Below are 54126 nucleotides of genomic sequence, written 5' to 3' on the forward strand. Positions count from 1 at the left end.
CCATCTGCCGGGGCCGGTGCTCGACAAGCATTCTACCGGCGGCGTGGGCGACAAGGTGAGCCTGCCGCTGGCGCCGATCCTCGCTGCATGTGGTGCCTTCGTGCCGATGATTTCGGGGCGTGGCCTGGGCCATACCGGAGGAACGCTCGACAAGTTCGACAGCATTCCCGGCTATCAGACCGCACCATCGCTGGAGCGCCTGCGCGCCTGTCTGACGGAAGCAGGCTGCGCCATCATCGGCCAGACCGGTGAGCTCGCGCCGGCAGATCGGCGCCTCTACGGCATTCGCGACGTGACCGCAACCGTCGAATCCATTCCCCTGATCACGGCCAGCATCCTGTCGAAGAAACTGGCGGCAGGCTTGCAGGGCCTGGTGATGGATGTGAAGACGGGCAACGGCGCTTTCGCTGCCAGTCTCGAGATGGCTCGCGCCCTGGCGCAATCGCTGGTGGAGGTGGCGGTGGGTGCGGGCTTGCCAACGCGGGCCTGGATCACCGACATGAATCAGGTGCTGGGCGACTCCTGCGGCAATGCGCTGGAAATGCATGAAGCGCTGGCCTTGCTCAAGGGGGAACCGGTGGATGCGCGTCTGCTGGAGCTGACCCGCGTGTTGTGTGCCGAGTTGCTGTGCATCGGCGGCATTACGGCGGATTTTGGTGCCGGGCTGGAACGTGTCGACGCTGCCCTGCGTAGTGGTGCGGCGCTGGAGCGCTTCTCCAGCATGGTGTTTGCGCTGGGCGGGCCGGCAGACTTTGCTGAGCGTCCGAATCAGTATCTGGCTGCCGCCCCGGTGCGTGGTGACTTCGTTGCGCCATATGCTGGATGGGTCTCTGGTGTGGCAACGCGGGATATTGGCTTGCTGCTGATCGAACTGGGCGGCGGGCGTCGCCAGACGAGTGACCGCATCGATTATCGCGTGGGCCTCACCGGGGTGGCTGGCATCGGCCGGAAGGTGGCCGCCGGTGAGGTGCTGGCGCATATTCACGCGGCAGACGCGGCAGGGCTGGCGCTGGCACAGGCACAACTGGCAAAGAGTTTCACGCTCAGCGAGGCGCCGGTGCAAACACGCCCGGTGCTGGTCGAAGCCTGCCGGGGAGGCGTTTAGCATGGCGCGCGCCATTGTTGTGGTGCTGGACTCGCTTGGCATCGGTGCGACGCCGGATGCCGGGGCCTACGGGGATGCCGGAGCCAACACGCTGGGGAACATCGCTGCCCGCTGTGCGGTGCAAGGCCAGCCTCTGAAACTGCCCAATCTTGCCCGCCTCGGTCTGCCGCAGGCCGCGCAGCTGGCAAGCGGGGCCTGGCCGCAAGCCATGCCGGTTGATTTCTCGCCCGTGGGAGCCTGGGCCGCTGCACGCGAACGCAGCCGCGGCAAGGATACGCCCAGCGGGCACTGGGAACTCATGGGCTGCCCGGTCGAATTTGACTGGGGCTACTTCCCGCGCGCCGAGTCACCGGCAGAAAACGTTTTTCCTGCTGCACAACTGCAGCGCTGGCTGACCATCTGCGATCTGCCGGGCAGCCTTGGCAACACCCACGCCAGTGGCACCGAAATTATCGAGAGCTTTGGCGACGAGCATGTCCGTACCGGCTGGCCGATCTGCTACACCAGCAGCGACAGCGTGTTCCAGATCGCCGCGCACGAAGAGCATTTCGGTCTTGCACGGCTGTATGACATTTGCGAGAAGGCGAAAGTCATTTTCGACGAACTGAACATTGCCCGGGTTATCGCACGTCCCTTCGTGGATGCCGCGCCCGGGCAGGCGCAGCGCTTTCGCCGTACCGGCAACCGGCACGATTACACCACGCCGCCGGTTTCCCGCACCTTGCTGGATGCGCTCGTCGAAGCGGGCAGGGAAGTTCACGGCGTGGGCAAGATTCGCGACATTTTTGCAGCGCGTGGCGTCACCCACCATCACGCCGCCGACGGCAATGCCGCACTCTGCGAAGCAACGCTGGCCGCGATGTCGGCCTGTGCGTCGGGTGGGATGGTGTTCGCCAATCTGGTCGATTTCGACATGTTGTATGGCCATCGCCGTGACATTCAGGGTTACGCCGATGCACTGCGAGAGTTCGATGCTTTCCTGCCGCGCCTTCTGGCTGCGATGCAGGACGGTGATGTGCTGGTGCTCACGGCCGACCATGGTTGCGATCCCTCCTGGCCTGGCAGTGATCACACGCGCGAACACGTACCGCTGCTGTTTGCCGGTGCCGGCGTACCTGCCGGGCGTTCCCTTGGTGTGCGCGAGAGCTTTGCCGATCTTGCCCAGACCCTGGCTGCACACCTCGGGCTGGCGCCTGTGGCGTGCGGTGAGAAAGCGTGGTGAGCGGAATGCACCAAGAGGGAATTTCCTGCACCAAGCTGGATGCCGAAAGCGGGAAATTTTTCCGCCTCGGGGCGCATTTCATCTCCTTGTCACGCGGTGCGCAGAAAATCGCCGCTGTTATATCTAAAGACATACTCGATTGTTTATTTACGTCATTACAAGGCAAACGTTTGCATGCTGGTTTTAACCGTATGGAGACGGTGTTTTACTGTCCGTTTGGCGGAAATTTCCTGAAAACGGCCGTTTTGAATTTTTTAAGTAATTTGAAGCAAAAAGTGGCATTCAAATTGCTAAAAGGTATCTGCAAGCACAGTTTTCCCGTGTGTTGCCTGTAAAGAGCGCAAACGTTTGCTTAATCAGCCGAAGAGAGTCGTCAGCCATGTTGCATTTTGAAGAGCCGCCCCCCCGCAAAGCCCGCATCGAGATCATCCCGATGATCGACGTGATGATGTTTCTGTTGATCTTCTTCGTGTTGATCAGCCTGAACGTGATTCCTGCCTTCGGCCTCAAGACGACGTTGCCCGATAGCAAGACCGCTTCACGGGCGACGGTCGATGAGGCGCCGATCGTGGTGTCCTTGCAGGCGGATGGCTCCGTGGCGCTGGACGGGCAGCTGCTGGCGTCCGAGCAGTTGGGCGGAGCGGCGAAGGCCGCACATCAAAAAGATCCTAAAAAGCGCTTCATCGTCAGTGCGGATCAGACCGTGCAGTGGAAAGGCGTGGTGGCTGCGATGGATGCCTTGCGCGAGCAGGGGATTGAGTCGATCACCTTTGCGACCAAGCGGGTGCAGTGATGATTCTGGAATCCATCTACGGTCATCGCGATCCGGCTGCTGTTGGCGGCATGCTGATCGTCATGGCCGCCCTGTTCGGAGCCTGGCAGTTCATGCCGCCGCCTCCGCAACTGATCTCTGCGCGGGATGAAACTGTCATCACGATGGAGGATCTGCCGCTGCCTCCTCCTCCTGAAGCGCCGCCGCCACCACCGAAAGTGGAGCCGCCTCCGGAGACCCCGCAGCCAGTCGTGAAGGCTGTTCAACCAACTCCGGCTCCCACTCCGACGCCAACGCCGATGCCAACACCAGCCCCGGCCGCTCCGTCGCCGACTCCGGTGCCGACGCCGCAGCCGCCCACCCCGGCTCCGCCACCGCCACCCCCGCCGCCACAGCCTGCGCGTGTCGCATCGGCCTCTGCCGATCAGGCCTACGAGGCGAACCTGCGGGCCTATCTGGAAAGCATCAAGCGCTATCCGAACAGTCGTGAGGCAAGGCAGTTGCGCCCCACTGGCGTGGTCAAGATCTGGATCGAGATCGACCGCGAAGGCCGGCTGGTCGATGCCGGCGTCGAGACTTCGTCCGGAACCATGTTGCTGGACAAGGAGGCCCTGCGCACCGTGCGCAATGGTCGATACCAGGCTTTCCCCGGTGAAGCTTTTACCGGTCAGGGCATGCGCCGCTTTGCGGTGCCCATCGAATACGTGCTGGAAGGAACTTCGTGATGCGTCCCTCCTGCGCTTTTGCAAGTACTGCTTTGTTCCACCCCTCTTCCGCCCCCCGAACTTAAAGAAGGCAGCCCATCATGCGTACATACACTTTGAAACCCCTCACGCTCGCAATCATTGCCATGCTGGCGTCTGGCCAGCTGCATGCGCAGCAGACCTCTGAGCTCAGCAAGATCACCGTGACCGGCGAGGGCGATAAGCTCGGCACCGGCCTGCTGGTCGATGAAGACACCCCCAAGGCCAAGAGCACCGTGACCAAGGCACAGCTGGACAAGACCCGCTCCAGCTCTAACGCCTTCCAGGACCTGAATCTGCTGCCGGGTGTGAATGCTTCCAGCACGGATCCCACCGGCATGTCGGGCGGCAATCTCCGCGTGCGTGGTTTTAACAGTGACCAGATGGGCTTCACCGTTGATGGTGCTCCGGTGAATGACTCGGGCAACTTCGCGGTCTATCCGCAGGAGCTCACCGACAAGGAAAACATGTGCGACCTCTTCGTTACGCAGGGGGGCACCGATGCCGAAGCGCCGCACGTGGGCGCATCGGGCGGCAATATCGGCATGAACAGCTGTGGGCCGACCAAAGAGATGCGTTTGCGTGTCGCGCAATCGTTTGGCCAACTCGATTACCTGCGCAGCTATGTGCGCGTGGATACCGGTGAAATCGGCAAGTTCAAGGGCTATCTCTCCTACTCCAAGTCCAGCGTCGACAAGTGGAAAGGGGAGGGCGAGAACAACCGGCAACACATCGATAGCAAGCTCGAGTATGACCTTGGCAAAGGTTCGCGCTTGTCCATGGGCATGCTGGCCAACGAGCTGATGAACCACAACTATCGCAGCATGACGCTGGCCGAAATCGAAGCGGAAGGTTACAAGGCCGATTACAGCGGCGACATGCCCAAGCACGTGACGCCGGTGAATGGCACGGCGCAAACTGAGAGTGCAGGCACGGTCAACTACTACGACTACGCCCGCAACCCCTTCAAGAACTACCTGCTCACGCCCAAAGCCAATTTGCAGGTGGGCGAGCGCACCCGTCTGGATATCGAGCCTTACTACTGGTACGGCTACGGCGGCTCGACCTACCCGACCACCATCACCGAATCGAAGAGCAGCAGCAATGTGCACGGTGGGGTGTCCGACATCAACGGCGATACCGATGTGCGCGACCGGGTGCTGGTGCTGACCGGCTCGATGACCGAAACCAACCGCCCCGGTATCAACGTCAAGGCTACCCACGATCTGGACAACCACAAGATCACCACCGGTCTATGGTTTGAGCGCGCACGTCACCGTCAGACCCGCCCCGCCACCTATGTGGACAACAGCGGCACGGTGCTGGACTGGTGGCTTGATGACAGCGACGCGCTGATCAAGTATCAGGATGGCAATCCGTATCAGGCGCGTGACTGGCTCACCATCTCGACCGGCAAGAGCGCATTCCTGCAAGACACCATCGACCTGATGGACAGCCGCCTGCAAATCACGCCTTCCGTGACCTACAAGGTGCTTCAGCGCGATTTCCGCAACTTCTCCAACAACGGCACCGCCTCCACCTCCGCGACCTCGGCTGCCGGTAATGGCTATCTGGATTACCGGGTGGTCGAAAAGTATCAGCAGGTGCAGCCGGGCCTGGGTACTTCGTTCAACATTACCGACAAGGTGCAGACCTTCTTCGGTGTGGCCAACAACTTCCGTGCGCCGAGCAACTCCGACTACGCCAACCTGATCAGGACTTACTCCGGAAACACCATCACCAGCATGTATGACGTACCGGTGAAGCAGGAAAAGTCCACCAACTACGATCTCGGTACGCGCTTCAAGGGCGACTGGGGCAAGGCTTCCGTTACGGCTTTCTTTGTTGATTTCCGTGACCGGATCGCCTCCAGCTACGACCCGACCCAGGGCTACAGCCACTCGTGGAACGTTGGGGATTCGACCACTCACGGCCTAGAACTGGAAGGTGGTTCCGCGCCCTATCATGGCTTCAGCGTGTATGGCTCATTCAGCTACACCCTCTCGAAGATGAAGGAGAACATGCCCTCCGGCAGCACGACTTACTACGCCACCGCCGGCAAGCAGTTCCCCGATACGCCGAAGTATCTGGCCTCGCTCTCTCTGCAATACGCCTATGGCCCGTACATGGCCAACCTGGCGGCCAAGTACACCGGTGAGCGTTACCTGACCCTTGTGAATGACGTGTCCATCCCGAGCTACACCCTGCTGGATCTGAACACGGCCTGGAGCATGCCCTTCAACGGCGTGTGGGGCTTCAAGAACCCGACCCTGCGTTTCAACATCAGCAACCTGACCAACAAGAAGTACTACGTTGCCAATGCCGGCAGCGGCTCCAACGTCACGATCTCCAACGACGTCGCCGCACCGAAGGTCTATACCGGCGCAGGCCGCTTTGCCAGCATGACTTTCCAGGTCGATTACTGATCGAACCGAACCGCAACATCAGGAAACCGAATCATGAACTTCAATCTTCTGCATGAAATAGTCCTCGCCGCGATGGTGGTCCTGCTGGCGCTTGCCGTGGCGGTGATCATCGAGCGCTTCATCTACTACAGTTTCGTCGAGCGTACCCGCAAGCGTCTGGGCAAGGCGCTGGCCAGTGGCGATTCGTCCGCCATCGAAGCGGCGGTGGGTGCAGCGCGCACGCCCCATGGCCGCATCATGGCCGGAGTGTTGGCCTTTGCCGGCGCCTCCAAGGACCAGTTCGAAAACAAGGTCCAGGCGCTCTACCTGCAGCAACAGAGCAGCGTGAAACGACTGTTGTGGGTGATCGACACCACGATCACGCTGTCTCCGCTGCTGGGTTTGCTGGGCACCATCCTGGGCATCATCGACACCTTCAACGCGCTGGCCACGCAAGGGGTGTCCGATCCGCAGGCGGTCAGTCAGGGGATCGGCACCGCCCTGTTTGCCACCGCGGCGGGGATCGGCATTGCGGTGTTCTGCCTGGTGTTCCACAACTATTTCAACGAGCGTGTGGAGCGCATCAACGAGCAGCTCAAGGTGATGGCGCTGGAACAGGCCGGTGCCATGGGGGGTGAAGAAATGGACGTCCGTGGCGGTCGCGAGCCCGCCCGGATTCAACCCAAGGCCGTTGCCGCCTGATCCTGGAGAATGTGATGAATGCGAGACTGCTGCGTCCCTTGTGTCTGTTGATCGCCACCCTGGGCTCCAGTGCGGCGCTGGCCTGGAATTCCGCTGGCCATCAGGCCGTGGGCGCCATTGCCGACCGCCTGCTGGAAGGGAGTTATGCCGGCCAGATGGTCCGCCAGACTCTGGGGGGCATGAGCCTGGAAACTGCCGCGGTGTGGGCCGATTGCGTGAAGGGCACGTCCTCGAAGGATGGCGTGAATTTCACCTATACGGCCAATCCGCAGCGCTTCACCGAGTGCATCCCCTTCAACACGCCTGAGCAGCAGGCTCGCATCATCGCCTTCGTCAAGGCCAACTGGACTCAGTGCGGTACGGCACAGGGCAACGAGTGGTGCCACAGCCAGTATCACTACACGGATGTCGCGCCGCAACGCGAGCGTTACGACCGCAAGTTCGCCGGCACCAGCGATCACGATGTCGTACATGCCATCCCGGCCATGCTGGCGGTGCTCAAAGGCCAGACGCCGCCGGCTCCGTTCCAGATTGCAGACGCCCGCGAGGCGCTGATGCTCTTGAGCCACTACGTGGGCGATCTGCACCAGCCTTTGCATGTTGAGTCGATCTATCTGGGCGCGGATGGCAAGCCGGTCGATCCGGACGAGCATGGCCTGGATCACGCCAGCGAAACCGCCGGTGGCAATTTGATTTTTGATGGCAGCAAACGTTTTCATGCGTTCTGGGACGACATTCCCCTGAACCTGGCCGTGCAGGGCGAGGGCTTTGCCGGAATGCTGGCGCGGGCGCGCCAGGTGACCACCCCTGGGGGAGACGCCAGTGGCTGGGCACAGGCCTGGGCGACCGAGCTGGTGCAGACCGGCAAGGCGGTGTACGCGCCGCTGAGTTACACGCCGCGTCCCGCGCAAGCCAATAGCTCTTCCGCCGCCGGCTGGTCGGCCAGCGGGATGACGGATGCGTATCGCAAGCAGGCGGACCAGCTCAAGCAGGCGCAGCTGGCTCTGGCCGGTGCCCGGCTGGCGAAAATGCTTCAGGCCGTGTGGCCCGAGCCCAGCAGCATGGGGCCGCACAAGGCCGGCGTGAGTGTGCGCCTGATTGCATTCAACGATTTTCACGGCAATCTGGAGCCGGGCAGTCTGAGCCTGGCCTGGACCGATCCGCTACAGCCCGAGACGCGCGCGCGCATTCCGGTCGGCGGTGCTGCTGCGCTGGCTGGAATGATCAAGGCCCTGCGCAGTGAAGTGCCAGCCAGCCTGGTGCTCGAAACCGGTGATCTGGTGGGCGGCTCACCCTTGGTGTCGACCCTGTTCCGGCATGAAAACACCATCGCCCTGATGAATGACATGGGGGTGGATGTCGGGGTGCTCGGCAATCACGAGTTCGACGCCGGCATCAAGGAGCTCAAGCGTCTGGAGAAAGGTGGTTGTGCTGCCAGTGCGCCGGATTCGATGACCAGCTCCTGCGCCGAGGGCGCGTATACCGGCATGAAATTCAGCCTGCTCGGTGCCAACGTGCGTGACGCCCGCAGCGGCAAGGCCTTGTTCGCGCCCTATACGATCCGCAAGGTGAAGGGCATTCCGGTGGCCTTCATTGGTGCGGTGACGCGCGAAACCCCCAGCGTGGTGGTGCGCTCCTCGATTGCAGGCCTGCGTTTCGACGACGAAGCCAACACCCTTAACCGCACCGCACGGCTGCTGCGCAAGAACGGCATCAAGGCCATCGTGGCCATGGTGCATGAGGGGGGCGAAATTGGCAGTGAAGAAAAACCGGCTGACTGGAATGACGCGAGCTGCCCGCAGGCCAAGGGGGCGATCTTCGAGATCGCCAAGCGCACCACGCAGGAGATCGATGTGATCTTCTCGGCGCATACCCACCAGGGCTACCGCTGCGTAATCGATGGGCGTCCGGTGATGCAGGCGGTCAATTACGGCCGTGGCGTGTCGGTAGTCGATCTGGTGCTGGATCCGAAAACCCATGATGTGGATCGCCAGCGCACCGTGAGTGCCAACCTGCCCGTGGTGGGAGAGCGCACGACCTTGCTGCAGCGCCTGCAACTGGCGCGGGTGACCGCCCCGGCTTTCAGCGGCGCACTGCTCAACGCCCAGCCGGACCCGGCTATCGCTGCCCGGGTGGAGGCCTTCGTGCAGCAGGCCGCGCCGAGGGCGCAGCGGCCGGTGGCACGGGTGACGGCTTCCTTTGTGCGTGGTGAAACCCGCAGCGACAGCACGGCGGGCCGCCTGATAGCCGATGCGCAACTGGCTGCCGCCCGCCCGGAAGACAAGGGCGCCGCGCAGATCGCCTTCCTCAACGAAGGCGGCATTCGTGCCGATCTGCTGTGCAAGGAGGCCAATGGCTGCACCGTGGGCTTTGGGCAGATCTTCGCCATGCAGCCCTTTGGTAACAACCTGGTGGTGATGACGCTGACTGGCGCACAGATCAAGACGGCGCTGGAAATGCAGTGGCCCGCCGGCGCAAGCAAGCCGCGCTTCCTGCAACCCTCGGCTGGCTTCAGCTATGTCTGGCACGACGATGCTCCGCTGGGCAGCCGGGTCAGCGACATCCTGCTTGAGGGGCTGCCGATGGAAATGACTAGGGAATATCGGGTGGTGGTGAACAACTTCCTCTCGGAAGGGGGCGATGGCTTCCTGGTGTTCCGCGACGGGCGCAATCGGCAGGCCGGTGGCCAGGATATCGACGCCTTGCTCGACTACATGAAGCCCAGTCTCGCGGCAGACGGTAAGGCTTTTGCGCCAGATGCCCAGGTGCGCGGCAAACGCATGCCTTGATTTAAAAAGGGCCGGGTTCTCCGGCTCGCCAGAATGACCAGGCCGGTTTGTGTTCCTGCCCTTGCCGGGCGGGGAGGGCTTTCTGCGCCTGAAAATCGGATCAAAGGGGCCACAGAGCCTCGAGAACATGCGTCGGTTGACGGTCCGCGTGGCGGACCGGGCCGGCAAAGAGCATTCACTCTCAACCCCGGGGAAGTCAGATGGTCAAGTTAAAACAGCAGTATCCCGCGCTATCGGCGATGGTCGCCGGCGCGTTCGCTCTGGGCCTTGCGGCCTGTGGTGGTGGTGGCACCAGCAGTTCGGAGAGTGCCGTCGCCAGTGGCAGCAGCGCAGGCAGCTCCGGTGCGAGCAGCAGCGCCGCTGCCTCGTCGGCCAGCAGCACCAGCGCTTCGAGCGCGTCCAGCGTCGCCTTGCCGGCCTGTGCCACGCCCACTAATCCTCTGCAGGCCATCACCGCTGTGCAGGGCAGCACCGACACCAGCCCGCTGGCCGGGCAAGCCGTGGCGGTGCGCGGGGTGGTCACCGCCATCTTCCAGGCCGATACGCAACTGAAGGGCTTCTTCATCCAGCAGCCGGTGGCCGATGCGGATCCTTTGACCTCCGAAGGGCTCTTTATTTACGCCCCCAGTGCAGCCACTGTGGCCGTGGGCGATTACGTGCAGGTTGAAGGCAGCGTTCTGGAGTACAAGGCCAGCAGCGATACGCGCGCACTGACCGAGATCAGCGCGCCGACCGCCATCAGCGTGTGTGGCAATGGGCTCTCCATCGCGCCTGTTGCCCTGAGTCTGCCGCTGACCAGCGCTGATGCAATGGAAGCCTATGAAGGCATGCTGGTGAAGTTCGAGCAGACCCTGACCGTGACCGACGTATCCGACCTCGGCCATTACGGTTCGGTACAGCTCTCCAGTGGCCGCCTGTGGGAGCCCTACAACCATCCGAGCCTGAGTGCCAGCGCGGCCACCAGCGCCAACGCCCTGAATCGCATGATTCTCGACGATGGCAGTACCAAGGCCTATCCGAATCCAATCCCCTATCTCAGCGCGAGCGACACCAGCGGTACGCGCCGCGTGGGGGATACGGTGGCGGGCGTCGCCGGTGCGCTCACCTGGAGCTCCAACGCCTGGCGTGTGCATCCCTCGGCCGCTCCTGCATTCGTTGCCAGCAATCCGCGCAGCACCGCACCGGCGAGTGTGGGTGGCACGCTGAAAGCCGCGCATTACAACCTGGAGAATTTCTTCACCACCCTGGGCTCGCGCGGGGCCGTTTCGTCGGGCGATTTCACCCGCCAGCGCGCCAAGCTGGTGGAGGCCATCGCCGGGATTGATGCCGATGTCCTGGCCCTGATCGAAACGCAGAACGACGCGGGCTATTCGCTGGATAATCTGGTCACCGCCCTGAATGCCAAGATGGGCGCAGGCACCTACCGCTATATCGATGCCGGCATCGCCGGGGACGATGAAATCACCTCGGCCATGATCTACAAACCCGCCAAGGTCAGCCCGGTAGGCAACGTGCAGATCATCACTGACACCAACTTCGCGGTCTCCGGGGGGATTCGCCCATCGATCGCGCAGCGCTTCGCGGCGCTGAGTAATGGCGGCATGTTCTGGATGGTGGCCAACCACCTCAAGAGCAAGGGCTCCTGCCCGAGCAGCAGCTCCAGCGTTGAGGCAGATTACGGTCAGGGCTGCTGGAATGCTTCGCGGGTGACTCAGGCCAAGGCTTTGCGTGACTGGGTGGCTTCGCTGGTGAGCAGCTCCGGCGAGAGCGATGTGCTGATGATGGGCGACTTCAATGCCTATCTGAATGAAGATCCGCTGGCGGTGCTGGAAAGTGCCGGCTACGAGGCCGTGCTGCGTCGTTTGCCTGCCGAGCAGCGTTACAGCTACCAGTTCGACGGTACCACTGGCGCACTGGATCACGCCTTTGCCAGCAGCAGCCTGAAGGCGCAGCTCAGCGGTATCAGCGTCTGGCACATCAACTCAGAAGAGCCGGAGATCATCGACTACACCACCGCGAGCAAGACGGATGACCGCTATGCGGTGAGCCCGTATCGCGGCTCGGATCATGATCCGGTGGTGGTGGGGCTGACTCTCGGTGCCGATGCGGCGGTGGCTGCGACCACGCTGAGCGCCAGCGTGCCGAGTACCGGCACGGCGGGCACGGCGGTCAGCATCACGAATCTCTCTGCCAGTAATGGCAGCAGCCTGAGCGTGAGCTGGGGGGATGGCACGACGGAAAGCCTGGCTACCACGGTGACGGGCGCAAGCCATACCTATGCTGCTGCGGGCAGCTACTCGATCACCCTGACGCTCACCGGCAGCGGCTTGCCGGCCAAGCGCATCAGCACGATCAAGATCAGCGCAGCCAGCACGGGCGGCACGACGAGCGGACCGGACCTGTTCTTCAGCGAGTACATCGAGGGCACCAGCAACAACAAAGCGCTTGAGATCTACAACCCGCTCTCGAGCAGCGTCGATCTGTCGGCCTATACCGTTCGCATGTATGCCAACGGCGGTACGACCGCGACCAACTCGCTGACGCTCAGCGGTAGCCTCGCCGCAGGCGGGACGCTGATCATCCGCCACCCGAGCTTCACAAGCACCTACACCTTCCCTGCCAGCGCGATCAGCAGCAGCGTGACCAACTTCAATGGTGATGATGCGGTGACCCTGGAGAAGAGCGGGGCGGTGATCGACGGCATCGGCGTCTTGGGTGTGGATCCTGGCGTGTCGTGGACCAGCGGTAGCGTCGCGACCCAGGACAAGACCCTGCGCCGCAAGGCCGGCGTCACGCAGGGCAGCATTCCTGGCACGAGCTGGGATGTGGCCGCCGAATGGGATGTGTATGACGTCGACAGCTTTGGCGGTCTGGGGGCGCGCTGAAGGGTGAGCCGGGCTGGATCGGGAAGCGAAGGCCCGATCCAGCCACGGACGCTGTTCAGAAACTCTCCGGAAAGCCTGATTGGACGCTCGCTGAAACAGGGCAGAGAGCGCTTTTTATCCGGTGCGGGCCGCAAGGCGCGTACCGGTTTTTTTTATGTGCCGCCGCTGGCGCAGAGCGCGGCCCGCCTCGTCAGCGCCCGTGGGCTTAGTGTTCGTAGATCCAGCGTAGCGTGGCTTCCACCGTGTTCTCAGCGGCGGGCGCGCGGGGGTGATTCAGCAACAGCGCAAACGCCTGCCAATTGCCGCTGGCGTCCTGCACATAGCCGGCCGCGCTCTTCACGCCATCGAGGGTGCCGGTTTTCACATAACCACGTCCGGCCAGCGGGCTGTCGACGAGGCGCGTGCGCATGGTGCCGTCCTTGCCAATCACCGGTTGGGCCATCAGGAATTCGGGCATGCGCGGGCTCTTCCATGCGGCGCGCAAGAGTGCGCCGAGCTGGGCGGCCGTTGTGCGCTCCACGCGCGAGAGGCCGCTACCGTTCTCCAGCACCCATTGCGCTGGATCCAGCCCCTGCCCGGGCATCCAGGCTTGCAGACGGGCGACGCCCTTCTCGGGCGTGAGCGCGCCGCCACCGTCATTGCCAAGCGCCAGCAACATCTGGCGGGCCATCACGTTGTTGGACCACTTGTTCATGTCGCGCAGCACTTCCGGCAGCGTGGGGGATTCCCAGCTGGAAAAGGCTGTGATGGCGGCCGGTACGCTGCCACGCTGAACTTCACCGAACCAACTGCCGCCGAGCTCCTGCCACTGGGCGCGGATGACCAGGCTGGCCCAGCGCAGGCTGTCGTCCACCTTGAGGTTGAGCTGGCGTTCGCCGCAGCTCTGGGCGAGGCGGCCTTCCAGGGTGAGCACGAGCCCCTTGCCTTCCGGTGTGAAGGCGCCGCGCAGGCCGCTGCGCCAGTCACCGCAGGCGCCCGGAGTACTCTTCAGGTGATTCACGATGCGCAGCGGCGTGGCTGGGGTGAGCGGCGCGACCTCGACCGGCGTATTCGGAGTGCCGGCCGTCAGGCGCAGGCTCAGGGCGCCGAAATTCACCAGAAAGGCATCCGGCTGGGCGTTGTAGGCGCGGTGCTGGGCTTCGTCGAAAGGCGCGCCGGGCGGGGTGGTGGCGAAGAGGCTGGTGTCGATCACGATGTTGCCGCGGATCTGGCGCAGGCCGCGGCTTCGCCAGTCGCGCAGCCACTGGCCGAGGCGATCCCAGGTGAGCGCAGGATCCCCGCTGCCAGCGATCAGCACATCACCCTCGAGCACGCCTTCGCGCAGCACTCCGCGCAGGCTGGCCTGGGTTTTCCAGGTGTGGGCCGGGCCGAGCAGGTCCAGCGCAGCGTAGCTGGTCAGCAGCTTCATGACCGAGGCCGGGTTCATCAGCTGCTCGGCATTGTGCTGCACGCTGGCTGCGCCACCCGCGGCGGGAGCAATCCACAGGCTGACGGATTCAGGAGGCAGGCCGGCCTCGCGTGCGGCGCGGGCAAGGGGCTCGGGCAGGGCGGCCTGGCTGGCCAGCGAGAGGCTGGCCAGCAGGCCCAGGGCAACATGACGGATGCTTTTCATGGGCGCATTGTAAAGGCCCAGCCCGGCTGCCCACGCGCTTCAATTGCGCGCCCGGCTCAGCCTAGCGCGCGGGCGTGGAACTGCAGGTGCTCGTCGATGAAGCTGGCGATGAAGAAGTAGCTGTGATCGTAGCCGGCTTGCAGACGCAGGCTGAGCGGGTAGCCGGCGGCCCGGGCTGCCGCTTGCAGGGCTTCGGGCTTGAGCTGGGCTTCGAGGAAGTTGTCGCGATCCCCTTGGTCGACCAGCAGCGGCAAGCGCTCTTCGGCCTGGGCGATGAGCAGGCTGGCATCCCATTCACGCCAGGTGCTGCGATCCTCTCCCAGATAGCGGCTGAACGCCTTCTCACCCCAGGGGCAGGCGGTGGGCTGGCTGATCGGGGCAAAGGCCGAGATGGAGCGGTAGCGTCCCGGATTGCGCAATGCTGCGACGAGTGCGCCGTGCCCGCCCATCGAGTGGCCGGAAATGCTGCGCGCATCGGAGGCCGGGAAGCTGGCTTCGATTAGCGCCGGCAGCTCATGCACCACATAGTCGTGCATGCGGTAGTGGGTGTTCCACGGGGCCTGAGTGGCGTTCAGATAAAAGCCCGCGCCGTGGCCGAAATCCCAGGCACCGTCCGGATCGCCCGGCACGTACATGCCGCGCGGGCTGGTGTCCGGCGCCACGACGATGATCCCCAGTTCGGCGGCCATGCGCAGCGCGCCGGCCTTCTGCATGAAGTTTTCATCTGTGCAGGTGAGGCCGGAGAGCCAGTAGAGCACGGGCAGCGGCTTGCCCAGTTCAGCCTGTGGCGGCAGGTAGATGGCGAACACCATGTCGCAGGCGAGGGTGCTCGAGCGATGGCGGTAGCGCTTGTGCCAGCCGCCGAAGCTCTTGTTGCAGGCGATGTTTTCGAGGCTCATGGCGCGGCGCTCAGAAGTGGATCACGGTGCGGATGCTCTTGCCTTCATGCATCAGGTGGAAGGCTTCGTTGATCTCGGCGAGCGGCATGTTGTGGGTGATGAACACGTCCAGCGGAATCTCGCCGCTCTGGGCCTTTTTCACATAGCTGGGCAATTCGGTGCGGCCCTTCACGCCGCCGAAGGCCGAGCCGCGCCAGACGCGGCCAGTCACCAGCTGGAAGGGGCGGGTGGCGATTTCCTGCCCGGCACCGGCGACGCCGATGATGGTCGATTCGCCCCAGCCCTTGTGGCAGCACTCCAGCGCCGCGCGCATCAGCTTCACATTGCCGACGCACTCGAAGGAGTAATCCACGCCGCCGTCGGTCATCTCGACGATGACATCCTGGATCGGGCGTTCGAAATCCTTGGGATTGACGAAATCGGTGGCGCCGAGCTGCTTCGCGATTTCGAACTTGGCCGGGTTGATGTCCACTGCGATGATGCGGCTGGCTTTCGCCATGCTTGCGCCGATGATGGCCGCGAGACCGATGCCGCCGAGGCCGAAGATCGCGACGGTCGAGCCTTCGGTAACCTTGGCGGTGTTCAGCACCGCGCCGATGCCGGTGGTGACGCCGCAGCCGAGCAGGCAGACCTTCTCCAGCGGCGCTTCCGGCGGGATCTTCGCCAGCGAGATCTCGGGCAGCACGGTGTATTCCGAGAAGGTGGAGCAGCCCATGTAGTGGTAGATCGGCTGGCCCTGGTAGGAGAAGCGCGTCGTGCCGTCTGGCATCAGGCCCTTGCCCTGAGTGGCGCGCACCGCCTGGCACAGATTGGTCTTGCCGGATGTGCAGAACTTGCACTGGCGGCATTCGGCTGTGTAGAGCGGAATCACGTGGTCGCCCACGGCCAGCGAGGTGACCCCTTCGCCCACCGCTTCGACAATGCCGCCGCCTTCGTGGCCGAGAATCGCCGGGAAGATGCCTTCCGGATCATCGCCCGAGAGCGTGAAGGCGTCGGTATGGCACACGCCGGTCGCCACGATGCGCACACGCACTTCACCCTTCTGCGGCGGAGCAACATCCACCTCGACGATCTTCAGGGCTTCACCGGCGGCAAAGGCAACCGCGGCGCGGGATTTGATAGTGGTGGCGGACATGGGGCGTCTCCTTGGGTTTATCAGTGTGCTGGCGAGTCTAATTGAAGGGCGTGGCGGGATAATTGCTGTTCATAGGAAAGACTGTTGCCAGTGAGGGATAATCCGGGCGAGGAGAACCATCATGAGTCGCTGGGAAGGCCTGGAAGAATTTGTTGCGGTGGTGGAGTGCGCGAGCTTTTCGCGTGCAGCCGAGCGGCTGCGGGTGTCGTCGTCACATGTGAGTCGTCAGGTGGCGCTGCTCGAAGAGCGCCTGCAGGCCCGTCTGCTGTATCGCACCACGCGTAAGGTGTCGCTCACCGAGGCCGGGCAGACCTTCTTCGCCCGCTGCCAACGCCTGATCGAGGAGCGCGACGAAGCCTTTCTCGCCATTACCGACCTGCACCGTGCGCCCACCGGCTTGCTGCGCATGACTGCGGCGGTGGCTTACGGCGAGCGCTTCATCGTGCCGATCGTGAATGCCTTCATGGTTCAGTATCCGCAGTTGCGCGTGGAGATCGAGCTCACCAACCGGGTGATGGATCTGGTGCACGAGGGCTTCGACCTGGCGATTCGCCTCGGCCGGCTGGAGAACTCCTCTCTGGTCGCCAGCCGCATCGCTCCGCGCGCGCTTTACCTGTGCGCTGCGCCGGCCTATCTGGAGCGCTACGGCCGTCCGCACTCGCTCTCCGAACTGGCCAGCCACAACTGCCTGATCGGCACCGGCGACACTTGGCCCTTCCGCCAGGATGGCCGCGAATACCTCTTCAAACCCACCGGAAACTGGCGCTGCAACAGCGGCCAGGCCGTGCTGGACGCGGCCTTGCTGGGGCTGGGCTTGTGCCAGTTGCCGGATTACTACGTGCGCGATCCGCTCCGGCGTGGTGAGCTGGTGTCCCTGCTTGAAGCCAATCAGCCGCCGGATACTGCGGTGTGGGCCGTATCGCCCCAGCGCCGCTACCCACTGCCCAAGGTGCGGCTGCTGGTGGAAGCGCTCAAAGCCGGGCTGGCTGGCTTGCCGGAGTATCAGCCGGGCAGGGGCACGTAGGGCCGGCCTCAGATGGCGGGGCCCGGGTTTGCGTCGGTTTGTGCGGCTGAAGCCGCACCTACACAGGGATAGCCGTCCAGCCTCGCATGGGGTGTGTAGGGCCGGCTTTAGCCGGCGGGGCCCGGGTTTGCGTCGGCTTGTGCGGCTGAAGCCGCACCTACATAGCGGGATAGCCGGCCAGCCTCGCATGGGGTGTGTAGGGCCGGCTTCAGCCGGCGGGGCCCGGGTTTGCGTCGGTTTGTGCGGCTGAAGCCGCACCTACACAGGGATAGCCGGCCAGCCTCGAATGGGGTGTGTAGGGCCGGCTTCAGCCGGCGGGGCCCGGACTTGCGTGGGGCGCTCGCTCGGCCAGCACAGCTTTCCTGATCGCCGTGAAAGCCCACCAGGGGCGAGCGGGCTCGCCATTCATGAAACAGGTCACCGACATGAAGACGTCAATCACGCAAGGATCATGGTGCAGCCCGGTTTTCTCGCAAAGCCGGCGATACAGCTCGAACGGACACATTCCAGCAAGCTGCGATGCCTCGTTGATTCCAATCAGGCGCAAGTCCTCGGCAGACGCCTTGCCAATATTGGGCAAGTCCGTGAGCCGGGCAATGCGGGTTCGATCAACTTTAAGAGGGTTCATGGCGTCTCGTCAGTGGCGATCTGGCCGAAGAAATTCTGCGGTGAGCGACCGAAGTGTTGCCCGAACGCAGCTACGAAGGCGCTAGCGCTGCGATAGCCCAATGAGTGCGCGACAGTGGTACTGCTTTTGCCCTGCCGCAGGAGCTCGATTGCATTGAGCAAGCGCAGGCGGCTACGCCACTGGCGGAAGCTCATCCCTGTTTCAGCGACGAAGAGTCGCTCCAGCGTGCGCACGCTGGCGCCGGCGATCCGGCTCAGCTCCGGCAGAAGGCGCTGCTCGTCCGGATGGCGCAGCAGGTGGCCGATCAGCCGGCGCAGGCGAGCGTCCTGTCCCGCCGGCAGGTTCTGTGGCGTAGCTTCAAGCCCCTCGATCTCATCGATGGCGACCAGCCCGAGCCGTTGGCGGCACGCGCCATCGTTCGCGGCGCTGGCCGAGGTCAGGCGCAGGATGATCTCGCGCATCAGTGGGGTCAGCAGCAGCATGCTGCAGCCGGGCGTTTGCTGGCGCACCGGAATGCTCGGGTCTATGTACAGGTTGCGGGTGCGTGCGCTGGTTTCGGTCACGAGTTGGTGTATGTGGCCTCCGGGGATCCACACGGCATGGCTGGCCGGCACGATCCAGACGTCCACCTCGGTGGTCACCCGCAGTACCCCCTCTGCGGCCCACAGCAGCTGACCGCGCGGGTGGCTGTGAGGGGCGATGCAGGCCTCGGCCTCAAGATCGCGACCGTGGCTCAGCACCGGTTGCTCGGGGTCGAGCACGAAGGCTGCGTGACTGGGGGTGTGGGTTGGCGTGTTGGCGACATTGTTTGGCATTTTTGTATTCTATGACGACAGTTCGGTCGCGGTATGCTCGTCATGCCTAACCGGAGTCTTTCAATGAGCAAGCTTTTTTCTGGCAAGAACCTGTTTGTGTGGGCCGCCGTCGTGCTCGCCCTGTGGCTGGCTTTGGGGCCGGCTTCCAGTGCCGATCCGCGCGCAGCGCACAGTGCTGCGGTGGTTCTGGTGACGCTGGTGCTGTGGAGCACCGGCGTACTGCCGCCCTTCCTGACTAGCCTGATCTTCTTCGGGCTGGTGCTGATCTTCCGGCTGGCGCGGCCGGATCTGATTTTCTCCGGTTTCGGTTCGGCTGCCGTGTGGCTGATCGTCTCCGGCTTCGTTATCGGCACTGCAATCAGTGTCTCCGGCCTGGGGAAGCGGCTGGCCGGGTTTCTGGCGCCGCATCTGGCCAGCAGTTATGCCCGCATGATCATCGGGCTGAGCATTGCTGCGAGCTTGCTGGGCTTCGTGATGCCGTCCTCGGTCGGGCGGGCCGTGGTGATGCTGCCCATCGGCATGGCATTGGCGGATCGTGTCGGTTTTCGCGCCGGCTCGAACGGGCGCATCGGCATCGCCGCCGCACTGGCGCTGGCCTGCAACCTGCCCAGCTTTGCGATCCTGCCTGCGAACATCCCGAACATGATCCTCGCCGGCGCGAGTGAAACCCTGCACGGCGTGAGCTTCGGCTATACGAGCTATCTCATGCTGCACTTCCCGCTGCTCGGCATCCTCAAGCTGGCCTTGGTGGACTGGCTGGTTCTGACCCTGTTTCCGGACCGCATTCACCCGCAGGATGGCCTCATCGCCGACACGGTCGAAGCCGACAAACCGGGCGAGGGAGCGATGCAGTGGCGCGTGGGCGCGATTCTGCTTGCAACGCTAGCGCTATGGATGACCGATAGCCTGCACGGCATCAATCCCGCCTGGGTCGGTTTGGCGGCCGCCGTGGTCTTGCTGCTGCCCGGCATCGGCGTGGTGGCGCCGAAGAGCTTCAACGGCGCCATCGACTTCGGGGTGGTGCTGTTCGTTGCTGCGGCCCTCGGGCTGGGCGCGCTGGTCAACGATTCCGGTCTCGGCAAGCTGGTCGGCGAGTTCCTGCAGCAGGTACTGCCCTTGCAGGCTGGGCGCCAAGCGCTGAATTTTTTCTCGCTGACGATGATGTCCGTGTTGACCGGGCTGGTGACGACGATTCCCGGCGTGCCGACTGTGCTCACCACGATGGCGCCCGAGCTCGCCAAAGCCTCCGGCTTCAGCCTGCCGGCGGTGCTGATGACCCAGGTGATCGGGTTCTCCACCGTGCTCTTTCCCTACCAGGTCGGCCCGCTAGTGGTGGCGATGCAGCTCTCCGGCGAGAAACTCGGCCACCTGCTGAGGATCACGCTGCCGCTCGCGTTGCTGACCCTCGTGCTGGTGATGCCGCTGGACTATTTGTGGTGGCGCCTGCTGGGCTGGATCTGAGCGCTAGAAGATAGAGCTTCCTGTAGAAGCGCGCCCGGCCGGCGTCTTCAGACAGTACTCACGGAAAGCGCGGCGGCGCTTGCTTGAGTGGGCCGGCCGGTTGAAGAGGGCCGTCGGCCGTCCCTTGACTACCCCGACGGGGTATCCAGGTACGGGATGATCTCGCGCCGCAGCCCTTCAACCTCGCAGGCTTAGGAGAATGTTCATTCGGGACCTATGCCAGCAATCGACCCAATCCGGGCGTTCGGCCTCGTGAGCTGTCAGCGGCAGGAAACTGAGCGCAGCGGTCATTCATGACCCGAGGCGAGCTACTCCTGCTCGGCCAAAGCGGCCATCTGTGGATCATGAATGCAAGGTCTGCTTTTGGGTGCTAACGGGCTAGTCGGAAAGGTTGCGATTGCGCGTGATCGGCACCCCAAATCTAGGCTTTGATCAGGAATCGTCAGAGGCTTTCTGGCCCCCTTTTTTGGGAGTAGGAAACAACCATGGCTTGAGCAATCGAGTCAGTTGTGGCGCGACCAGCCAGGTCATGATGACCACGACCAATACTGTCAGGAGAAGTATCCGGGGCAGAAGTGACCAGCTGGCCAGCGCGTCACCCAGCAATCTGAAAAGGATATACACCGTGGGGAAGATTCCGAGCCAGGTGACCACGGCGACCTTCCAACGGGGTGGCTGGCCCGGTTTTGCTCCCGAGTGAGGCTGAAACCAGTGCGCCAGACCGGATATGCCGCGCTCCACGACCTGTCCTTCGATATAGGGCTCAATGCTTGCCAAACCTGCTGCTCGCTCAGTAGATCCTTGCCAGGCGTTTCGGCTGTCGGCATCCCCAAAGGCCATGAGCGCGTGGTACAGGGTGTCTTCGACCTCTTCCTCATCTCCCGGGTGAACCAGTTGTGCCCCCAGACAACCGGGATAGCCTTCAGCCGTGCGGATGAATGCCTCCATCCTCCGCTCGAACTCGGCCTCATGTCCGGGTTTTGCGCGACGGCTGACCAGCAGCAGGACAGGGTGCGTTGAAGCATGGCTCATGACGGGAGAGTTCCTTGGGGTCTTTTTCGGGTGGGAGGCTGAGGCCAGAGCGGTCGCGTGGAAATCATGCTTCGAGGCTGATCGCATCGAATTTCATGTGGTGCATGAACTCGCGCAAAATCAAAAGCCTTGCTGCAAAAAAACAGCCCTCGGTAAGCCCTTCAATTGAAGCCGGTCGCCCCTGAGTGATGGCTGCCAGACGCCCGAATGTCTGCTCCACGAGATCACGACTCAGTCGTGTCCCGGCTTGAGCGGGAGCCGCTGCAAGCTCGGCGATTTCCAGGACTCCTTTATCCTCGGTGAGGAGACGCAAGTCGGGCGCGATCAGGCCACGCAAGGCTTCGAGTGCTTCCTCGATCACCTCGATGGCCTGCTCAAGTTCAAGGGCCGTTGGCGGTTCATGCTTGAACCAGCTCCGCGCGATGGACTCGACCCCGACGTCAACCGACTGCATGACGGGAGGCTGCATACCGCCTGATATGCGCACGCTGAGCTGCTCCGGGCCGATAGCCAGGAGCATGGTTCGGCTTGAGGCCGGGTCTGAAGCTGATTCTTTCGCGAGCATGTCTGCCTCCTAGCGGCTGGAGTGCGTGCCAAGCAGTGTGTCGCACCAGACGAGAAAGTCACTTTGCATCGCGTGAGTGAGCACGTGACCGGCGGCATAGCGGTGGCTTTCGTACGCGACCCCCAGTTCGGTCAGGCCTTGTTCGGCACGCAGAGCCCAGCTGACCGGAAGCACGTTGTCCTGTTCGCCATGGCTGATGAATGCCTGCATGGAGCCAAGGCGTTCACGGCTCGCCAGATACGGAGCCAGCTCCGGCAGGATGCGGCCTGAAAGAATACCGAAGCCGCGCACCCGTTCCGGTTCGCTGAGCGCTACGCTGGCACTCATGATGCCGCCCTGGCTGAAGCCCGCCAGCACGATCTGTTCAGCGCCCAGCTGATAGGTCGCCTTGATGCCGGCAATGAAGTCCAGCAAGGCTTCACGGGCACGATTGGCTTCGGCGGGGTCAAGCCGGGGGCCCTCCGGAGTGAATGCCACCCTGAACCAGGCGTATTGGTCGAAGCCCAACTGGAGCGGTCCGCGCGGCAACACGACCAGTACGGAAGGATCAATGGCTGCGGCGAGTTCGGCCAGGTTGGTTTCATTGCCGCCCACGCCATGCAGCAGGATCACACACGCCTTGGGGCTGGATGGAGCGGGTTCGCGCACGCGATAAGACAAAGCCAGGCTTGGGGCCTGGCGCAGGGGGCTGATGGGGCTTGGGTGGTCTCGCATGATGTGATCTCCGTTGGGGCAGCTTGCGGGTGCCATCTAGCCCCGGCAAGGTTTGAACCACTCTAGTTGTCTTTTCGCGTGCAACAAACGGCTGACTTCGTGATTCTCTGTTGTAGAACCCGGTACAATCAGGGGCGGAGTTTGGTTTCAGGAGTCGAGTGCATGCCACATGACCAGGGCATCCCGCGTCGCGGCAACGTCGTGTACGCGCAAGATGGAAGCTCCTCGTTGTGCAGCCAGCACGGATGAAACCGCCGTCGCGACCAGGCGGCTCTCCACCGGTTGCCCCGTGATCTCACCCAGCATGGTTTTGCGGGAGACGCCGACCAGCACAGGCAGTCTCCAGGCGGCAAGCAGTGGCAAGTCGCGAAACAATTCAAGGTTGTGTTCGAGGGTTTTGCCGAAGCCGAAGCCGGGGTCAAGCGAAATGCGTTCAGATTCAATGCCCGCCGCAATCAGATCTGCCAAGCGCTGCGCCAAAAAGTCGTGATCGGCTCGATTCACGTCTGCGTAGCGAGGCGCCTGTTGCATATCCCGGGGTTGCCCCTGCATGTGCATCAGGCACACGCCGACCGTGCTCGCCGCCGCCACCTCCAGCGCGCCCGGTGCGCGCAGCGCGTTGATATCGTTGATGATGCTCGCGCCGGCCGCGATGGCTTCGGCCATGACTTCCGGTTTGGTGGTGTCGACCGAAATAGGAACGTTTAAGGCAGTGAGCGCCCGCACGGCCGGGATCACGCGGGCCAGTTCCTCTTGCACGGTGATGGCCTTCGATCCGGGCCGGGTGGACTCCCCTCCGATATCCAGAATGGTGGCGCCTTCGTTCAGGGCTTGCTCGGCGCGGCGCATCGCCGCATCCACCGACCCATTCAAACCGTCGCCCGAAAAAGAGTCAGGCGTGAGGTTGATGATGGCCATGATGGCGGGCAGCCTGAATTCCAGGCGAAAGCCGCCGCATTGCCACACCGGCACTACCGTGGAGTCTCCTGGGCTTAGCTCGCCTTGGGGAACACTATTCGGAGCGCGACCTGTCATGACAGACAAAATCAAGCGCCGCCTCAGCTTTCAAGCGCTGAGATCCGTTCGATGCGGATTTCGCGCGCGAGCTTGTCGCCAATGCTCTCGACAAGTGCGGCAAAGTGCGCGGAGGCGTGATGAGCGGCCAGCGCAGCATCGTCGGCATAGGTTTCGAGCAGATGGAAAGTACCGGCGGCCTCTTGTGAAGCAAAGAGTGCGTAGTGGAGACAGCCGGGTTCAGCCCTTGTGGGTTCAATCATGGCACGCAGCGCGGCTTCCACTGCATTGCTGACATCTGACTTGGCTTCGACGGTCGCGAAAATGGTGATGCTCATGGGATTCCTTCAGTTCAGTGTGCTGCTACCAGCCACCGGATGGGGCAATGAATGAGGCGGCGCGAGCGTTCGACTCGCACCGCCGGGGATGCTTGATCGGGCTTAGTCGCCGAAGAGCTTGCCTTCACCGGCCCAGTCAGAGGGCTTCACGTCTTCGAAGATGACGTAGATGTACTTCGCATCGGTGCCGGTATTGCGCACGATGCTTTCGGTGATTTCAGCGGCTACAGCCTGTTTGGTGGGGGTGTCTTTACCTTCGAACCAGCTGACGCGTACGACGGGCATGGGTTTCTCCTTGAATGAAATGAGACTTGGGGTGGGGTTGGGGAAAGTTAACCGGCCGAGGCCGGCGCGGGCTCAGTACTCGAGAAAGTCGCGCAGATCCTGGGTGAATCTGAACGGGTTCTTGAACATGAGAAAGTGGTCGCCCTGCTCAGCCTCGGTATAGGCATAGAGGCGGGCATTCGGAATCACCGAGGCCATCCAGCGCTGACTGGGCAAGTTGTGGCTGTACTCGCCCGAGAAGATCGCGGTGGGCACGTTGATCTTGTGGCGGATCACGTCGCGCCAGTCATTGGTCGCGTGATCGAACAGCACCTTGGCGGTAAAGGCAGGGTCGGTCTTGATGAAGGCGTTGGCGAAAGCTTGCGAGTTCACGTAATAGGGCGAATCTGTGGCCATCGCACGCTCGATGACCTTCATGTCGACCACGAGCTGGTTGGTCGGCGCGCCGGCCGTGAAACTGGCGATCATGCGTTCGACCGAAGAGGTCATGCCACCGGCTTCCAGGCGTTCCTGCTCCGACCAGTCCGCATGCGAATAGATCGACACCGGCTCATCCACGAAAACCGCCTTACGCATGCCTTGCGTACCGAAGAGGTCGATGTAGCCCCATAGCACGGACGCACCCATTGACCAGCCGATGTAATCGGCCGACTTCAGGCCGAGTTGCGCCGAGAACTCTTTCAGGTCCACCGAAAAACGGGCGATGCGCGTGCCGTAATCGACGCGCTGCGACAGGCCCTGATTGCGCGGGTCCAGCACATAGACGTGGTAATTCTTGCTGAGCAGGTACATCACGTTGATGAACTCAGCGCCGTTGGCCGACCAGCCCGGAATGAACACCAGCGGCTTGCCGGAACCGGCTTCCCAGTAGCTGAGTTTCACACCGTCACTTGTGGTGAAACTGTTGATCTGCAGGCCCTTGAAGTCGGAGAGCTTCGCAGGAAGCCCCTCCAGCTTGTTGGGAAAGCTGAAGTCGCGGCCCAGCACTTCGATGGCCGGGGCGGCCAGTGCGAGGCTCGTGCTAACCAGCAGGGCGAGAGCGCCCAGCGCTGTGCGAATACGGAAGTCCATGATGATCCTTGAAGGCCATCCAGCGGCCTGCTGACGCAGGCCGTCTGGTGAGGGCAAACGGTTTAAATCTGAACCCAGGCCGGCGCGACGCTCGGGCCCTTGCCAAGAAAGTAGCCGAAATGAATGTTCATCTCGCCGATAGGCTCGATGAAGCGGCTGTTGGAAAGCGGGCCGGCTTCCACGGCCTCGAAGCCGATGGACTGCGCCAGTCCGGATACGGTGGCCTTGGCAGTGGCGTCATCACCTGCCACGAACACTTGCAGGGTTTTGCCGGTGCGGGATTCGGGCGCCAGCAATTGCGCAAAGATCGTGTTGAAGGCTTTCACCACGGGGGCCTGCGGGGCGAGCTTCTGGATCTCTTCGGCGGCCGAGGTGGTGTGGCCGATGGTGAGTTCCTTGTAGTCTGGGCTGATCGGGTTGGAAATATCGACCAGCACCTTGCCGGCCAGGTCTCCGGCCAACTTGATGGCCTCAGCCACGGCGCCAAACGGCAGCGCCAGAATCACCACGTCAGCAAGCTTGGCGGCGGCGGCAATCCCGCCACCCACGGCGCCGTGACCGATTTTCTCTGCCAGTGCGGCGGCTTGGGTCAGATCGCGCGCCCCGACGCTAATTTCGTGTCCTGCAGCGGCCAGTGCCGAGGCCAGACCTGCGCCCATGTTGCCGGTTCCGATGATGGCGATTTTCATGTTCTTGCTCCTTGTTGGTTGGAGCGCTCACTTTAAGACTTGAAACCATCGCTGATAAATGGTCGATAATTGCCATTACTTGAAACGGAGCGTTTGCAATGGATCGTCTCTTGAGCATGAGCGTGTTCGCCAAGGCCGTGGAGTCCGGCTCCTTCTCGGCCGCAGGGGAAGCCTTGCGCATGTCCTCCCAGCTGGTCGGCAAGCATGTCCAGACCCTTGAGCAGCATCTGGGCGTACGCCTGATTAACCGCACCACGCGGCGTCAGCACCTCACCGAAGCAGGCTTTGCCTTCTATGAGCGGGTGAAGATCATCCTTGCCGAGGTGGAAGCCGCTGAGGGCATGGCCGCCATGAGCGGTGGTACGCCACGCGGACGCTTGCGCATTAATGCCCCGGTGTCATTCGGCGTGCATGCGCTCTCCAAGCGTCTACCTGAATACCTAGCGGCGTATCCCGAGGTGTCGGTCGACATGTCGCTCGCCAACCGCTTCGTTGATCTAATCGATGAAGGCTTTGATGTGGCCTTCCGGGTTGGCGAGCTTTCAGACAGCGGGCTGATCGCGCGCCGGCTTGCACCCTATCGTCTGCGCTTGTGCGCGGCACCCGCCTATATCGCCAGCCACCCGCCAATCTCCCATCCCGTTGATCTTGAGTTGCATGAGTGCCTCGGCTTTTCCTACACCGAGTTGCGAACCCGCTGGAGCTTCGAGGGGCCGGAGGGGCCGATCACTGTCGCGGTCTCCGGCAAGCTGATGGTCGATAGTGGTGAAGCGCTGCTGATGGCCGCGCGCGCGGGTATGGGCATCCTGCTGCAGCCCTGCGAGCTGGTGCGCGAAGACATTGCTTCAGGCGGGCTCGTCGAATTGCTGCCGGACTTTCCGGTGCCGACCCGCCCCTTCCACCTCGTGTATGCGCCGGACCGTCGCATGACGCCCAAGCTGCGCAGCTTCGTCGATTTCGCGCTGGCCACTTTCGGCACGGATGCCCAGCCTGATCTGGAGGCATGATTCATCGGCATTCAGTTGCCTGATGTCGACGCAGAAGAGCCCGGCGGCTTCTTGCCGTCGGGCTCTGGCAAAGGCTGAGCTTGCTTACTTCACGATGCCGAAAGGATCCTGCACCGGGCGCTTGGCCGGGTCGGCATTGTTCCAGTAGTTCTGCAGTACCCAGCCGTACTCCGGCAGGCCGTTGATGAAGGGCGGCAGCATGTCGTTTGCGCTCGGATTTTTCCAGTCCGCCTGCAGTTCGGCGCCCAGTGCAAACACCGATTCCAGTTCGGCACCGGCGGCAGTCATGCGCTGCATGGCGGCCTCGGCTTCATAGCGGCTCCAGGCACCGGAGGCATCAACGACCGGATAAACCTGGTAGCCATCATTGAGCATCGACAAGGTCGGCAGGGTCACACAAGTGCCCAAGGTGACGCCGGAAATGATGATGTGGCGACGGCCGGTTTTTGCGACCAGATCTTCCAGCGCCTTGCGGAAAGTGGGGTCTTCATAGGCGTTGATGATGCCGGTGCGGCGATAGATCGGCTGATCCTTGAACAGCTCCTTGAGCTCCGGCAGCGTGTCACCGTTCTGCCACTGGGCGTTCGAGGAGGTCACCAGCACCGGAATGCCGAGCGCTTTGGCCATCTGGGCGAGCGACACCACATTCGACTTGTAGCCGGAGGCTTGCTGAAAATCGCGCACGCTCGCCATCAGACCAACCTGATGATCAATGAAAAGCATGATGCTGTTCTCGGGCGTGGGCTTGTCGTAAGCCACGCGGCCAGCTTTGCGGGCGTCGGCCGGGCGGACCCGGTTGGCCATGACTTTGTCGCTGATCGGGCTGACGATGTCTGCGGCCATGCTGAAGCTGGAAACGCCTGCCAGCAGCAAGGCGGCGGCGATATGGGAAAGACGCTGTTTCATGGGAATTCCTTTTCGATTGTCGGGGTGGAGGCGGCCGCGATGTGTGCCGAGGAGCAGCCGCCCGGGGGAAAACTCAGTCGCGGCGGATCCAGTTCGGAGCGATCTGGGTGCCGTGACCGGCGCCGTAGGCGAAGTAGATGTTCAATCCGGCAACCGGCTCCAGATAGCGGGCGTTCTTGAGGCCACCGGCATCCACCGGAGTGAAGCCGATGCCGGCAATCAGCTCACGCACCACGCCCTTGGCCGCATCGTCGTCCGCTGCATAGAAAACCGGAGCACGGCTGGTGCCGAAGACCGGCCCTTGCGCCAGCACCTGAGCCAGGATGGTGTTGAAGGCCTTGACCACGCGGGCGCCCGGCACTGCGGCGGCGATCTGCTCAGCGGCTGATGTATCGAAGCCCAGGGTGAGGCCCATGTAGTCGGCGGTGAGCGGGTTGGTGATGTCGATCACGACACGACCTTCGAGCGAGCCGAGCGACTTGAGCGCATTGACGGCTTCGCCGAAAGGCGTGGCGACGATGACCACCTGCGAGTCGCCCAGCGCCTGAGCGGCGGGCAGCGCTTCAACACCTGCGTGGGCTGCGGCGAGTGCCTGCGCCTTGTCCAGATTCTGTGCGGTGACGCGGATCTTGTGGCCTGCGGCGGAGAGCTGCTTGACGAAACCCGAGCCCATGTTGCCCGCGCCGATGATGGTGATGTTCATGATGCTTTCCTTTGCTGTTGGGGGAGCAGCCGGTTCATCCGTCTGCCAGGGCACCGTGTGGTGCCGCCGTGGAATGAACTTTACGAGTACCGACATTCGGAACAAACTAGGCTGAACAAGACAAACTGTTCCGGAATTCGAAACATGGATCTCTTTCAAGGCATGAAGACTTTTGTCGCGGTTGTGGAGGCCGGTAGCTTTGTGGGTGCTATGGACAGCACTGGGCTCTCGAAACCTGCAATCTCACGCCACGTGAACGAACTGGAACAACATCTGGGCGTGCGCCTGCTCCAGCGCACTACACGCCGGCTCTCACTGACGAGCGAAGGAGAGACTTACCTGCAGCGTTGCCGTGACATCCTGCTCGCGGTAGATGAGGCGGAGTCAGAACTGAGTGACAGCAGTGGTGAGATCAGGGGGCGGTTACGCATTGGCGCCCCACAGACCTTCGGCGCCATGCACCTCGCGGCACTCTGGGGACGTTTCGTTGCTGAGAACCCCTATCTCACACTGGACATCGTGCTGGCTGACCGTGTGGTTGATCTGGTCGAGGAAGGCTTTGACCTTGCTGTGCGGATTGGCCGATTGCCCGATTCAGGGCTCGTCAGCCGCAAACTCGCCGATACCCGGATGGTGCTGTGCGCTTCACCGGAATACGTCGCTCGCCACGGCCAGCTCGCACACCCGCAAGATCTCGCAGCGCACGCCGCGATTTCGTACAGCTACTGGTCCGGGGGCGACACCTGGAGCTTCAAGGGACCAGAAAACGAAGAGGCCTCAGTGCGCATCCACTCCAGGCTGCATGCCAACAACGGCGACACCTGCAGAGCAGCCGCGCTGGCACACCAAGGCATCATCCTGCAGCCGGACTTTCTCATCCATGAGGATTTGCGCAGCGGGGCCCTGATTGAATTGATGCCGAATTGGCGCGCCGCCACGATCCCGATCCATGCCGTCTACCCCACCCGCAAACACTTGCCCCTGAAAGTGCGCCGACTGCTGGACTTTCTGGTAGAGGCCCTGCGCGAACCTGTGTGGCGGCAATGAGGCAATAGCGGTTACTGGGCTACTGTGTGATGAACGACTGCTTTGGCCGAGTTGCACGCGTAGGCTGTCTGGCTGGTTTCAAAGTGAAGCAGTCACCTGAGAGCCCGCTCTGCGGGAGACGCACCAGGCGACTCTTGGCCGTTTGCGGCCATTCTAGTCTTTTGGCATTAACAGCCGCAAAGGCGCAAGTTGCACGCTTGGCTTGGTCTGCCCAGTTTCAAGGTGAGTGCTCTTCTGAATGCGCGGCTCTGCCGATAGCTGCCGGGCTATCACGTCAGCCAGCGCACTGCGGGCGGATTTGCGCCTACGCCCGGGCGGGCGCTTGCAGCGGGAGGATCAGCTCGAAACAGCTGCCGCCACCCTCGCGGGGGAGGTGCTGCACGCTGCCGCCGTGGAGGCCGGCGATGCGGCGAACCAGGGCGAGGCCGTAGCCGGTGCCTTCTCCGCGCTCGGCGCTGCCGGCGAGGCGGTAGAAGGGTTCGAAAATCTTTTCGCGCTCGGCTTCGGGGATGCCGGGGCCACGGTCGAGCACGTGCAGTTGCACGCAGGCGTCGCTGCGGCGGAAGACTTCGATCTCGGGGGCGCTGCCTGGTGCGTAGCGGCGGGCGTTGTCGAGCAGGTTGCGCAGCAGGTGGCGCAAGAGGCGCAGGTCGCCCGGCACGCAGAGGGCTTCGCCACTGGCGCTGGCGCCGACCCGGCTGCCTTCTTCGGCGGCCAGGCCGAGCAGGTCCACTGGTTCGATCTGCAGGCGCGGGGCGTCGTCGGCGAGGCGGCTGGCGAGCAGCAGATCGCCGATCAGGCCGTCGAGCTCGGCAATGTCGCGGGCGACCTGGGCGTGCAGATCCGGGCGATCACCATCGAGCAGATCCAGGGCCACACGGATGCGTGCCAGCGGTGAGCGCAGTTCGTGCGAGGCGGCAGCGAGCATGGCGCGCTGGCTGCTGACCATGGCTTCGACGCGCTCGGCGGCCTGGTTGAAGCGGATCGCCAGCTCGGCGATTTCGTCACAGCCATCGACCTCCATGCGGGTGGACAGGCGGCCTTCGCCCCATATATCGGCTTGCTGTTGCAAGCGCTCGATGCGCCGGGTGAGGCGGCGGGCGACCGGCCAGGTGGCGAGGGCGATCAGCAGTGAGCAGACGACCAGCCAGACGATGAAGAGAATGTGGGCGCGTTGCCCCCATTCCATCATTACCAGGCGGCCATCGGGCAGGATGAGGCTGGCTTCGCTTCGCTGCTCGGGCGTCAGGCGTGGCGGCATGTCTTCGCCGGCCCGGGCGATGGCATCGCCCTGCGGGCTGTAGAGGCCGACCGCGCCATGCATGATGCTGGCGATCTCGCCCAGGGTGGCGGTGAGCGTCTGCACCGGGGCGTCTGCGGGCAGCAGGCGGACGAGCAGGGCGCGGGTGTTTGCATCCAGTGGCCTGGAGCCGCGATCACCTGCTATCCAGCCGGCGGCCGCGGCGAGGAGGCCGACCAGCAGCACCACGGCCATGAAGCTCAGGTAGATCTGCCGGTACAGGCGGATATGCACGTAATGGCGGCGTTGCCGATGCTGCTCATGCCATTCGCGGTGACGCGTACGCCAGTCGCAACGGGGCTTTGCGTCTTCTGCCTCACAGCGAGTGCGGTGCCAGGGCCAGGTTTTGTTCATGCGCTCTCGTCCTGGCGTTGGGCAAAGACGTAGCCGGCGCCGCGCACGGTGACGATGCGGCGTGGCTCCTTGGGATCATCTTCGATGGCGGCGCGGATGCGCGATATGTGCACATCAATCGAACGATCGAAGGCTTCCAGGGTATCGCCGCGCGCGAGCTCCAACAGGGCTTCACGGGACAATACCCGCCCGGCATGGGTGGCCAGCGCCCACAGCAGCGCGAACTGGTGGGCGGTGAGCTCGCACAGGCGGCCATCGAGGCGGGCTTCGAGGGCGCCTTTGTCGAGCTCCAGCCGGCCAAAGCGCAACAGCGCCGGCGAGGGCGTGCGCTGAACCTGGTTGTGGGCGCGGCGCAGCAGGGCATGCAGGCGGGCCAGTAATTCACGCGGGCTGAAGGGCTTGGGCAGGTAGTCATCCGCGCCGAGCTCGAGGCCCACGATGCGGTCCACTTCCTCACCACGTGCGGTGAGCATGATGATGGGCAGTGCGCTGTGTTCGCGCAGCCGCCGGCACAGCTCGAAGCCATCGCCATCGGGCAGCATGGCGTCGAGGATCAGGGCTTCGAAGGCCTCGCTGCGCAGCAGGCGCTCGCCCTCGGCGATGCTGTGCGCAGGGGTTACGGCGAGGCCGCGGGTGCCGAGATACTCGCCCACCATGCGGGTGAGCGGGGCATCGTCATCGATCATCAACAGGCGTTCAGCCATCGGGTTCCCTGTGCGGATTTCAGTGCGCGCGCGAGTGCTCGGTCACCACGCGGCCGTCAGCGTAGATCAGCACGGTGCTGTCATGCCCATGTCCCTTGCAGTCCGGGCACAGGGCCCGCATCTGCCGCAGGCCCGGCGGCCAGTCGCGCGTGTCCTGCAAGGTCTTGCTGCGGCCGCAACCGGGGCAGCTCAGCTCTACCGGCGAGCGGGCCCACGATAGCGCATCCTTGCGCACTGCGGCATCCGGCAGGCCCGGTATGGCGGCCGGGTGTGAGGAGGGCGTGGCTTCTTTACGCATGTAAGTCTCCAGGTCAGGCGCGGTGCGGTTTCTGAACGGCGGCTGGCCGTACTGGCAGCATCAGGGGCGCAGAACCGGAATCTTGTCGATTTCCTGGGCGGCCAGCTTCGCGCCCGTTGCGCTGCCCGCTTGCGAGAATCGTGTGCCGGCGCAGAAGGCGACGCCTGCGACCAGCGCGAGCACGATGACGGTGCCGAGCAGCTTGCCCGCGCAGCACCGCTTGCCGCCCCGGTGAGCCTTGTCGGTGCTGCAACAGCGTTTCTTCGCCGGAGTGTCCTGATTTGTGTCCATGTGGTGTGTCCTGAGTCTCTGCCGGGGTTGGCAGGACGCAGTGTGGCCTCCATGAGTTGCCCGCGTTTCTCCGTAATGTAAAGAAACATGAAGTGCTGCTTGCGCGCCATGGCGCTGGAGCCCGGCGGCCATGCGTGGCAGGATGGCCCTTCCTGCTACTTACTGACGAGGCTCTCCGCATGCTGACGCTTTTTCATGCCCCCGGCACCTGCTCGCTGGCTTCGCTGATCACCCTCGAATATGCCGGTGCGGATTACACGGTCCACAAGGTGGACTTCTCGGCCAACGAGCAGCGCAGCCCGGCCTTTCTGGCGCTCAATCCGAATGGCCGGGTGCCGGCCCTGCAGTGCGCGCGGGGCGTGCTGACCGAGACGCCGGCGATCCTGCTCTATCTCGCACAGACCTATCCTGCCGCCGCCCTGGCGCCGCTGGAGGATCCGTTTGCACTGGCGCAAGTGCAGGCCTTCAACAGTTACCTGTGTTCGACCCTGCATGTGGCGCATGCTCACCGCGTGCGCGGCAGTCGCTGGGCCGACGATCCGGTGGCCATCGAAGCCATGCGGCGCAAGGTGCCCGAGAGCGTGGGCGCCTGTTTTGCGCTGGTGGAGGCCCACCTGCCTGCCGCCGGTTGGGTCAGCGGGGCGCAGGCCGGCATCAGCGATTTCTACCTGTTCACCGTGGCGCAATGGCTGGAAGGCGATGGCCTCGATCCTGCGGCCTATCCAAAAGTCATCGCGCATCGTGAGCGTGTCCGCGCGCTGCCTGCGGTGCAGAAGGCGCTGGCGGTCTGAGTGTTGTGCCGGGCGTCTCGCCTCAGCCTTGTGCTGCCTGGAGCGTGGCTGCGAGTGCGTCCAGCTCCTCGCTGAGCGTGCCGCGGCTGCGGAAGTGGCGCCCAGCCTTGCCATACCAGTACTCGGCATCTTCAAGATCGCCTTCCTGCACATGCAGCAGCGCATGAAGCCAGGCTGCCGTCGGGGAGTCATCGAGCTGAACCAGGTTGTGAGCCTCGTTCCACTTGCCTTGGCGCATCAGGGCCAGGATCTCGGGCAAAGGGGTCATCCGCTTCTCCTCTTGTTCAGGTGAGCCAGGCCTCAGGCTTGAAGCTCATTCAGCTTTTCTGTCACGAGCGCCATGAATGCCGATACGGCTGGCGGCAAATGGCGGCGGCTGGGGTAGAGCGCGTGCAGCCCGCTGCCGGGGCGCTTGTAGTGAGGCAGCACCGGTACCAGCAAACCAGCCTTCAGGTCCGACCGGGTAATCGGGTGGGGCAGCAGCGTGATGCCCATCCCCGCCACGGCCGCCTTGCGCAGCGCCTGGGCGGTGTTGCCGCTCAGGCAGGGCGTGACTTGTACTTCTTCACTGCCTCCCTCCGGGTCGAGCAGGCGCCATGTCGTCAGCTTGCCCGGCTGCGAGTAGGTGATGCAGGCGTGCTGGGTCAAGTCCTGCAAGCTGTCGGGCTGGCCGTGTGCGGCGAGATAGGCCGGGCTGGCGACGAGTCCGTCGGCGGTCTCGCACAGCATCACCTGTCGGCCGATGTAGCTGGAGTCCTGCATCGGGCCACCGCGCAGCGCCAGATCGATCTGATCGGCGATCAGGTCGGTCTTCGCATCGCTGAGCACGAAGTCCAGCCTCACTTTGGGATAGGTCGCCAGAAAAACGGCCACCCATTCCATCTGGAAGAAATCGAAGAAGTCTGCTGGCGCCGCTACGCGCACCAGGCCACTGGGCTCCTGGGTGCCGGTCAGCAGGTCTTGCGCCGCCTCGTTCAGGCCATCGACTGCGCCGGCGCAGCGTGCGTGAAAGGCCTCTCCTGCGCTGGTCAGGGTGAGCTTGCGGGTGGAGCGCTGCAAGAGCCGCATGCCCAACTGTTCTTCGAGCTGCTGCACGCGCCGGCTTAGCGTATTCGGCGGCATGCCGAGGCGCCGCGCGGCTTCGGCAAAGCTGCCGTTGCGCACGACCTGCACGAACAAGGCGACGTCATTCAGATCCAGCATGCGGTGATTGCTTCATTAATTGGAGGAGTCCAAGCAAAACATACCATCTAATCAACCAATCGGCGTGTAGCTAATCTTTCGACATCGGGCACAGGCCCTGCCATCCATCACGAGGACAAGCACATGTCGACATCTACGCTACTCAGGCCAGCACTGCGCCAGACCACAGGTGCTCCCGCCATCGTGCTGCGCACTCGTGGCAGCACTCATGGGCCGATTACCCGGCTGATGAGCCCCGGCGACCTGGGCGAATTACTCAAGCCCTTTGTGTTCCTGGATCTCGTCAACTTCAAGGCCAGGACGGGGCAGAGGGGCTTTGGCATGCACCCGCATTCCGGCCTCGCGACGCTCACCTTCCTGCTCGAAGGCGATGTGGTCTATGAGGACAGCACCGGAAAATCGGGAACATTGCCCGCTGGCGGCGTGGAGTGGATGCGTGCGGGCCATGGCGTCTGGCACAGCGGTGGCCCGGCCACGGAGGGGCCGATCCATGGCTTTCAGCTGTGGGTGGCGCTACCGCCAAGCGAAGAAAACGCCCCTGCGCAAAGCCTCTATCTGGCGCCCTCAGACGTGCCGCAAGTGGGCCCGGTGAGCGTGATGCTTGGTCGCTATGGCACGGCGCAGAGTCCGATTCCGGCGCCCTCCGACATGACCTATCTGGCGGTGCGCCTCAAGGCGGGCGAGCGCTGGTCTTACACCCCACCTGCCGGGCACGACGTGGCCTGGCTGGCGGTGAATACCGGGCAGCTCGATGCGCATGAAAGCGTGAGCGCCGGCGAGCTGGTGATCTTAGAGGCGTCGAGCCAAAGCATCGACATCGTGGCCAAACAAGACAGCAGCTTCGTGCTCGGCTCGGCGGTAAAGCACCCTTATCCGCTGGTTACCGGTCATTACTCGGTGCACACCAACGCAAGCGCCCTTGCGCAGGGCGAGGCCGAGATCCGGCGGATCGGCAAGACGCTGCAGCGCGAAGGGCGTCTGGCTTGATATGGCTCTGGAAATTACATTCATTAATGGACGAGTCCAATGCGATTTGGCTGTCTAGTTACTTAATCTCGGACTCTTTAATCTTCATTCATCAGTAGTTCAGTCAGCGGATACCACCAGCCTTCGGGGCGCTGGGGTCTCCAGCGTTTCAAGCCCCACCCAAACAGAGGAAAAAAATCATGAACATCGGCATCATCGGCGCAGGCGCACTTGGCTCTAACCTGGCTCGGGCATTGGCCCGCAAAGGCCTCTCGGCCACTATTTCGAACAGTCGTGGCCCAGCCTCCCTGGCGCCCCTGGTTGCAGAACTCGGCCCGACCATCAAGGCCGGTACTACTGCGGAAGCGGCCAGTGCCGACATCGTGGTGGTGGCCGTGCGCTGGAGCGATCTGGGCAAGGTGCTGGGCAGTCTGCCGGCCTGGAATGGCCGCATCGTCATCGACGGCACCAACCCGGTCGAGTTTCTCGACCCCAACGCGCCTGCAGACCCGAGCAATCCGCTCGCTGCCTATGGCATCAAGGCGGTTGATCTGGGCGGCAAGTATTCAAGTGAAGTGTTTCGCGAGCTCGTACCCGGCGCCCGTGTGGTCAAGGCGTTCAACCATCTGGATGTGAACGTTCTGGCCGAACCGGAAGTGTCCGGCGGGCAACGCGTTCAGTTCTATTCCGGCGATGATGCAGCGGCTAAGGCCGAAGTGCGCAAGCTCCTCGAAGCCATCGGTTACTTCGCGGTAGATCTCGGCGCGCTGGATGTGGGCGGCCGGCTGGCCGAGCTGCCCTTCGGTTCGCTGGCCGCGACCAACTTCATCAAGATCTGAGTTGCCCGAGTGGCTGCGCTTCGGGGCCGCCACTCGACCCGCGACTTTGAATGTTTGTGATGCCTGTTGCCGGACTATTGTTAAGCTCCGGGTTGGCATCCCTGCATGTTGTGCAAGCAGCACAGCACAGCACAGGGGGTGATGGTGCCGGTTTGAAGCGGCACGGGTCATCAGCAGCCTCACGACATTCGTTGATTGGGTGGGTCATGGAAATAGCACAGATCACCCGTGCGCTGCAGCAGGATGCAGTCACGGTTGTTTTTCTCAATGTTCTTCTGCAGCAGATCGGTCTGCCGGTGCCTGCGGTGCCGACGCTGCTGCTGGCAGGCAGCCTCGCCACGACGCCTTCGGCACTGGGCCAGGTGCTGGCGGCTGCACTGGTGGCCTCGGTGATTGCTGACTGGCTGTGGTACTGGTCGGGTCAGCTCTTCGGCTACCGGGTGCTGGCCGGCCTGTGCAAGCTCTCGATCAACCCTTCTTCCTGCGTCAGCGAAACGGAAGCGCGCTTCATCCGCTGGGGCCTGCCCTCACTGGTGCTCGCCAAATTCATCCCCGGCTTTTCAACGGTAGCGCCGCCGATTGCCGGTGCCTTGCGCATGAATCAGCTGAAATTCTTGCTGGCTGCGGGCGCCGGCGCTGTGTTGTGGGCGGGCCTGGCACTGAGCGCGGGCTGGCTCTTGCAGGACACCGTCAGAGCTGCCATCGCTTTGCTCGAAGCGCATACCCGCACGGCACTCGTGCTGGTGCTGGTCTTGCTGGGCGGCTGGCTTAGCTGGAAGCTGTGGCAGAAATTCCGCTTCCGCAAACTCGCTGCACTTCCCCATATCACTGCCGACGAGTTGATCGCGGCCATGGCCGAGGGCGATGCGCCGCTGGTGCTCGACTTGCGCGGAGCGGCGATGGCAGCCGAAACCGCGGCGATCCCGGGGGCAAGGCGGACGACGCTTGCATTGCTGCTGATTGACGCCGGCGAGTGGCCGAAGGATCGCCCTGTTGTGACCCTGTGTGCGTGTCCGGAAGACGCCAGCGCGAAGCATGCGGCGCGCCAACTGCTGGATGCCGGCTATCTCTCCGCCCGGCCGCTGAAAGGTGGTTATGAAGCCTGGTTGGCTGCACAACCTCCGCAAGCGCTATGAGACGCGTCATTTCCTTCCGCGCTTAAAGGATTTGATCCCAGGGCGCCGGCTCGCCGGCAAAGCGCGCGGCCAGAAAATCCACCAGCAGGCGCAAGGCCAGCGGCTGGTGCTGGCGCGAGAGATAGATGGCATGGATGCCCAGCTCCTCCGGTTCATGATCCGGCAGCAGTTGCACCAGGCGGCCTGAGCGCAGCTCATCCCCCAGGTAGTAGGTGGGCAACATGCCGACGCCCGCGCCCGAAAGCACGGCCCGCCGCAGCACGGCGGTCTCATTGGTGTGGAAGCTCCAGTCCACCGGCACCGTGAGCGTCTCTCCGCCCTGCGTGAAGCGGTATTGCTTGCCGATACCGAAAGCGTGCGCAATGCAGCGGTGCTGGCGCAAATCCTCTGCCACACGTGGCACGCCGTGCTTTTTCAGGTAGTCCGGTGAGGCGCACAGCTTCGAGCGGCAGCGCGCCAGTGGCCGCGTGATCATCGCCGGGTCCAGGGTGTTGGTGATGCGCACCGCCAGGTCGACCCGCTCACCCACCAGATCGGCTGCCTTGTCGCCCACCGACAGCACGATTTCCACCTGCTCATATTGCCGCTGGAAGTCGACCAGCGCCGCTGTGAGCTGGGCATCCGCAAAGGAGCCGGAGCTGGTAACGCGCAGCACGCCAGCGGGCTCGCGGCTGCGTTCAGCCGCGAGGTGCTGCGCCTCTTCCGCGAGCTCAAGCAGCTGCCGGCAGGTGGGTAGCGCGGCGAAGCCGGCATCGGTGAGGCTGACCTTGCGCGTGGTCCGGTGCAGCAGGCGGGCGCCGAACCAGTCTTCCACTGCGGCGAGATAGCGGCTGACCATCGCGGCCGACATGTCCAGATGTTCAGCGGCCTGGGTGAGGCTGCCCCGGTCGGCCACTTCCACAAAGACGCGCACAGCTGTCAGGCGATCCATTTCGTCGATTCATGCAATAAATATTCAACTGATACGAACTTTATCAACTGGAGTGCAAAACATAAAGTTCGTTCCACAGCAAACCCACCCAAGGAGATTCACCATGTTCCAGCCCCGCAGCATCGTCCGTTTCATTGTGCCCGCCCTGACCCTCGGCGTCGTCGCCTCCACCGGCGCGAATGCGCAGACGCCTGCGCCGCTCAGCGTTAAGGTCTATAACGCCGACGGCAACAGCTTCCATGTCAATGCCGTGGTGGTGAGCGGCAAGACTGAAGCGATCGTGATCGACAGCGGCTTCACCCGCGCCGACGCCCTGCGCGTGGCGGCCAATGTGCTCGACAGCGGCAAGACGCTGAAGACCATCTTCATCAGCAACGCGGACCCGGATTTCTACTTCGGCGCTGAAGTGTTGAAGGCCTATTTTCCGAACGCTCAGGTGCTGACCACCCCGGCCGTGCGCGAGAAAATCGAGGCCAAGCTGGCCGGAAAAGTGGCGTTCTGGGCACCGAAGATGGGCGCTAATGCACCGCAGAAGCCGATCGTGCCGGATCTCCTGCAGGGCACCCGCCTGAGCGTGGATGGCGAGACCATCGAAGTGCGCGGCACTACGGGTGAGCTGGCCCATCGTCCCTATGTGTGGATTCCGTCGATCAAGACCATCGCCGGCAACATCGCGATTTTCGGCAACCTCCATGTGTGGACGGCGGATACCCAGAAGGCCAGCGAACGCAAAGCCTGGTTCGCCCAGCTCGACGAGATCGAAGCGCTCAAGCCGGCTACCGTTGTGCCGGGCCACATGGCTGCCGGCACCGCGCTGGACGTGAGCGCCATTCGCTACACCCGCGATTATCTGCAGCGTTTTGATGTGGAAGCGGCCAAGGCCAAGAGCGGTGCCGAGCTGATCGACGCCATGAAGAAGGCCTACCCGCAAGCTGGCCTGGGCATCGCGCTGGACATCGGCGCCAAGGTCAACAAGGGCGAAATGCAGTGGTAATCCGCTGAAAATCTCCCGCGGCGCACTCACCAGGGCGGCGCGGGAGCTTTGCACTTTTAAAGGACGCTCATCATGTCAGCAACGACCCTGCATTACTTCTATGACCCCCTGTGCGGCTGGTGCTATGGCGCCGCGCCGCTAGTGAAGGCTGCCCGTGAAGTCCTACCCGTGATCCCGCATGGCGGCGGCATGATGACCGGCGCCAGGCGCCAGCCAGTCACCGCGCAGCTACGCGATTTCGTCAAACCGCATGACGCTCGGATTGCCCAGCTGAGTGGGCAGCCCTTCGGCGAGGGCTATCGCGATGGGTTGTTGCATGACACGGAGGCCGTGTTCGACTCCGAGCCGCCGACGGCGGCCATGCTGGCGGCCGAAGCCCTGGCCGGGCGCGGGCTGGACATGCTCGCCCAACTCCAGATTGCCCACTATGTTGAAGGGCGCCGGATCGCGGATCGTGCGGTGCTGATCGAAGTGGCCGCCAGCCTTGGTCTGGACGCGGAAAGCTTCGCGGTGGCGCTGGATCACCAGTCGGGCGAGGCTGTGCAGGCGCATATCCAGCAGACCCGGGCCTTCATGGCACAGATGGCCGCTCAGGGCTTCCCCAGCTTCGTGCTCGAAACCGGGGGCGTCTTCAAACGCCTGGATGTTGCAAGTTATATGGGGCGTGCGCAGGATTTCCAAACCTGGCTGCGCAATCAGATTCACGCCGCGACCGCGCCTGCCACAGGCGAGGCCTTTGGCTGCGATGCCGATGGCTGCGCGCTCTGAAACAGGAAACAGTCATGAAAACCAATCTGCAGATCGTCACCGAACACTACGCTGCGTCAGCACGCCAGGATCTCGCCGCCATGATGGCGGACGTCTCCCCTGAAGTGGCCTGGACCGAGATGGCCGGCTTCCCCTGCGCCGGCACCTGGATCGGCCCCGATCAGGTCATTGCCAATGTCTTTGCTGTGCTTGATAGTGAATGGGAAGGCTACAGCTTCGCGCTGGAGCAGATCATCGATGGTGGTGAGCAACTGGTCGGCATCGGCACTTACTCCGGCACCTACCGCAAGACCGGCAAGCCGATGCAGGCGCGGGTGACGCATGTGTGGCGCCTTTCCGAAGGGAAGATCGTCCGCTTCGAGCAATTCACCGACACCTTGCTTGTCGCGCGGGCCATGCACACCTGATGGCTCGGCAGTCTGGACCTCAGCCGATCATGGCTTCAAAGGCCAGTGCGCCCTGACTCACCGGGCGGCGTGGCAGGCGCAGGCGGAAGAGCTCGCGGCTGATTTCGCCTTCGACAAGTTCCACGACCTGCACGCGGCCCAGCGCAATCGCATCGGCCGCAGCCAGCTCCGGCACCAGCCCCAGGCCGAGCCCTGCCGCAGCCATCTGCACGATGATCTCGTTGCTGCCGGCCTCCAGCGTGCGCGCGGGCTGGATGCCGAGCCGTTCCATCTCGTGTTCGACGACCGAGCGGCTGCCCGAGCCGGGTTCGCGCAAAAGCCAGAGTTGGGACGAGAGATCGGTTGCGCGCTGCTTGCGTCCGGCCGGGAAGGCCTTGGCGGCTGCCACGATCAACATGCGCTCGCGGCGCCAGGGGCGAATCTCGAGACGCTCGTCATCGATATGGCCTTCCACCAGCGCCACATCCACATCGCAATCGAGCAGCCACTGGGCGACTTGCTTGGTGTTGCCGGAGAGCAGACGCAGGCTCACGCCGGGGTGCTGGCTGGAGAACTCGGCGATGTATTTCGGCAGCCAGTAAGCCGCGATGGTGGTGGAGGCGCCGATGGTGAGGCTGCCGCGCTCCAGCTCCGAATAGGCTTGCACGGCCTCGATGGCAGCACGCTCCATGGCGAAGATGCCACGCGCGTACTTGTAGAGCATCTGGCCCGCCTCCGACGGCCTGAACGAGCGTCCGCCGCGTTCCAGCAACACCACCTGAAGCTGGTCTTCCAGCTCGCGTACCGCTTTCGATACGGCTGGCTGGCTCACGCCCTGCACTTCGGCTGCGCGCGAGAAGCTCTTCTGTTCGATGACGGCGGCGAAGATGCGGAGGAGGTGGAGGTTCATGGTATTGGGTGTCTGGTGTCGGAAGTCGTTGGGCGGTAGGGCGGAGTGCCAACTCCGCCAGCCTGGTCAACGCATCTGGTGGAGTTTCACTCCACCCTACAGCAGTGTCGTACGTGGCGACGCATTCAGCGTTCAGCCCTGAAGTTCAAGGCCAGGCCCTGGCCCCGTAAATCATGCGTTTAGCCACAAAGTGGCGCAGGGGAGGCAGGGCTTCGAGCGCGGCGAGGCCCGCGCCGCGCAGGCCGGAGATCAGCGGGTTGTGGGTGGAGAAGCCGCGCACCAGCAGATCGGTGAAGCCGGCGGCGCCTTCGCGGTCCAGCTTGCGGCGGGCTGCATAGCGGGCCAGCAGCTCCGGCGCGCCGGGGTCGCTCGCGCCGGTGAGCGTGTCGGCCAGCTCCCAGGCATCGCGCAGCGCCAGGTTGAAGCCTTGGCCGGCCACCGGATGCAGGGTCTGAGCTGCGTTGCCAAGCCAGACGCAACGCGGCGCGGTGATCTCGCGGCGCATGCGCAGGCCCAGCGGATGGTGGGCGCGCTCGCTGATCGAGTTGAGGGTGGCGAGGCCGCCCAGTGCACCATTCAATGCGCCGAGCCATTCCGCCTCGGGGGCGGTGAGCAGGCCTTCGGCCTCCTGTGCCGGCACGGTCCACACTACGGCGTAATCCTGTCCGAAGGGCAGCAGGGCGATCGGCCCGCGGGCGGTGAAGCGTTCGTGGGCCAGGTTCTGGTGTGGCGCAACGGGGGTGGCGCGGCACAGCAGGGCGTGTTGATCGTAGTCGCGGATGCGGGTGGCTTCCTGCTCCGGCACGAAACCTTCGCAGCGCAGCAGCAGGCGGGCCTGGCGGGTGGCGTGCTGCAGTTGCAGTTCGATGTAAGCGGCCTCGGGCTGGCTGCTTTCGAGGCGGGTTTCTTCGTGCAGCGGAATGCCGGCGGCCTGCACCTGTCTGAGCAGAGCCGCGTGCAGGGCGCTGGCGCCGAGGACGTAGCCCAGCGCGGGCAGACGTTGTTCGGCGGCGCTGAGCTGACTGCGCGCGAAGTCGCTTTGCTGCGAGATGGTGATGTGGGTGATCGGCGTAGCCAGGGCTGCGGGCCAGGCGCCGAGTAACTCGAGCAGCTCACGGCTGCCGTGCGAGAGGGCGAGGGTGCGATTGTCCTGCTGGGTGGCCGCGAGGCTGCGGGCGTCGAAAATCTCCACCGCCTGCCCGCGTCGCGACAAGGCCAGCGCCGTGGCCAGCCCGAGCGGGCCGGCACCGATGATGGCAATCGGTGGAGCCATCAGGCGAGTGCCTCCGCCATGCAGGCTTCCACATCCTTGATGCATTTGGGCGCGGCGGAGGTGAGTACGTCCGGATGATTGCCGGTGATCAGCACGTCATCCTCGATGCGCACGCCGATGTTCCAGAAGGCTTCGGGAACGTCGTCGGCCGGGCGGATGTAGCAGCCGGGTTCGATGGTCAGCACCATGCCGGGCTCGAGATCGCGCCAGCGGCCGCGCTGCTTGTATTCGCCGCAGTCATGCACATCCATGCCCAGCCAGTGACTGGTGCGGTGCATGTAGAAACGGCGGTAGCTGCTGGTTTCAAGTACTTCGTCGAGGCTGCCGCTGAGCAGCTTCAGATCCAGCATGCCCTGGGCAAGGATGCGTACGGCCACGTCGTGCGGATCGTTGAAGTATTTGCCGGCCCGGCATTCGGCGATTGCCGCTTTCTGGGACGCGAGCACCAGCGCATAGACGTCGCGCTGTGGGCCTTCGAAGCGGCCGTTCACCGGGAAGGTGCGGGTGATGTCGGCGGCATAGCTGTCGAACTCGCAGCCGGCATCGATGAGCAGCAGTTCGCCATCGCGTAGCGGCTGGTTGTTGGCGTTGTAGTGCAGTACGCAGGCATTCGGGCCACCGGCGACGATGCTGGTGTAGGCCGGGAACTGGCTGCCGCTGCGGCGGAATTCGTGCAGGATTTCGGCTTCGATCTCGTATTCCATCATGCCCGGGCGGCAGGCCCGCATGGCGCGGCGGTGCGCGGCTGAGGTGATTTCGGCGGCGCGGCGCATCAGGCCGATTTCGTTGGCATCCTTGAAGAGGCGCATCTCGTCGAGCTGCACGCGCAGGTCGCAGATCTCGGTCGGCACGCTGATGCCGTTGCGGGCGCCGGCACGCACGCTGTTCAGGGCGTCGGTGATGCGGCGGTCCCATTCTTCATCGTGACCTAGCGAGTACCACAGCGCCGGCTGGTTGCCGATCAGCTCGGGCAGGCGCTTGGCCAGCTCGCTGACCGGGTGGGTGGCATCCATGCCGAAGCGCTCGCGCGCGGCTTCGGGGCCAAAGCGGAAGCCATCCCAGATCTCGCGCTCTTCGTTCTTCTCGCGGCAGAACAGCACGCTGCGGGTTTCCTCTGCGCTGGCGATCAGCACCAGCACGGCTTCGGGTTCGCCGAAGCCGCTGAGGTAGTGGAAGTAGCTGTCGTGCCGGTAGGGGTAGTCGCTGTCGCGATTGCGGCAGCGCTCCGGTGCGGTGGGCACGATGGCAATGCCACCGCCGGCGGCGCGGATCTGGTCGGCGAGGCGGGCGCGGCGGGCAGCGAAGGGGGCGAAATCGAAGTTCATCGGCAATCTTCTTGTTGTGATGAGGCTTGGGGTGTTTTCAGATCAGGCAGCGCTCCGGCGCTTGAGTTCCTCGTCCAGCGCGATCAGGCGTTGCGGGGTGCCGACGTCTTCCCAGCGGCCGTGGAAGTGTTCGCCGGAGAGGCGTCCAGCATCGATGGCCTTGAACAGCAGCGGTGCCAGCTTGGCTTTGGTGCCGGGCTCGGTTGCAGCGAACAGCGAGCTGCGATAGAGCCCGATGCCGGAGAAGGTCAGGCGGGCGCCGCCTTCGCGCAGCACCTGGCCGCTGGCGTCGAGCACGAAGTCACCGTCCGGATGCTGCGGTGGGTTGTCGACCAGGGCAAGGTGGGCGTGCTGGCCCTGGGTGATGCGGGTCAGCGCACGGGCACAGAAGGTGGCGTAATCGAGTTCGCAATACACATCGCCATTCACGACCAGGAAGGGCACGTCGCCCAGTAGGGGCAGGGCGGTGGCGATTCCTCCGGCGGTTTCGAGCGCTTCGCCCTCGCGCGAGTAATCGATATTCACGCCCCATTCGCGGCCGCTGCCCAGCGTTTCTTCAATCAGATGACCGAGATGGGCGTGGTTGATCACGATGTCGTGAATGCCGGCGCGTGCGAGGCGCTCGATGTGCCATGCGATCAGGGATTTGCCTCCAACCGAAAGGAGGGGTTTGGGGCAGCTGTCGGTGAGCGGACGCATGCGTTCGCCGCGTCCGGCAGCGAGGATCATGGCTTTCATGGCTGGGCCTGTGAGGTGGAATCCGGGCTGGCATCCCGTTTTTCGGCGGCGCGTTCGTAGGCATCCACGATGCGGGCCACCAATGGGTGACGCACCACGTCTTCCTTGGTGAAATGAGTGTAGGCAATGCCGCGCACTTCGCCGAGGGTCTTCACTGCGTCGAGCAGGCCGCTCTTGTGGCCGCGCGGCAGATCGATCTGGGTCAGATCTCCAGTGACGACGGCGCGCGAGCCGATGCCGATGCGTGTGAGGAACATCTTCATCTGCTCGGGCGTGGTGTTCTGTGCTTCATCGAGGATGATGAAGGCGTTGGCCAGGGTGCGGCCGCGCATGAAGGCCAGCGGGGCGATCTCGATGCACTGGCGCTCGAACATTTTGGCCACGCGCTCGAAGCCCATCAGATCGTAGAGCGCGTCGTAGAGCGGGCGCAGATAAGGGTCGACCTTCTGCGCGAGGTCGCCGGGCAGAAAGCCCAGGCGCTCACCAGCCTCGACCGCCGGGCGGGTCAGGATGATGCGCTGCACCTGCTCACGCTCGAAGGCGTCCACCGCGCAGGCCACGGCCAGATAGGTTTTGCCGGTGCCGGCCGGGCCGAGGCCGAAGGTGATGTCGTGGCTCTGAATGGCGCGCAGGTATTCGTTCTGGCGCGGGGTGCGGCCGTGCAGATCGCTGCGGCGGGTGAGCAGGGTGGGCGCGGCAGGGCTGGTGTCATCGCGCTTGGCGAATTCGATCAGGCCAAGCTGGATATCTTCCACCGTGAGGTGCTGGTCGGCACGCCGGTAGAAGGCCTGCAGGGCGTTGCGGGCGATATTGATCTGGGCGCTTTCGCCGTGCAGGGTCAGCAGCTCGCCACGACGCGCGATGGCCACATCGTAGGCCGCTTCGATCTGACGCAGGTTCTCGTCCAGCGCGCCGCACAGGTTGGCGAGCCGGGCGTTGTCTGGCGGGGCCAGCTGGAGTTCAAGGCGGCGCGGCCGGGAGGCGGGAGCGGGCTTGCTGACGGGAGTGACCACGAAGCGATTCCGGAAGCTGGATCAGAGCATGTTATCGAGAAATGCGCAGCTGCGGGGATGCGCCGGGCTGGCGAAGAACTCGGCCGCCGGGCGTTCCTCCACGATCTCGCCGTGGTCCATGAAGATCACTCGGTTGGCCACTTCGCGTGCAAAGCCCATCTCGTGGGTGACGACCAGCATGGTCATGTGCTCCTCGGCGAGCTGGCGCATGGTGCGCAGCACTTCGCCGGTGAGCTCGGGATCCAGTGCCGAGGTGGGTTCGTCGAAGAGCATGATGTCCGGCTCCATGGCCAAGGCGCGTGCGATCGCCACGCGCTGCTTCTGGCCGCCAGAGAGGCGCGCTGGGTAGGCGTCGCGCTTGGCCGAGAGGCCGACCTTGGCGAGCAGGGCTTCGGCCTTGGGAATGATCGCGTCGCGGCTCAGGCCTTTCACGGTGATCGGCGCTTCGATGATGTTCTGCAGCACGGTCATGTGCGGGAACAGGTTGAAGTGCTGGAAGACCATGCCCATGCGCCGGCAGATGCGGCGCACTTCGGCTTCCGGGGCGTAGCGGGCCTGGCCGGCGGCGTCGGTGTCGGCCAGCACATCGCCTTCGATCTCGATGCGCCCGGCGTCGATGGTCTCCAGATGGTTCAGACAGCGCAGGAAGGTGCTCTTGCCGGAACCCGACGGGCCGATCACGGCGATGACTTCGCCCTTGCTCATTTCGAGCGACACGCCCTTGAGCACTTCGTTGGGGCCGAAGCGTTTGTGCAGGCCGCTGGCCTTGATCATGGGCTTATTCGTCATGGGCTGCGTAGCGTTTCTCGAGGTACTGGAAGCCCCAGGTCAGGAGCAGGGTCATCAGCAGGTAGAAGGCGGCGGCGACCACGAAGGGCGAGGTGGTGAAGTCGCGCTGCACGATCCCGCGCGCGGCGCGCAAGAGATCGTTCATGGCCAGCACGTAGATCAGCGAGGTGTCCTTCACCAGCGTGATGGTTTCATTCGACACCGGCGGTAGGATGCGGCGGATCATCTGCGGCAGCACGATGCGGCGCATGGTCTGGGCATAGGTGAGGCCCAGCACCTTGGCGCCCTCGTACTGGCCGCGGTCGATGGACTGGATGCCGGCGCGGAAGATCTCGGCGAAGTAGGCCGCGTAGTTCAGCACGAAGGCCACGATGGCGGCGGGGAAGTCCGGCAGGCGGATGCCGATGCCCGGCACGAAAGGCAGGGCGAAGTAGATGAAGAGCATCTGCAGCATCAGCGGTGTGCCGCGCATGAGCCAGATGTAGCCATTCACGGCGACCGACACGGCGGGCCAGCGAGAGATACGCCCCAGCGCGAGGGCAAGGCCCAGCGGCACAGCGAGGACGAGGGTGATCAGGAAAACCTGGATCGTGATGCCCGCGCCGTCGATGAGCTGGGGAAGAATCCTGAGTATGTAATCCATGCGGAAGCCTTCAAGACACAGCCGGCCCCGTGGGGCCGGCTGTGCGGGTGATGCAGGGGTGTGCGTCGCTTACTTGACGATGTTCTTGCCGAACCATCGCTCGGAGATCTTCGCAGCTGCGCCATCGGCCTTCATATCAGCCATGGCCTTGTCCAGCTTGCCGAGCAGTTCGCTGTCGTCTTTGCGCACGCCCACACCGTATTCTTCGGTACCGAAGTTGTCGCCCAGCACCACATAGTCGGCAGGCTTCTTGGCTGCGTAGTAACGGCCCACCACTTCGTCGACCACGATGGCGTCGAGCCGGCCGGCGGAGAGGTCCATCAGCGCGGTGACGTTGTCGCCGAACTGCTTGAGTTCCTTCAGCGTTTTGCCTGCCGGATCTTTGTTCACGGCATCCACAGCGGACGATCCTTCCTGCACACCGACGATCTTGCCGGCCAGTTCGGCCTTGGTCTTGATCGGCGAGTTGGTGGCCACGATCACGATCTGGTGGTTTTCGAGGTAGGGCGCGGTGAAGCCGATGTTGGTGCGACGCTCTTCGGTGATGGTGAGGCCGTTCCACAGCACGTCGATACGCTTGCCGTTGAGCTCGGCTTCCTTGGCGCTCCAGTCGATGGGCTTGAATTCCACTTCCATGCCCAGGCGCTTGGCGGCTTCCTTGGCCATATCGATGTCGAAGCCGACGAGTTCGTTCTTCTCATCGCGGAAACCCATCGGCGGGAAGTGATCATCGAGACCCACGACGATCTTGGTGGCAACCACAGGCGCCGAGGCTTCGGCGGCGATCTGGGTTTCTTCCTTCTTGCCACAGGCGCCAAGCAACAGGCTGGTGGTGAGGGCGGCAGCGACAAGCGCGGTCAGTTTCTTCATGTTCGGAAGACTCCGGAAAGTTCAGTACGGGCCCGCACGGGGCGAAGCCGCGATTGTCTACCTGCGGCTCGCGCCGGGCAAGCCGTAGCGTTACGGCTGCGTGCGCAGCAGCGGTGCGTGCAAGGCCTCGTCCAGCGTCGCGAGCGATTCCTGCAAATGTGCGCGTGCTTCCACGCTGCGCCCGCCCTGCGGCAGGGTCGTGCGCAAGGCGAGCTGCAGAGCGCTGGCTTCGTGGCGGGCCAGGGCGCGCACATCGGCGGGTGCGGTGCCTGTCGCACCACTGCTGGCACCACTGCCGCGCAGGATCAGGTTGCTCAGCCGACTCAGGTGAGCCCGCTGCAGGGCGCGTCGCTGCAGCGGGATGTCGGTGCCGGCCCTGAGTTCCTGCCAGATGTCCTGGCGCAGGGTGGCGTGCAGTTCGGCCAGACTGAAGCGATCGCTGACCAGCAGCTCGGCTTCGAGCAGGCGCTGACTGACACGGTCCGAGAACAGCAGGTCCAGTACCGTACTTTGCTGGCGCAGCACGCTGGCGCCGATGCCGGGCTGCGGCTCAAGGCTGAGCGGTTCGAAGTAGTCCGGCGCGAGGCGGCGCAGCAAGGCCGGCTCGATCTGGAAGCTGGCGGGCTGGAACAGCCCCTGAGAGAGGGCCGCAAGTGTTGCGCGCTGGACCGAGGCGGGCAGTGGCGTAAACACGTCACGCCGGGCCGGTGAAGTGTGGCGGCTGATGCTGACGCCGCCGATGTTGCGTGCCGCATTGCTGGCGGCCATGCCGAGCTGGCTGAGGCTGCTATTGACTGCCGCGCGTGTTTCCCGGGCTTCCTCTTCACGACCGGAAGGGGGGCGTTTGGCCAATGCATCCCACAATTCGCGGGCGAGCTGCAGGCGCAGGCGGAACCAGGCCACCGGATCATTGCCCAGGTCGTAGCGGGCGACTGCCGGATCGATGCCGGCGGAGAGCACGTTGCCGTCAAAACTGCCGGCGTCGAAATCGTCGCCGTAGCTCAGCAGCGGATCGTTTTCGGCGCGCCCGGCAATCTTGCGCAATTGGGCGCGTTCTTCCTCGCGCGGCAGCGGGGTGTAGCCGTACTCTATGGCCCACAGGTCGTAAGGGCCCAGCGTTTTCTGGGCCAGAGCGACCTTGCCGACGCTGGCGGGGTGCTGGTTGAGCGGGGTGTAGTCCATCACCGAGGCGGCCAGACCGTTCCGTTCCACGAAGGCCGGGTCGCGCAGCTGGGCCAGGGTGTAAGCCGAGGAGGCGCGGAAGTTGTGGGTGAGCCCCAGGGTGTGACCGACCTCGTGCATTACCACCCAGCGCAGCACGTCCTTGGCGAGGGCTTCTGCTTCAGGGCCGTCTGGCTCTATTTCGCCGCGTGCGGTGGCCAGTTCGAGGGCCTGGGCGAGGTCGGCGAAGCTCGCTTCTGCAAAGTCGCAGGGGTCGTCGTGCTCGTGGGTGTGCGCTTTGCGCGGGAAGTCATAGAGCGCGGCCTGACGCGCACCGCGTGGGCGGAAGTCACTGATCACGATATCCGCATCGAGGATTTCGCCACTGCGTGGATCGACGAGCGAGGGGCCGATTGAGGCGCGGGCATCGGTGCCGAGCAGCCATTGCACGGTGGCGTGCTGGCGGGAGGCGCTGCGCCAGGGGGCGTCGTCAGCCTGCTGCTCGACGCGGATCGCATCCTTGAAGCCGGCACGCTCGAAGGCGGTGTTCCAGCTGAGGATGGCCTCGCGCACGGTGTCGCGGTATTGCTCGGGGATATTGCGATCCAGCCAGTAGGTGATTGGCTTGACGGGCTCGGACAAGGGGGCCGCCGGATCCTTCTTCTCTAGCCGCCAGCGATTGATTACGTATTCGCGTGGATGGGGCGCAAGGTTGCGATCGTAGTTGTAGCGCTGGCTGCGGAAGTAACCTACGCGTGCATCGGCTGGGCGGCCCGCCATTTCGGTGGGCAGCGGCGAGAAGCTCACGGCAAAGCCGAGGAACATGCTGCGTGCATCGGGCAGGGTGCCCGGCGTGGAGGGCTGAACCGCCTGGCCGGGGGTCGGCACTGCCAGCGAGGCTGCGGCGTAGTGGCTCAGCAACTCGACCACCGTTTCCTCGCTGCTGCTGCGCACCTGCTGGATCAGGCTGTTGGCCCGGTCGAACTGGTAGGGCTGGCGGTAGGTGCTTTGCAGCTGGGCCACGCTGGCTGAAAAGTCGGTCAGCAGCAGGGCGTTGAGGTCAACCAGAATGGCACGGCTGCTAGGGTGGGGCTGGCTGAGAATGGCTGCGCCGCCACGCAGGCTGTCCGAATAGGCGTCTGCTACCGCGAACTGCATTGGTTTGCTGCTGGCGACGAAGCCCGCGTTGCGTTCGATCCACTGAACCCGGTCCGATAGGCGCACGAACTTGCCTATGCCGGACTCCAGCATCATGCCACTCCACAACCAGCGCTCACCGATGCCACGGCTGCGTTGGGTGGTGAAGAAGAAAGGCTGGGCGAAGTCGCTCTCCTTGAGCTCCAGGAGGTAGCGCTCGTCCTTCTTGTAGATGTTCAGCCAGCCGGGCAGGCGGGTGAAGTCCTTGATGAGCTCTGCGTAAGACGGCAGCTTGCTGGCCGCGCTGCTGGCACCGCCGGTTGACCCGGGGGGGGCGGTCGCGATGGGTGCAGAGGCCGACGCCAACGGGGCCGCCACGGTTTTGGCTGTTGTTTTTTTGGGCGTGGCGCCGCTGCTGACAGCTTGCTCGGGTGCTGCCGCGCAGGCAGCAAGGGCTGCGAGCACGACACCGAGTGATGCCAGTTTCAGTTGTTCAGACCGCTTATTCCGCAATCTCCACCTCGCCGCGCAGCGAATGCGGCAGCGCCGCGGTGATCTTCACATTGATGAAGTGGCCGATCTGGCGAGGGTTGCCCTTAAAGTTCACGACGCGGTTGTTGTCGGTACGCGCGGCAAGTTCGCCCGGATCTTTCTTTGAGCGGCCTTCCACCAGTACGCGCTGGGTCGTGCCGACCATGCTGGCGCTGACCTCACTGGCCAGCTCGTCGATACGCTTTTGCAAGCGCGACAGCCGTGCGAGTTTCAATTCCTGCGGCGTGTCGTCATGCATCTCGGCCGCCGGCGTGCCGGGGCGGCGGCTGAAGATGAAGCTGAAGGATGCATCGAAACCGATCTCGTCGATCAGCTTCATGGTGGCTTCGAAATCGGCCTCTGTTTCGCCGGGGAAGCCGACGATGAAGTCAGTTGACAGTGAGAGGTCCGGCCGTGCTGCGCGGAGTTTCCTCACCACCGATTTGTATTCGAGGATCGTGTAGCCACGTTTCATGGCCGCCAGCACGCGATCCGATCCGGCCTGCACCGGCAGATGCAGGTGGGAGACCAGCTTGGGCAGCTTGGCATAGGCCTCGAACACGCGTTGGGTCATCTCGCGCGGGTGCGAGGTGGTGTAGCGGATGCGCTCCACGCCTGGAATTTCATGCACGCATTCGAGCAGGAAGGCGAAGTCCGCCATTTCTTCCGAGCCCGGTTCCACGGGGGCGCGCCATGCATTCACGTTCTGCCCGAGCAGGGTGATTTCCTTCACCCCTTGCTCCGTCAGTCCGGCGATTTCGGCCAGCACATCGCCGAGCGGACGATAGATCTCGTCGCCGCGCGTGTAAGGCACGATGCAATAGGTACAGAACTTCGAGCACCCTTCCATAATCGACACGAAAGCCGAAGCGCCCTCGACTCGGGCGGGCGGCAGGGCATCGAACTTCTCGTTCTCAGGGAAGCTGATGTCCACCTGCGACTTGCCGGACTCGCGGCGGGCCTCGATCAGCTCGGGCAGGCGGTGCAGGGTCTGCGGGCCGAAGACCACGTCTACATAAGGCGCGCGTGAAATGATCGCCTCGCCTTCCTGAGAGGCCACGCAGCCCCCTACGCCGATGATCAGCTTGGGATTCGATTGTTTGAGGTGCTTGACCCGACCCAGGTCGTGGAACACCTTCTCCTGCGCCTTTTCGCGCACGGAGCAGGTGTTGAAGAGGATCACGTCGGCTTCTTCGGGGTTGTCGGTTTTGACCAGTTCTTCACCGGCGGCGAGTACGTCGGCCATCTTGTCCGAGTCGTACTCGTTCATCTGGCACCCGAAGGTGCGGATGTACAGCTTCTTCATCAGGTCACTTCACTGCAGGTTGGGGCAAGGCTCAGAACACTTTCCACCAGGGGGTGTCCGACTTCAGCTTGGGCGCGGCAACCGCGTCTTCGGCCGCCGTCAGGATCCAGACCTTCTGGGCTTCGCCTTGCGCGTTGAATTTCACACGAACGATATAGGTTGAACTGCCCAATGACTGGGTCAGCACAACCAGATTGTTTTGATTGACGATCACGCCGCCGACAGAGAGTCGAACGCTCAGGTTGTTGAGCTTCAGCTGGCGCTCCCCGATCACCTGCATCTCAGCCTTCAGTGCATCGTCCGGAATGGGGCGTACCGGATCGGTTTGGGCCATGGCAGCACCCGTAAGCATCAGACACAACACGAATTTCAGGAGAGATTTCATGGCGCGCACGAGGTTTCAAGGCTGGTTGCGGGAAGGGGCGCATGGTCAGTCATCACCCTGCCAAAGTCAATCCAGCTCCGCCCAAGTGCATGAATTAACGATGCTTTGACGGTGCGCGCGCAGGCGGCTCCTCCGATTTGCCTGCATTCAGGGCATTGCAAAGCTCCGCGACCCTCGCTATAATCGCCGGCTCTTTCGGGGGTGATGTAGCTCAGATGGTTAGAGCGATGGATTCATAACCCATAGGTCGGCGGTTCGACTCCGCCCATCACCACCAGCGAATCAAATACTTAGCCTGGCCGAAAGGCCGGGCTTTGTGTTTTTGGGCGCAGTCTTCCGGGCCGCTTGAGGGTCGGGCGCTGAAGCCCAACTGGTTGTTTTGTTGTTTGGTAGTGCCGCTTTAGCTCAGTGGTAGAGCAACCGCCTTAAAATTGACATGAGTGCCCCTTGGGAAACCTTGGGAGTAGAACTGCTCAAATTCGGGGAAAGCTTTGTTCGCAAGAGCATGCCAATCCCGAGCCAAGCCCTGGAGACGGGGAAGGTGTAGAGACTAGACGGGCAGCGCCTAAAGCGAAAGCCAGGGTGAAGGGATAGTCCAGACCACGAACGCTTTCGGGCGGCGTCGAAAGACGAAGTGGTACGGTAAGCGGTAGGTCGTCTGTTCAATCCAGACAAGCGGCACCAGTTTTTTCCGTCTTTCGTTCCGGTTGTTCGGAGCGGAAGGTATTGATCTGCCCGTTCGGCAGCTATATGATTGCCGGTTTTCGGTAATTCGCTACCGGATTTTTCAGGATACTGAACCATGGTTGTTATCCGTCTTGCACGTGGCGGCGCCAAGAAGCGCCCGTTCTTCAACATCGTTGCGACCGATTCCCGCAATCGTCGCGATGGTCGTTTCATCGAGCGCGTGGGTTACTACAACCCCGTGGCTTCCGGCGCCGAACAAGGCCTGTCGGTGAATGTGGAACGTCTGGCTTACTGGCAGCAACAGGGCGCTCAGTTGTCGCCCACCGTTGCTCGTCTGGTCAAGCAGTCTGCCAAGGCAGCTGCCTGATTGATCGACAAGCCATGATCGTGATGGGGCGCATAGTCGCCCCTTTCGGCATTCATGGCTGGCTGAAGGTTCAGCCGCTTGGTGATGATCCGATGTCATGGCGGCGTATGCCGCAGTGGTGGATCGGCCCTGATCCGGATTCCGCAAAAGCGGAAGACTGGCGCCCGGTTGTTTCGAGTGGTCTGCGGCCCCATGGCAAGCTGATTGTCGTGGCGCTGGAGGGAGTTGCAGACAGAACAGCTGCCGAGGCTATCGATGGTTGGTTTCTCGCTGCACCCCGGGAGGCTTTGCCGAAGCCAGGCAAGGATGAGTATTACTGGGCTGACCTGATCGGGTTGCGCGTGACAGGTAAGGCCGGCGTGCCGCTAGGCGTGGTGCGAGGGCTTATCGAGACTGGCGCTCACGACGTTCTGGAAATTGCTGATGGCGAAACAGAGCGACTGATTCCTTTTGTCGCTGCCT

General features: G+C 63.5%; 55 protein-coding genes and 1 tRNA gene (2 of these 56 running past the window's edge). 23 read left to right on the top strand and 33 right to left on the bottom strand.

The window, feature by feature from the left end:
* From deoA to Q3Y64_RS15515, 9 genes are all read left to right on the top strand, one after another.
* Positions 1-1105, top strand: partial view of a thymidine phosphorylase gene (deoA, locus tag Q3Y64_RS15475; protein WP_303563193.1) — the 3' portion only. It extends 221 nt beyond the left edge of the window; 1105 of the gene's 1326 nt are visible here — the last part of the coding sequence; the start codon falls outside the window, past its left edge; its stop codon occupies positions 1103-1105.
* A gap of 1 nt (position 1106) precedes the next feature.
* Positions 1107-2327, top strand: a complete 1221-nt coding sequence (locus Q3Y64_RS15480) for a phosphopentomutase (protein WP_303563195.1) — start codon at positions 1107-1109, stop codon at positions 2325-2327.
* Positions 2324-2662, top strand: coding sequence for a hypothetical protein (locus Q3Y64_RS15485; protein ID WP_303563197.1), 339 nt, complete (start codon positions 2324-2326; stop codon positions 2660-2662). Before Q3Y64_RS15480 ends, Q3Y64_RS15485 begins: the two co-directional genes overlap by 4 nt.
* Positions 2663-2706: 44 nt before the next feature.
* Positions 2707-3120 carry a biopolymer transporter ExbD gene (locus Q3Y64_RS15490; protein WP_101943368.1) on the top strand — a complete coding sequence of 138 codons (414 nt, stop codon included), beginning with the start codon at positions 2707-2709 and terminating at the stop codon, positions 3118-3120.
* Positions 3120-3824, top strand: coding sequence for an energy transducer TonB (locus Q3Y64_RS15495; RefSeq protein WP_303563200.1), 705 nt, complete (start codon positions 3120-3122; stop codon positions 3822-3824). Before Q3Y64_RS15490 ends, Q3Y64_RS15495 begins: the two co-directional genes overlap by 1 nt.
* A gap of 80 nt (positions 3825-3904) precedes the next feature.
* Positions 3905-6268 (top strand): TonB-dependent receptor, encoded by a 2364-nt coding sequence (locus tag Q3Y64_RS15500; RefSeq protein ID WP_303563202.1) that lies wholly within the window; start codon positions 3905-3907, stop codon positions 6266-6268.
* A 33-nt stretch (positions 6269-6301) separates the two neighbouring features.
* Entirely contained in the window at positions 6302-6949 is a 648-nt protein-coding gene (locus tag Q3Y64_RS15505; protein WP_303563203.1) for a MotA/TolQ/ExbB proton channel family protein, read from the top strand.
* 14 nt (positions 6950-6963) lie between these two features.
* Complete coding sequence (locus tag Q3Y64_RS15510) at positions 6964-9738, top strand: S1/P1 nuclease (RefSeq protein ID WP_303563205.1); 2775 nt, start codon at positions 6964-6966, stop codon at positions 9736-9738.
* Between the two features lie 200 nt (positions 9739-9938).
* Positions 9939-12623 (top strand): ExeM/NucH family extracellular endonuclease, encoded by a 2685-nt coding sequence (locus Q3Y64_RS15515; protein ID WP_303563207.1) that lies wholly within the window; start codon positions 9939-9941, stop codon positions 12621-12623.
* Between the two features lie 205 nt (positions 12624-12828).
* Here the strand turns inward: Q3Y64_RS15515 and dacB are convergent, their stop codons facing one another.
* Genes dacB through Q3Y64_RS15530 form a run of 3 tightly spaced genes read right to left on the bottom strand, consistent with a single transcriptional unit; the run spans position 12829 to position 16269 of the window.
* The gene (gene dacB / locus Q3Y64_RS15520) at positions 12829-14235 is read right to left on the bottom strand and encodes a D-alanyl-D-alanine carboxypeptidase/D-alanyl-D-alanine-endopeptidase (protein ID WP_303563209.1); all 1407 of its coding nucleotides are present in this window, start codon (positions 14233-14235) and stop codon (positions 12829-12831) included.
* A 56-nt stretch (positions 14236-14291) separates the two neighbouring features.
* Positions 14292-15134, bottom strand: a complete 843-nt coding sequence (gene fghA, locus Q3Y64_RS15525; protein WP_101943374.1) for an S-formylglutathione hydrolase — start codon at positions 15132-15134, stop codon at positions 14292-14294.
* A gap of 10 nt (positions 15135-15144) precedes the next feature.
* Positions 15145-16269 carry an S-(hydroxymethyl)glutathione dehydrogenase/class III alcohol dehydrogenase gene (locus tag Q3Y64_RS15530; protein ID WP_101943375.1) on the bottom strand — a complete coding sequence of 375 codons (1125 nt, stop codon included), beginning with the start codon at positions 16267-16269 and terminating at the stop codon, positions 15145-15147.
* Between the two features lie 121 nt (positions 16270-16390).
* Between Q3Y64_RS15530 and Q3Y64_RS15535 the strand changes: the two genes are divergently transcribed.
* The gene (locus Q3Y64_RS15535; protein ID WP_303563213.1) at positions 16391-17293 is read left to right on the top strand and encodes a LysR family transcriptional regulator; all 903 of its coding nucleotides are present in this window, start codon (positions 16391-16393) and stop codon (positions 17291-17293) included.
* Positions 17294-17600: 307 nt separating this feature from the next.
* On the opposite strand, the gene Q3Y64_RS15540 is transcribed toward Q3Y64_RS15535, so the two are convergent.
* Both Q3Y64_RS15540 and Q3Y64_RS15545 read right to left on the bottom strand, forming a co-directional pair.
* A complete protein-coding gene (locus Q3Y64_RS15540; RefSeq protein ID WP_303563215.1) occupies positions 17601-17921 on the bottom strand; it encodes a helix-hairpin-helix domain-containing protein in 321 nt (106 codons plus the stop codon).
* Entirely contained in the window at positions 17918-18736 is an 819-nt protein-coding gene (locus tag Q3Y64_RS15545; protein WP_303563216.1) for a helix-turn-helix domain-containing protein, read from the bottom strand. The genes Q3Y64_RS15540 and Q3Y64_RS15545 overlap by 4 nt, the downstream gene beginning before the upstream one ends.
* A gap of 63 nt (positions 18737-18799) precedes the next feature.
* Here Q3Y64_RS15545 and Q3Y64_RS15550 point away from each other — a divergent pair, with 63 nt between their 5' ends.
* The gene (locus Q3Y64_RS15550) at positions 18800-20197 is read left to right on the top strand and encodes an SLC13 family permease (protein WP_303563217.1); all 1398 of its coding nucleotides are present in this window, start codon (positions 18800-18802) and stop codon (positions 20195-20197) included.
* A 432-nt stretch (positions 20198-20629) separates the two neighbouring features.
* On the opposite strand, the gene Q3Y64_RS15555 is transcribed toward Q3Y64_RS15550, so the two are convergent.
* The 8 genes from Q3Y64_RS15555 to Q3Y64_RS15590 form a co-directional block, all read right to left on the bottom strand.
* Positions 20630-21229 (bottom strand): antibiotic biosynthesis monooxygenase, encoded by a 600-nt coding sequence (locus tag Q3Y64_RS15555; RefSeq protein WP_303563219.1) that lies wholly within the window; start codon positions 21227-21229, stop codon positions 20630-20632.
* A 64-nt stretch (positions 21230-21293) separates the two neighbouring features.
* Positions 21294-21794: a hypothetical protein gene (locus Q3Y64_RS15560; protein WP_303563221.1), complete on the bottom strand. Its 501-nt coding sequence runs from the start codon at positions 21792-21794 to the stop codon at positions 21294-21296.
* Between the two features lie 9 nt (positions 21795-21803).
* Positions 21804-22508, bottom strand: a complete 705-nt coding sequence (locus Q3Y64_RS15565; protein ID WP_303563223.1) for an alpha/beta hydrolase — start codon at positions 22506-22508, stop codon at positions 21804-21806.
* 147 nt (positions 22509-22655) lie between these two features.
* On the bottom strand, positions 22656-23426 hold the full coding sequence (folP, locus tag Q3Y64_RS15570; RefSeq protein ID WP_303563225.1) for a dihydropteroate synthase: 771 nt from the start codon (positions 23424-23426) through the stop codon (positions 22656-22658).
* 140 nt (positions 23427-23566) lie between these two features.
* On the bottom strand, positions 23567-23860 hold the full coding sequence (locus Q3Y64_RS15575; protein ID WP_303563227.1) for a putative quinol monooxygenase: 294 nt from the start codon (positions 23858-23860) through the stop codon (positions 23567-23569).
* A gap of 102 nt (positions 23861-23962) precedes the next feature.
* Complete coding sequence (locus Q3Y64_RS15580; RefSeq protein ID WP_303563229.1) at positions 23963-24145, bottom strand: 4-oxalocrotonate tautomerase family protein; 183 nt, start codon at positions 24143-24145, stop codon at positions 23963-23965.
* A gap of 72 nt (positions 24146-24217) precedes the next feature.
* A complete protein-coding gene (locus Q3Y64_RS15585; protein WP_303563230.1) occupies positions 24218-25216 on the bottom strand; it encodes an alpha/beta fold hydrolase in 999 nt (332 codons plus the stop codon).
* Positions 25217-25278: 62 nt separating this feature from the next.
* Complete coding sequence (locus tag Q3Y64_RS15590; protein ID WP_303563232.1) at positions 25279-25905, bottom strand: NADPH-dependent F420 reductase; 627 nt, start codon at positions 25903-25905, stop codon at positions 25279-25281.
* A gap of 98 nt (positions 25906-26003) precedes the next feature.
* Here Q3Y64_RS15590 and Q3Y64_RS15595 point away from each other — a divergent pair, with 98 nt between their 5' ends.
* The gene (locus Q3Y64_RS15595) at positions 26004-26912 is read left to right on the top strand and encodes a LysR family transcriptional regulator (protein ID WP_303563234.1); all 909 of its coding nucleotides are present in this window, start codon (positions 26004-26006) and stop codon (positions 26910-26912) included.
* An 84-nt stretch (positions 26913-26996) separates the two neighbouring features.
* Here the strand turns inward: Q3Y64_RS15595 and Q3Y64_RS15600 are convergent, their stop codons facing one another.
* Both Q3Y64_RS15600 and Q3Y64_RS15605 read right to left on the bottom strand, forming a co-directional pair.
* Positions 26997-27818: an isochorismatase family protein gene (locus Q3Y64_RS15600; protein WP_303563235.1), complete on the bottom strand. Its 822-nt coding sequence runs from the start codon at positions 27816-27818 to the stop codon at positions 26997-26999.
* Between the two features lie 73 nt (positions 27819-27891).
* Complete coding sequence (locus Q3Y64_RS15605) at positions 27892-28521, bottom strand: NADPH-dependent F420 reductase (RefSeq protein WP_303563236.1); 630 nt, start codon at positions 28519-28521, stop codon at positions 27892-27894.
* A 144-nt stretch (positions 28522-28665) separates the two neighbouring features.
* On the opposite strand from Q3Y64_RS15605, the gene Q3Y64_RS15610 reads away from it, so the two are divergent.
* Positions 28666-29568 (top strand): LysR family transcriptional regulator, encoded by a 903-nt coding sequence (locus tag Q3Y64_RS15610; RefSeq protein ID WP_303563238.1) that lies wholly within the window; start codon positions 28666-28668, stop codon positions 29566-29568.
* A gap of 304 nt (positions 29569-29872) precedes the next feature.
* Here Q3Y64_RS15610 and Q3Y64_RS15615 read toward each other — a convergent pair whose 3' ends face one another.
* The 4 genes from Q3Y64_RS15615 to Q3Y64_RS15630 are packed head-to-tail and all read right to left on the bottom strand — an operon-like array spanning position 29873 to position 32515.
* Positions 29873-31222 carry a HAMP domain-containing sensor histidine kinase gene (locus Q3Y64_RS15615; protein ID WP_303563240.1) on the bottom strand — a complete coding sequence of 450 codons (1350 nt, stop codon included), beginning with the start codon at positions 31220-31222 and terminating at the stop codon, positions 29873-29875.
* Positions 31219-31926: a response regulator gene (locus Q3Y64_RS15620; protein WP_303563242.1), complete on the bottom strand. Its 708-nt coding sequence runs from the start codon at positions 31924-31926 to the stop codon at positions 31219-31221. Before Q3Y64_RS15620 ends, Q3Y64_RS15615 begins: the two co-directional genes overlap by 4 nt.
* Positions 31927-31945: 19 nt before the next feature.
* Positions 31946-32224, bottom strand: a complete 279-nt coding sequence (locus Q3Y64_RS15625; RefSeq protein WP_101943384.1) for a hypothetical protein — start codon at positions 32222-32224, stop codon at positions 31946-31948.
* 60 nt (positions 32225-32284) lie between these two features.
* Entirely contained in the window at positions 32285-32515 is a 231-nt protein-coding gene (locus Q3Y64_RS15630) for a hypothetical protein (RefSeq protein ID WP_101943385.1), read from the bottom strand.
* A 179-nt stretch (positions 32516-32694) separates the two neighbouring features.
* On the opposite strand from Q3Y64_RS15630, the gene Q3Y64_RS15635 reads away from it, so the two are divergent.
* Positions 32695-33306, top strand: coding sequence for a glutathione S-transferase family protein (locus tag Q3Y64_RS15635; protein ID WP_303563247.1), 612 nt, complete (start codon positions 32695-32697; stop codon positions 33304-33306).
* A gap of 22 nt (positions 33307-33328) precedes the next feature.
* On the opposite strand, the gene Q3Y64_RS15640 is transcribed toward Q3Y64_RS15635, so the two are convergent.
* The gene (locus Q3Y64_RS15640) at positions 33329-33574 is read right to left on the bottom strand and encodes a hypothetical protein (RefSeq protein ID WP_101943387.1); all 246 of its coding nucleotides are present in this window, start codon (positions 33572-33574) and stop codon (positions 33329-33331) included.
* Positions 33575-33606: 32 nt separating this feature from the next.
* Complete coding sequence (locus Q3Y64_RS15645) at positions 33607-34509, bottom strand: LysR family transcriptional regulator (RefSeq protein WP_303563249.1); 903 nt, start codon at positions 34507-34509, stop codon at positions 33607-33609.
* A 123-nt stretch (positions 34510-34632) separates the two neighbouring features.
* On the opposite strand from Q3Y64_RS15645, the gene Q3Y64_RS15650 reads away from it, so the two are divergent.
* The 3 genes from Q3Y64_RS15650 (at position 34633) to Q3Y64_RS15660 (ending at position 37450) form a co-directional block, all read left to right on the top strand.
* Positions 34633-35496 (top strand): pirin family protein, encoded by an 864-nt coding sequence (locus Q3Y64_RS15650; protein WP_303563250.1) that lies wholly within the window; start codon positions 34633-34635, stop codon positions 35494-35496.
* A 131-nt stretch (positions 35497-35627) separates the two neighbouring features.
* Complete coding sequence (locus Q3Y64_RS15655) at positions 35628-36314, top strand: NADPH-dependent F420 reductase (RefSeq protein WP_303563283.1); 687 nt, start codon at positions 35628-35630, stop codon at positions 36312-36314.
* 206 nt (positions 36315-36520) lie between these two features.
* The gene (locus Q3Y64_RS15660) at positions 36521-37450 is read left to right on the top strand and encodes a VTT domain-containing protein (RefSeq protein ID WP_303563252.1); all 930 of its coding nucleotides are present in this window, start codon (positions 36521-36523) and stop codon (positions 37448-37450) included.
* 22 nt (positions 37451-37472) lie between these two features.
* Here the strand turns inward: Q3Y64_RS15660 and Q3Y64_RS15665 are convergent, their stop codons facing one another.
* Positions 37473-38381 carry a LysR family transcriptional regulator gene (locus Q3Y64_RS15665; RefSeq protein WP_303563254.1) on the bottom strand — a complete coding sequence of 303 codons (909 nt, stop codon included), beginning with the start codon at positions 38379-38381 and terminating at the stop codon, positions 37473-37475.
* Positions 38382-38484: 103 nt separating this feature from the next.
* Here Q3Y64_RS15665 and Q3Y64_RS15670 point away from each other — a divergent pair, with 103 nt between their 5' ends.
* The 3 genes from Q3Y64_RS15670 (at position 38485) to Q3Y64_RS15680 (ending at position 40550) form a co-directional block, all read left to right on the top strand.
* On the top strand, positions 38485-39375 hold the full coding sequence (locus tag Q3Y64_RS15670; RefSeq protein WP_303563256.1) for an MBL fold metallo-hydrolase: 891 nt from the start codon (positions 38485-38487) through the stop codon (positions 39373-39375).
* Positions 39376-39447: 72 nt separating this feature from the next.
* Complete coding sequence (locus Q3Y64_RS15675) at positions 39448-40143, top strand: DsbA family protein (RefSeq protein ID WP_303563257.1); 696 nt, start codon at positions 39448-39450, stop codon at positions 40141-40143.
* Positions 40144-40157: 14 nt separating this feature from the next.
* Complete coding sequence (locus Q3Y64_RS15680; protein WP_303563258.1) at positions 40158-40550, top strand: nuclear transport factor 2 family protein; 393 nt, start codon at positions 40158-40160, stop codon at positions 40548-40550.
* Between the two features lie 19 nt (positions 40551-40569).
* On the opposite strand, the gene Q3Y64_RS15685 is transcribed toward Q3Y64_RS15680, so the two are convergent.
* The 11 genes from Q3Y64_RS15685 to Q3Y64_RS15735 all read right to left on the bottom strand — a co-directional run bounded on the left by Q3Y64_RS15685 (position 40570) and on the right by Q3Y64_RS15735 (position 52610).
* Complete coding sequence (locus Q3Y64_RS15685; protein WP_101943393.1) at positions 40570-41439, bottom strand: LysR family transcriptional regulator; 870 nt, start codon at positions 41437-41439, stop codon at positions 40570-40572.
* A 145-nt stretch (positions 41440-41584) separates the two neighbouring features.
* Positions 41585-42712: an FAD-dependent oxidoreductase gene (locus Q3Y64_RS15690; protein ID WP_303563260.1), complete on the bottom strand. Its 1128-nt coding sequence runs from the start codon at positions 42710-42712 to the stop codon at positions 41585-41587.
* Entirely contained in the window at positions 42712-44037 is a 1326-nt protein-coding gene (gene pepP / locus Q3Y64_RS15695; RefSeq protein WP_303563263.1) for a Xaa-Pro aminopeptidase, read from the bottom strand. The genes Q3Y64_RS15690 and pepP overlap by 1 nt, the downstream gene beginning before the upstream one ends.
* Before the next feature lie 42 nt (positions 44038-44079).
* Positions 44080-44775, bottom strand: coding sequence for an N-acetylmuramate alpha-1-phosphate uridylyltransferase MurU (gene murU / locus Q3Y64_RS15700; RefSeq protein WP_101943396.1), 696 nt, complete (start codon positions 44773-44775; stop codon positions 44080-44082).
* On the bottom strand, positions 44772-45788 hold the full coding sequence (locus tag Q3Y64_RS15705; protein ID WP_101943397.1) for a PhoH family protein: 1017 nt from the start codon (positions 45786-45788) through the stop codon (positions 44772-44774). Before Q3Y64_RS15705 ends, murU begins: the two co-directional genes overlap by 4 nt.
* Before the next feature lie 21 nt (positions 45789-45809).
* Positions 45810-46562, bottom strand: coding sequence for an amino acid ABC transporter ATP-binding protein (locus Q3Y64_RS15710; protein WP_303563285.1), 753 nt, complete (start codon positions 46560-46562; stop codon positions 45810-45812).
* Between the two features lie 4 nt (positions 46563-46566).
* Positions 46567-47220: an amino acid ABC transporter permease gene (locus tag Q3Y64_RS15715; protein WP_101943399.1), complete on the bottom strand. Its 654-nt coding sequence runs from the start codon at positions 47218-47220 to the stop codon at positions 46567-46569.
* A 69-nt stretch (positions 47221-47289) separates the two neighbouring features.
* Positions 47290-48090, bottom strand: a complete 801-nt coding sequence (locus Q3Y64_RS15720; protein ID WP_303563267.1) for an amino acid ABC transporter substrate-binding protein — start codon at positions 48088-48090, stop codon at positions 47290-47292.
* 90 nt (positions 48091-48180) lie between these two features.
* Positions 48181-50853, bottom strand: a complete 2673-nt coding sequence (locus Q3Y64_RS15725) for a zinc-dependent metalloprotease (RefSeq protein ID WP_303563269.1) — start codon at positions 50851-50853, stop codon at positions 48181-48183.
* A 37-nt stretch (positions 50854-50890) separates the two neighbouring features.
* Complete coding sequence (gene miaB, locus Q3Y64_RS15730) at positions 50891-52225, bottom strand: tRNA (N6-isopentenyl adenosine(37)-C2)-methylthiotransferase MiaB (protein WP_101943402.1); 1335 nt, start codon at positions 52223-52225, stop codon at positions 50891-50893.
* 31 nt (positions 52226-52256) lie between these two features.
* A complete protein-coding gene (locus Q3Y64_RS15735; protein ID WP_101943403.1) occupies positions 52257-52610 on the bottom strand; it encodes a hypothetical protein in 354 nt (117 codons plus the stop codon).
* Between the two features lie 200 nt (positions 52611-52810).
* Here Q3Y64_RS15735 and Q3Y64_RS15740 point away from each other — a divergent pair.
* The 3 genes from Q3Y64_RS15740 to rimM all read left to right on the top strand — a co-directional run.
* Positions 52811-52887, top strand: a tRNA-Met gene (locus tag Q3Y64_RS15740).
* A gap of 525 nt (positions 52888-53412) precedes the next feature.
* Positions 53413-53664 carry a 30S ribosomal protein S16 gene (gene rpsP / locus Q3Y64_RS15745; protein WP_101943404.1) on the top strand — a complete coding sequence of 84 codons (252 nt, stop codon included), beginning with the start codon at positions 53413-53415 and terminating at the stop codon, positions 53662-53664.
* A gap of 14 nt (positions 53665-53678) precedes the next feature.
* Positions 53679-54126, top strand: partial view of a ribosome maturation factor RimM gene (gene rimM / locus Q3Y64_RS15750; RefSeq protein WP_303563273.1) — the 5' portion only. The gene runs 62 nt beyond the window's last position; 448 of the gene's 510 nt are visible here — the first part of the coding sequence; it begins with the start codon at positions 53679-53681; its stop codon lies off the right edge, out of view.

The sequence above is a fragment of the Uliginosibacterium sp. 31-12 genome, from assembly GCF_030548425.1.
In the GTDB taxonomy this organism is placed as follows: Bacteria; Pseudomonadota; Gammaproteobacteria; order Burkholderiales; family Rhodocyclaceae; genus Uliginosibacterium; species Uliginosibacterium aquaticum.

What these genes read in the sequence shown, in the direction of transcription:
- Q3Y64_RS15480 (WP_303563195.1), top strand. Translation starts at nt 1,107, where the DNA reads ATGGCGCGCGCCATTGTTGTGGTGCTGGACTCGCTTGGCATCGGTGCG.
- Q3Y64_RS15490 (WP_101943368.1), top strand. Translation starts at nt 2,707, where the DNA reads ATGTTGCATTTTGAAGAGCCGCCCCCCCGCAAAGCCCGCATCGAGATC.
- Q3Y64_RS15495 (WP_303563200.1), top strand. Translation starts at nt 3,120, where the DNA reads ATGATTCTGGAATCCATCTACGGTCATCGCGATCCGGCTGCTGTTGGC.
- Q3Y64_RS15500 (WP_303563202.1), top strand. Translation starts at nt 3,905, where the DNA reads ATGCGTACATACACTTTGAAACCCCTCACGCTCGCAATCATTGCCATG.
- Q3Y64_RS15505 (WP_303563203.1), top strand. Translation starts at nt 6,302, where the DNA reads ATGAACTTCAATCTTCTGCATGAAATAGTCCTCGCCGCGATGGTGGTC.
- Q3Y64_RS15510 (WP_303563205.1), top strand. Translation starts at nt 6,964, where the DNA reads ATGAATGCGAGACTGCTGCGTCCCTTGTGTCTGTTGATCGCCACCCTG.
- Q3Y64_RS15515 (WP_303563207.1), top strand. Translation starts at nt 9,939, where the DNA reads ATGGTCAAGTTAAAACAGCAGTATCCCGCGCTATCGGCGATGGTCGCC.
- dacB (WP_303563209.1), bottom strand. Translation starts at nt 14,235, where the DNA reads ATGAAAAGCATCCGTCATGTTGCCCTGGGCCTGCTGGCCAGCCTCTCG.
- fghA (WP_101943374.1), bottom strand. Translation starts at nt 15,134, where the DNA reads ATGAGCCTCGAAAACATCGCCTGCAACAAGAGCTTCGGCGGCTGGCAC.
- Q3Y64_RS15530 (WP_101943375.1), bottom strand. Translation starts at nt 16,269, where the DNA reads ATGTCCGCCACCACTATCAAATCCCGCGCCGCGGTTGCCTTTGCCGCC.
- Q3Y64_RS15535 (WP_303563213.1), top strand. Translation starts at nt 16,391, where the DNA reads ATGAGTCGCTGGGAAGGCCTGGAAGAATTTGTTGCGGTGGTGGAGTGC.
- Q3Y64_RS15540 (WP_303563215.1), bottom strand. Translation starts at nt 17,921, where the DNA reads ATGAACCCTCTTAAAGTTGATCGAACCCGCATTGCCCGGCTCACGGAC.
- Q3Y64_RS15545 (WP_303563216.1), bottom strand. Translation starts at nt 18,736, where the DNA reads ATGCCAAACAATGTCGCCAACACGCCAACCCACACCCCCAGTCACGCA.
- Q3Y64_RS15550 (WP_303563217.1), top strand. Translation starts at nt 18,800, where the DNA reads ATGAGCAAGCTTTTTTCTGGCAAGAACCTGTTTGTGTGGGCCGCCGTC.
- Q3Y64_RS15555 (WP_303563219.1), bottom strand. Translation starts at nt 21,229, where the DNA reads ATGAGCCATGCTTCAACGCACCCTGTCCTGCTGCTGGTCAGCCGTCGC.
- Q3Y64_RS15560 (WP_303563221.1), bottom strand. Translation starts at nt 21,794, where the DNA reads ATGCTCGCGAAAGAATCAGCTTCAGACCCGGCCTCAAGCCGAACCATG.
- Q3Y64_RS15565 (WP_303563223.1), bottom strand. Translation starts at nt 22,508, where the DNA reads ATGCGAGACCACCCAAGCCCCATCAGCCCCCTGCGCCAGGCCCCAAGC.
- folP (WP_303563225.1), bottom strand. Translation starts at nt 23,426, where the DNA reads ATGGCCATCATCAACCTCACGCCTGACTCTTTTTCGGGCGACGGTTTG.
- Q3Y64_RS15575 (WP_303563227.1), bottom strand. Translation starts at nt 23,860, where the DNA reads ATGAGCATCACCATTTTCGCGACCGTCGAAGCCAAGTCAGATGTCAGC.
- Q3Y64_RS15580 (WP_303563229.1), bottom strand. Translation starts at nt 24,145, where the DNA reads ATGCCCGTCGTACGCGTCAGCTGGTTCGAAGGTAAAGACACCCCCACC.
- Q3Y64_RS15585 (WP_303563230.1), bottom strand. Translation starts at nt 25,216, where the DNA reads ATGGACTTCCGTATTCGCACAGCGCTGGGCGCTCTCGCCCTGCTGGTT.
- Q3Y64_RS15590 (WP_303563232.1), bottom strand. Translation starts at nt 25,905, where the DNA reads ATGAAAATCGCCATCATCGGAACCGGCAACATGGGCGCAGGTCTGGCC.
- Q3Y64_RS15595 (WP_303563234.1), top strand. Translation starts at nt 26,004, where the DNA reads ATGGATCGTCTCTTGAGCATGAGCGTGTTCGCCAAGGCCGTGGAGTCC.
- Q3Y64_RS15600 (WP_303563235.1), bottom strand. Translation starts at nt 27,818, where the DNA reads ATGAAACAGCGTCTTTCCCATATCGCCGCCGCCTTGCTGCTGGCAGGC.
- Q3Y64_RS15605 (WP_303563236.1), bottom strand. Translation starts at nt 28,521, where the DNA reads ATGAACATCACCATCATCGGCGCGGGCAACATGGGCTCGGGTTTCGTC.
- Q3Y64_RS15610 (WP_303563238.1), top strand. Translation starts at nt 28,666, where the DNA reads ATGGATCTCTTTCAAGGCATGAAGACTTTTGTCGCGGTTGTGGAGGCC.
- Q3Y64_RS15615 (WP_303563240.1), bottom strand. Translation starts at nt 31,222, where the DNA reads ATGAACAAAACCTGGCCCTGGCACCGCACTCGCTGTGAGGCAGAAGAC.
- Q3Y64_RS15620 (WP_303563242.1), bottom strand. Translation starts at nt 31,926, where the DNA reads ATGGCTGAACGCCTGTTGATGATCGATGACGATGCCCCGCTCACCCGC.
- Q3Y64_RS15625 (WP_101943384.1), bottom strand. Translation starts at nt 32,224, where the DNA reads ATGCGTAAAGAAGCCACGCCCTCCTCACACCCGGCCGCCATACCGGGC.
- Q3Y64_RS15630 (WP_101943385.1), bottom strand. Translation starts at nt 32,515, where the DNA reads ATGGACACAAATCAGGACACTCCGGCGAAGAAACGCTGTTGCAGCACC.
- Q3Y64_RS15635 (WP_303563247.1), top strand. Translation starts at nt 32,695, where the DNA reads ATGCTGACGCTTTTTCATGCCCCCGGCACCTGCTCGCTGGCTTCGCTG.
- Q3Y64_RS15640 (WP_101943387.1), bottom strand. Translation starts at nt 33,574, where the DNA reads ATGACCCCTTTGCCCGAGATCCTGGCCCTGATGCGCCAAGGCAAGTGG.
- Q3Y64_RS15645 (WP_303563249.1), bottom strand. Translation starts at nt 34,509, where the DNA reads ATGCTGGATCTGAATGACGTCGCCTTGTTCGTGCAGGTCGTGCGCAAC.
- Q3Y64_RS15650 (WP_303563250.1), top strand. Translation starts at nt 34,633, where the DNA reads ATGTCGACATCTACGCTACTCAGGCCAGCACTGCGCCAGACCACAGGT.
- Q3Y64_RS15660 (WP_303563252.1), top strand. Translation starts at nt 36,521, where the DNA reads ATGGAAATAGCACAGATCACCCGTGCGCTGCAGCAGGATGCAGTCACG.
- Q3Y64_RS15665 (WP_303563254.1), bottom strand. Translation starts at nt 38,381, where the DNA reads ATGGATCGCCTGACAGCTGTGCGCGTCTTTGTGGAAGTGGCCGACCGG.
- Q3Y64_RS15670 (WP_303563256.1), top strand. Translation starts at nt 38,485, where the DNA reads ATGTTCCAGCCCCGCAGCATCGTCCGTTTCATTGTGCCCGCCCTGACC.
- Q3Y64_RS15675 (WP_303563257.1), top strand. Translation starts at nt 39,448, where the DNA reads ATGTCAGCAACGACCCTGCATTACTTCTATGACCCCCTGTGCGGCTGG.
- Q3Y64_RS15680 (WP_303563258.1), top strand. Translation starts at nt 40,158, where the DNA reads ATGAAAACCAATCTGCAGATCGTCACCGAACACTACGCTGCGTCAGCA.
- Q3Y64_RS15685 (WP_101943393.1), bottom strand. Translation starts at nt 41,439, where the DNA reads ATGAACCTCCACCTCCTCCGCATCTTCGCCGCCGTCATCGAACAGAAG.
- Q3Y64_RS15690 (WP_303563260.1), bottom strand. Translation starts at nt 42,712, where the DNA reads ATGGCTCCACCGATTGCCATCATCGGTGCCGGCCCGCTCGGGCTGGCC.
- pepP (WP_303563263.1), bottom strand. Translation starts at nt 44,037, where the DNA reads ATGAACTTCGATTTCGCCCCCTTCGCTGCCCGCCGCGCCCGCCTCGCC.
- murU (WP_101943396.1), bottom strand. Translation starts at nt 44,775, where the DNA reads ATGAAAGCCATGATCCTCGCTGCCGGACGCGGCGAACGCATGCGTCCG.
- Q3Y64_RS15710 (WP_303563285.1), bottom strand. Translation starts at nt 46,562, where the DNA reads ATGATCAAGGCCAGCGGCCTGCACAAACGCTTCGGCCCCAACGAAGTG.
- Q3Y64_RS15715 (WP_101943399.1), bottom strand. Translation starts at nt 47,220, where the DNA reads ATGGATTACATACTCAGGATTCTTCCCCAGCTCATCGACGGCGCGGGC.
- Q3Y64_RS15720 (WP_303563267.1), bottom strand. Translation starts at nt 48,090, where the DNA reads ATGAAGAAACTGACCGCGCTTGTCGCTGCCGCCCTCACCACCAGCCTG.
- miaB (WP_101943402.1), bottom strand. Translation starts at nt 52,225, where the DNA reads ATGAAGAAGCTGTACATCCGCACCTTCGGGTGCCAGATGAACGAGTAC.
- Q3Y64_RS15735 (WP_101943403.1), bottom strand. Translation starts at nt 52,610, where the DNA reads ATGAAATCTCTCCTGAAATTCGTGTTGTGTCTGATGCTTACGGGTGCT.
- rpsP (WP_101943404.1), top strand. Translation starts at nt 53,413, where the DNA reads ATGGTTGTTATCCGTCTTGCACGTGGCGGCGCCAAGAAGCGCCCGTTC.